This window comes from Methylobacterium sp. J-070 (assembly GCF_022829385.1).
Taxonomy (GTDB): domain Bacteria; phylum Pseudomonadota; class Alphaproteobacteria; order Rhizobiales; family Beijerinckiaceae; genus Methylobacterium.
Map to the genome: position 1 here is coordinate 1 of NZ_JAKSXX010000116.1, position 56336 is coordinate 56336.

The window sequence follows — 56336 nt, forward strand, 5'->3', positions numbered from 1 at the left end:
CGGTCCGCGACGTCGAGCTCCCAGGCCACCAGCGGGTCGTACAGGGTCAGGCCGGTGAACTGGTAGCCGCCGGCGCCTCGGTCCGGCTGCCCGGTGGTCAGCGGCAGGTCGGTCATGGAGATGCCGTAGGTCAGGCTGCCCGGCGCCGCGCCCTCCGCGCCGGCCCGGCCCGCCGCTCCGAACGCGGCGAGCGCGGCGCCCCCGGCCATCAGGGCGCGGCGTGTCGGCTTGATCAGGTCCATCGTGTCTCTCGGCTGAACGCGGATGCGCCGCACGGAGCGGCGCCCGCTTCTCAGGCGCGCCACGGCGTTCTGAGGGACGCGATCCCGTGCTGCATACAGAATGATGCACGCATCATGCCTAGCCGGACCTCCGGAGGCGGCGACCGAGCCTGCCCGATCTCAGGCCCGCTCGACTTTTTAGGCCCGCCGGACTTTCAGGCCTGCCAGACTTGGCCGGGCCGGAGCGCCAGGAACCGCGCGGGCGGGAGGCCGGCGGCATCGAGCGCCGCCGCCAGGGCCTCGGCGGGCCGCTCGATCCCCTCGTCGGTGAGCTGGAACGTGCCCCAGTGATGGCCGAGTGCCTGCTCGGCGCCCAGGAGCATCAGGGCCTCGACCGCCTCGGCGGGATTGACGTGCTGCGCCTGCATGAACCAGCGCGGCTCGTAGGCGCCGATCGGCAGCGTCGCCAGACGGGGGGCACCGAAGCGGGTGCGGATCTCGCGGAACAGCGCGCCGTCGCCGAAGCCGGTGTCGCCCACGTGGTAGTGCACGCCCCGGGGCGAGGTGATCACGAAGGCGCACCACAACGCCATGCGCCGGTCGTTGACGCCCCGCGCCGACCAGTGGTTCGCGGGCGTCAGGTGGACCTGCAGCCCGTCGCCGAGGTCGACCGTCTGGCCCCAGTCGCGGGTCTCGACGTGCATGGTGGCGTCGTAGCCGCGCAGGATGGCGTCGTTGCCGAGGGGCGCCACGATCAGAGGCTGATGGCCCTGCCAGATCCGGGCAAGGCTCGGCCCGTCGAGATGGTCGTAGTGGTTGTGGGTGATCAGCACCGCGTCGATGGGCGGCAGGTCGGCCAGCGCGATGCCCGGCGGGTTGACGCGCTTCGGCCCGGCGAAGCGCACCGGGCTCGCCCGCTTGGCGAAGACCGGATCGATCAGGATGTTGCGGCCGGCGACCTGCACCAGGTAGCTCGCATGGCCGATCAGCACCACCCGCAGCCCCGCGACGCGCTCGGGGGGCCGGTCTGCGGGATGGGGGCTGGGGAAGCTCCTCGGCCAGGGCTCGCGCTGCCGCTTGGCCTGCCAGCGGAGCACGTCCGGCAGCGACTTGTCGGTCGCCTGGTCCGGCAGGAAGAACCTTAGCCCGTCGAAATGATCGGAGACGGGCCCGCTGTAATAGGGGTTCTTGCCGCGCCGGTGGGCGGCGTAGCCGACACCGCCGAGCGTCATCACCGTGGCCGCGCTGGCGACCGTGAGCAGGCTGCGCCGTTTCATGCGTCTCAGATGGCCGCCGCGGCGGACCGGTCAAGCTCTCCGCCGGCGCGGCCGGGCGCCTCAGGGGACGAAGCGCGGAGGCCGGCTCACTCGACGGCCTCGGCGGCGAGCGACAGGCGCGCCCGGTAGATCACCTTGCCGACGCCGTCGCGCACGCAGGCGACGTAATCCTGGCGCTCGACGTCCGGCAGCATGTCGCGGGCGATCGCCGACATGATCCGGGTGACCTTGGCGCGCGCGGCCGGCAGATCGGGCAGATCGAAGCCGACCTCATCGCGGATCGGCTGCGAGCCGTCGTGAAGATCGATGAAGAAGCGAGGCATCGGCGCGAAGCGTCTCAATGAGAGGTAATGCGCTGCGATGATTGCTCTATGTATGGTTAATGAGGTCTTAAATGCCGGGCGATAGCGGTGTCGGCGGCCGCCGGATCGACCACGAAGGGCGCGGAGCCGACCGCCGCGTCCGCGACCCGCGATGTCCGGCCCCCTCGCCGACGCGGCAGCGGGATCCGATCGCATCCCGTGCAAGCCGACGTGACCGCCCCGGGGCCCGCCCGTTCCGTGGGCCCGGTCAGGAGCGCCAGCGCAGCTCGCGACGCTCCAGCGGGTTGGCGAACGCGCGGCCGTCGCGGGCGGATTCCAGCGCCTCGCGCTTCAGGCGGAAATACCATTGCGAGGGCAGGTCGCCCTGTCCGAACAGCACCATGGTGGGCTTGCGGTCCAGGCCGGCCTGCGCGTGCTGGAGGACCTGCTGGTCCTGCGTCAGGAACTGGCGCATCAGCGGCCGGGCGACGGGCTTGAGCAGGTTCAGCGCCGGCATGCTCCAGTAGAGCGCGTTGGTGAGCAGGGTGCGGTCCGGGCTCAGCGGCGTCGCGAAGGTGTAGTTCGCCACCCGCTTGGCCCCCGCCCGGATGCGCTCCAGGCGAACGCCGGGCAGGCGGAACTCGATCTCGACCTCCGGCACGCCGCCGAGCAGGCGGTAGACCGGCGAACTCGTCGTGGTGGCGTGGCTCGTCATGACGAAGCCGTGCGGCACCGGCTGGAAGGTCTTCACCTTCTCGCGCAGCTGCTTCGAGGGCCGGAACCACCAGGAATCGTGCACGAAGGCGACGTGTCCCGGATCCACGAGGCTCAACGTCGTGAGATCGAACGACGCCTCGACGACGAGCGCGACCACGAGGGACCCCGCGGGCTCGAAGTCCAGCTCCGGCACGGCGGGCACGTCGCCGCCTTCAGGCCCGAGATGCGGGTTCACCCAGAGGAACCCGGCGCTCTCGCGGACCGGGAAGCGCTGGACCTGGATGCGGGAGAAGTCGGCGGCGTCGTGCTCCGAGAGCGTGGGGACGTCGCGGCACCGACCGTCCGTGCCGAAGCGCCAGCCGTGGAACGGGCACATCAGCGTTTCGCCGTCGAAGCGGCCTTTCGAGAGCGCCATGCCGCGATGCGGGCACCGGTCGCGCAGCGCGAAGGGGCTGCCGTCAGGGGCGCGGCCGAGCACGATCTGCTCGCCGTTCAGCTCGACGGCGCGGAGTCCCGGCCCGGGGCCCCTCCCACCGGCCGCCGTGCCGAGGCTCCGGGACGGACCGACGCAGTACCACGCGTTCCCGAGCGGCTGGCGCATCGCGTCGGGGTCGAGGGCGGCCTCGTCGGCGGGGCGGGGCGGGTTCGTGAAGGGCGCGTTCACGGCGGTGCGGCCTGACCTCGGGGGGCTCGTCATACGCCCGGGGGCCGAAACGGGGAAGCTCGCGGCCGGGGAGGACAAACGGGCGCAGGCGGGAGGCTTCACAATCCCGGCGCGGCCACCTACCTTCGCGTCACCCGCAACGAACGAAAGGAGGTGATCCAGTGTCTCATTGTCATCAGCCGTGTGTCTCGGCTCATCGGACCTGGACCGTCGCCTCCGGCGCGTCGCTCTAAGACGCGTCAGAGACCCGATCTCGGGACAGTTCCGCCGGACATCACGGTTCGGCAATGGAAGGGCCACCCTCTCGGGTGGCCCTTCGGCTTTTCAGGCCTCTGCGGGGACGCGCTCAGCGCTTCTGCATCTGGAAGAGCGGCTGGGCCAGCGCCTCGGTCCGCGCACGCCACAGGTCGCGCTCCTCGCGCACCGCGTCACGCTCGCCCGCCAGGGTGAGGGTCTCGGCCCGCAGCGCCTCGCGCTCGGTCCGCAACGCCTCCAGCTCGGTCTGGAACCGCTCGCGCTCGGAACCGATGCTCTCGCGCTCGGCGCGGATCTCGTCCTGCTCCGCACGCAGCTGCTCCAGCGAGCCGATCTCGTCGCGGATGTGCTCGCGGAGCGCCCGGATCTCCTCCGCCAGCATCGCCTGCAGGGTGTCCTGGTGCTCGGCCTCCAGGCGCAGCTTCGCCTTCAGCATCAGGTTCTCGGCCATCAGCTCGGACAGGTCGGCATCCTCGGGCGCCTCCTCGCGCAGCTCGGCGAGGGACTCCGCCGGTCCGACCACCCGCGGCGACCACACCGTCTCGGCGGCGCGGGCCGCCTTCGGCTCCGGTCGCGACGCCTCGGGCTGCGCCTCGCCGCGCGTCTCCGGCGCGCCCTGGGTCTTCATCGCCGCGAGCCAGTCCCGAAGCGGGCCGGGCGCGGTGCGGTTGGCGGCCTCGTTCGGCGGCGTGGAGCGGGCGGGTTCCGACATCGGCGGGCGTCCTGAGCGAATACCGCACGATGACAATCCGAACATGCTTAACGATCGGTAAAAACACCTGTCCGCGCAACGTCCTGTCGCAGGGCGACCCGGGCGGCGGGCCCTGCCGCGGACACGCGAAATTGACTTTCCGCCGCGGCGCGGCTACGTCCCGCCCTCCCGATCCGTAGCAGATCGACCCGTGCCAAGCCGACCGGTCCCGTGAGACCGGAGGTCAACGCCCGACAGCGCGTCTGCGCCCTCGGGCGCGATGGGCGTTGGGCCGATCCGCCAGGACGGGACCCGCCGGCCGAGGCACCCGCATGACGCAGGATCAGCAAGCGTTGACCATCGAGGACGCGATCAACGAGACCTGCCCCTGGTCGGGCAAGCCGATCTCTGCGGATTCGCTCACCCTCTACAACGGCGCCGTGGTGGGCTTCTGCAACCCGGGATGCCGGGACAAGTTCGCCGGCGCCGTGCGCAGCTTCGAGGCCGCCCTCCAGGCGCGCCGCGTCGAGCGCGCCGGCCTGGAACAGTAACGGCAGGGCTGCACCGGAATGTTCGAAGGCCTGTCCGACCGCCTCTCCGGCATCCTCTCGGGGCTCACCCGACGGGGGGCCCTGACCGAGGCCGACGTCACCGCCGCCATGCGCGAGGTGCGCCGCGCCCTGCTGGAGGCCGACGTCGCCCTCGAAGTGGTGCGCGGCTTCACCGACAAGGTGCGCGAGAAGGCGGTGGGCGCCGTCGTGCTCAAGTCGGTCACCCCCGGCCAGATGGTCGTGAAGATCGTCAACGACGAGCTCGTGGCGATGCTCGGCACCGACGCCGAGACCGTCGACCTCAACGCCCCCGCGCCGGTGCCGATCCTGATGGTCGGCCTCCAGGGCTCGGGCAAGACCACCACGACGGCCAAGATCGCCCGGCGCCTGTCCGAGCGCGAGAAGCGGAAGGTGTTGCTGGCGTCGCTCGACACCCGCCGCCCGGCCGCGATGGAGCAGCTCGCCGTCCTGGCCAAGCAGGTCGGCGTCGAGAGCCTGCCGATCGTGGCCGGCCAGTCGGCGGTGCAGATCGCCAAGCGCGCCATGGAGGCGGCCCGGCTCGGCGGCTTCGACGTGGTGATGCTCGACACCGCCGGGCGCACCACGGTGGACGAGGGCCTGATGGCCGAGGCCGCCGAGGTCAAGGCCGCGACCCGGCCCCACGAGGTCCTGCTGGTCGCCGACGCCCTCACCGGCCAGGACGCGGTCAACACCGCCCGGGCCTTCGACGAGCGGCTCGGCGTCACCGGCATCGTGCTGACCCGCATGGACGGCGATTCCCGCGGCGGCGCGGCGCTCTCGATGCGCGCCGTCACCGGCAAGCCGATCAAGCTCGTCGGCGTCGGCGAGAAGGTCGACGCGCTGGAGGAGTTCCACCCGGCCCGCGTCGCCAACCGCATCCTCGGCATGGGCGACATCGTCTCGCTGGTCGAGAAGGCCGCCGAGACCATCGACCACGAGCAGGCGCTCCGCACCGCGGAGAAGATGCGCAAGGGCAAGTTCGACCTCGAAGACCTGTCCATGCAGCTCGCCCAGATGGAGAAGATGGGCGGCATCGGCGGCCTGATGGGCATGCTGCCCGGCATGGGCCAGATCAAGAAGCAGGTCGAGGGCGCCAACCTCGACGAGAAGATGTTCAAGCGCCAGCGCGCGATCATCTCGTCGATGACTGCCCAGGAGCGGAAGAACCCCGACCTCCTCAAGAACAGCCGCAAGAAGCGCATCGCGGCCGGTTCCGGCGTCGACGTCTCGGAGATCAACAAGCTCCTGAAGATGCACCGGACCATGGCCGACATGATGAAGGCGATGGGCCAGGGCAAGCGCGGGATCGGGCAGGCGCTCGGCTCGATGTTCGGGCTGGGCGGCGGCGGCATGGGTGGTGGAATGGGCGGCGGCATGCCGGGGGGCCTTCCGCCCGGGATGCCCGAGCCGACCCCGGAACAGATCGCCCAACTCGAAAAACAGTTCGGCGGCAAGCTGCCGCCGATGCCGCCGGGCCTGGGCGGGGGCGGGATGCCCAGGATGCCGGGGCTTCCCGGACTCGGCGGTCCGAAGCTTCCGGGTCTCGGCGGGTTCATGCCGGGGAAGAAGAAATGAGCATCCTCTCCGCACAAGCCGTCGATCCCGAACTCGCACGCCTGCGCGACAGCATCGACAATTTCGATGCGGCGCTGATCCATCTCCTCGCCGAGCGGTTCCGCTGCACGCAGCGGGTCGGCGAGCTCAAGGCCCGCAAGGGGATCCCCCCTTCCGATCCGGACCGGGAGGCCCGTCAGGTCGCCCGGCTCCGCACCCTCGCGGTCGACGCCAAGCTCGACCCCGATTTCGCCGAGAAGTTCCTTGCCTTCGTGGTCAAGGAAGTGATCCGGCACCACCAGTCGATCGCGGCGACGCACGAGTCGGCGACCGACACCGAGAGAAAGTAAGACGATGGCCCTCAAGATCCGCCTCACCCGCGGCGGCGCCAAGAAGCGCCCCTACTACCGCATCGTCGTCGCCGACGCCCGCGCCCCGCGCGACGGCCGCTTCATCGACAAGGTCGGCGCCTACGACCCGATGAAGCCCAAGGACGATCCGGCCCGCATCGTGCTCGACAACGAGAAGATCCAGGGCTGGCTCGCCAAGGGCGCGCAGCCGACCGACCGGGTCCTGCGCTTCCTCGATCAGGCCGGCCTCGCCAAGCGCCCGACGCGGAACAACCCGCAGAAGGCCGAGCCGGGCGAGAAGGCCAAGGAGCGCGCGACCAAGCGCGCCGAGAAGGCCGCCGCGCCCGCCGAGGACGCCGCCGCGTAAGGCGCCGCATCATGGCGCGCCGCCCCGCAGGTCCCTCCCCCCGCGACGGCGGCCGCCGCGGCCGCAAGAACGCGGCGGTCGGCGCGATCGCGCCCGACGCCGCGACCTCGCCGAAGGCACCGGCCGCGAAGGCGCCGGCGCAGCCGGGGCCCGCCGATCCGAACCTCGTCCTCCTGGGCGAGTTCGGCCGCGCGCACGGGCTGACCGGCGAGGTCCGTCTCAAATCCTATACCGCCGAACCGATGGCGATCGCCGGCTACGGTGCCCTGCTCGGTTCGGACGGGCGCAGCCTGACGCTCGCCGAGGTGCGGCCCGCCCCGGGCTCCTCGCCCGACATGCTGATCGCCCGGGTGAAAGGCGTCTCCGGGCGCAACGCCGCCGAGGCGTTGAACCGGCTCGCCCTGTTCGTCCCCCGCGACCGCTTGGCCGCCCCGGAGGACGAAGACGAGGTCTACGCGGCCGACCTGATCGGCGCGACGGCGGTCGACGCGGCCGGGACCCTCATCGGGACCATCGTGGCCGTGCCGAACTACGGCGGCGGCGACTTGCTGGAACTGCGCTCGCCCGCCGGCGGCACCACCGCGCTCCTGCCCTTTACCAAGGCGTTCGTGCCGGTGCTCGACATGGAGCAGCGGCGGGTCACGGTGGTTCCCCCGGAGGACCTGTTCGCGCCGCCGGGGGAGAAGCCGGCCGACGATCCGGGCTGAGTCGGCAGGCTCGCGTGGGCGGGCCATACGGTCCGCGACACGACAGGCACACCCGATATGGCCCGCCCTCCCCCCTCCGCGGGGGAGGGAGTAGCGCGGATGCGGCCGCATCTCCCCTCGAACGAGGTGTGTGAATCCGGCAGCCCTTCCGGAAAGATGCCCCGCGCTTCGTCATCGAAACACAGCATCGCTGTCGCGGACCGTGCCCGTTTCGGCCGCGTAACCTCTACGGCGCCGGCCCCGCCACGGCGGCTCGGGCGATGACCAGAGGCTCGGCGCTCATGGCGAGCGGCCCGTCGAACGGGCGCTCGTGGAGCGCGATCAGGCCGAGGGTGGTCACCATGGCCAGCGAGAAGGTGGTCAGCACCGTGGCCTGGGCGGCCGGGTACTCTGTGTGGACGAGGCCCAGCGCCACGAGGGTCAGGGCCGCCAGGACCAGGAGGGTCAACCACTTGGTCTCGTCGCTCGCGGTCTGGCTCAGGGCCAGCCGCTCGCCGCGGTCGGCCCGCAGGGCCATGGCGGCGTTGAGCAGCGCGGCATGGACCGGGGCGCCGGCCTCGGCGGTGATCTTGGGATCGGAGACCGTCTCGAGCAGGCGCCGCAGCCCGGCCCCGGCCTCGGGCGCGTAGCCACCCTCGCTCATGCGCGGCCATTCCTGCCTGATCACCACGTCGAGATAGGCGGCGAGCGCCGCCCGGATGTCGCGCATGTCGGACACCGAGGCGAGGCTCAGATCGTAGACCGCCAGGGCGTTGGCGCGCTCGGACTGGAGGGTCCGGGACGCCGCCCGCTGCCGCTCCCAGGCGTCGTTCGCCACGAAGCCCGTGAGCAGCGCGAGCAGGGTCGCGATCGCCGTGAAGTAGGTGGGCACCATGCCGGCGCCGAGGCGGACCACCACCGGGCGCGTCCGGCGCAGCCGCGTCGCCAGCCACAACAGGGCGCTGAGGGTGGCGAACGGCACGGCCAGGGCCGCGAAGATCGCCCAGAGCGGTTGATCGAGCCAGAGTCCGAGGAGCATGCGGCGGCCTGCACCGAGAGCGATGGAGCCTGATCCTGCCGGTCGCGGGCTGAGAAACCGTGAAGGCCGGGCGGCCGCCGCCGAAGCCGCGCGCTACCGCCGCGTCGTCGCGTCCCGGCAGGGCCGGATCGTCGCCGGCGCCGGTCGCGCGTCCGGGGCCGGGGCGGCGAACACCGCCAGGTAGGCGCCTCCCTTCAGCGGATGGAACCCGGTCTCGCGATAGCCGGCGGCCGTGAGCTCGCAGCGCAGGAGGGCCGGCGGGGTGCCGTGCCGGGAGGGGACATCGTCCGCATCGACGATGCCCACCCGGCCGCCGGGCCGCATCGCGGGCGCGAGGTTGTAGAGGAGGCCGAAGGGCTGGGTGATCTCGTGGTACATGTGGACGAGGATCGCCGCATCCACGGAGGCCGCGGGCAGGCGCGGATCGTGCGGCTCGCCCCGGACGGCGGTGACGTTGGCGAGGCCAGCCACGCGCTTCTCCAGGGCCGCCAGGTAGTCCGGGGTGACGTCCTCGGCCAGCACCCGGCCGCCCGGACCGACCCTGGGGCTCAGCCGCACCACGTAGTAGCCGCTGCCGGCGCCGATATCGGCCACCGTCTCGCCGGGCGCGATGCCCATGCCCTTGGCCACGGCCTCGAACTCGCCGGCCCGGTCGCGCTCGGCCTCCGAGGACCAGCGCGGCGCGACGATCTCGGCCACGGGCCGGTCGGGCCGGGGGAAGGCATCCGCGGGCGCGCCGGGCGGCGCCATCGGCTCGGCCGCGAAGGCCGGGCCGCCGAGGACGAAGGCGAAGAGAGCCAGGAATCGGATCATGGCCGGTAACCCGCCGACGGCCGAAACGGTGCCGGCGGCGTTGACCATGCCGCACCCCGCGCGCGATCAAGCGCCATGACGCGCGCGGACACGCCCTGGCGGGCCACGATCCTGACCCTCTACCCGGAGATGTTCCCCGGGCCCCTCGGCGTGTCGCTCTCGGGCGACGCCCTCGCCCGGGGCGACTGGAGCCTGGAGACCCGCAACATCCGCGCGCACGGGCTCGGCCGCCACCGCTCGGTGGACGACACGCCGGCCGGCGGCGGCGCCGGGATGGTGCTCCGTTGCGATGTCCTCGCCGCCGCCATCGACGCCGCGAGCCCCGCCGACGACCCGCGGCCGCGGCTGCTGATGTCGCCCCGCGGCCGGCCGCTCACCCAGGCGCGGGTGCGCGCCCTCGCGGAGGGGCCGGGGGCGCTCATCGTCTGCGGCCGATTCGAGGGGGTGGACGAGCGGGTGATCACCGGGCGCGGCCTGGAGGAGGTCTCGATCGGCGACTACGTGCTCTCTGGGGGCGAGGTCGCCGCCCTGGTGGTGCTCGACGCCTGCGTGCGGCTCCTGCCCGGCGTGATGGGCAAGGCGGAGTCCGGCCTCGAGGAGAGCTTCGAAGGCGGGCTCCTCGAATACCCGCACTTCACGCGCCCGCGCGACTGGGAGGGGCACACGATCCCGGAGGTGCTCTCCGGCGGCAACCACGGCGCCATCGCCCGCTGGCGGCGGGCGGAGGCCGAGCGCATCACCGCGGAGCGGCGCCCCGACCTGTCCGGCGCGGTCCCGCCTCCCCGCTCCTGATCAGGCCGCCTCCAGGTCGATCAGCGGACCGTCGCCATCGTAATCGAGGGGATCGAGATGCAGCGGCTGCGGCACCGGCCGCCGGAGACGGCTCGGCAGCGCCATGTGGGCCGTTAAGGCTCCAATAACCACAAGCAGAGCGGACCAGACCGCCACAATTGCGGCGCTGTGGATAGACATGGGCGTACCTCGAACACAACACGGCACGCCATTAAGGCTAACGCCCCAGGCTTAATCGACTGTTCCGCCGCCCCGGACAGCGTGTCCCGGCCGGGAGCAGGCGCCGGCGATCACCGCCCCGACGGGCGCTTGCCAGACGGCCGGTTTGGGCGCATGCGCGCTCCGGGGAACGCCTTCCCGTCGAGGGGCGCCCCTCTGCGAGGATGGATCCGATGACCAGCCGCCCCACGCAGCGCCCGCGCGTGCCCCACTTCTCGTCCGGCCCCTGCGCCAAGCGCCCCGGCTGGAGTCCGGCCGCCCTGGCCGACGCCGCTCTGGGCCGGTCGCACCGCTCCCCCGTGGGCAAGGCCAAGCTCGGCCGCGCCATCGACCTCACGCGGGCGGTCCTTCGGGTGCCGGCCGATTACCGGATCGGCATCGTGCCGGCCTCCGACACGGGCGCCGTCGAGATGGCGATGTGGACCATGCTCGGGCCGAAGCCCGTCGAGGTCGCCGCCTGGGAGGCCTTCGGCAAGGAGTGGGTCACGGACGCGCTGAAGCAGCTCAAGATCGACCCCCGCATCCACCAGACGCCCTACGGCGTGCTGCCGGACCTCGCCGCGATCGACACGAAGCGGAGCGACGTGGTCTTCACCTGGAACGGCACTGCGGCCGGCGTGAAGGTGCCGGACGGCGACTGGATCGCGGCCGACCGCGAGGGGCTGACGATCTGCGACGCCACCTCGGCGGCCTTCGCGCAGCCCCTGCCCTGGGACAAGCTCGATGTCGTGACCTTCTCCTGGCAAAAGGTGATGGGCGGCGAGGCGGCGCACGGCATGCTGATCCTCTCGCCCCGCGCCGTGGCGCGCCTGGAGAGCCACACGCCGCCCTGGCCGCTGCCGAAGGTCTTCCGCCTGGTGAAGGACGGCCGGCTGATCGAGGGCATCTTCAAGGGCGACACGATCAACACGCCGTCCATGCTGGCGGTGGAGGATTACCTCGACGCCCTGGGCTGGGCCGAGCGGATCGGCGGCCTGCCCGCGCTGCACGCCCGGGCCGACGCCAACGCCCGGGCGATCTACGACTGGGTGGCGCGCACGCCCTGGATCGCCCCGCTGGCGGTCGATCCGGCGACCTATTCGAACACGGGCGTGTGCCTGGTGATCGCCGATCCGGACGTGCTCGCCCGGGGCGACGCGGCGGTGTCGGCCTTCGCGGAGGGGATCGTCGAGCGCCTCGACCGGGAGGGGGTCGCCCTCGACATCGGCGCCTACCGCGACGCCCCGGCGGGCCTGCGGATCTGGTGCGGCGCCACCGTGGAGACATCCGACCTGGAGGCGTTGACGCCCTGGCTCGACTGGGCCTTCGCCGAGGAGAAGGCGGCGCTGGCGAAGGCGGCGTGAGCGCCTGACCCGTGTGTCGCTCCCGTCCTGCGGGAGCGGCTGCGCAACCTTGCCGGCGCGCAGGGATTGCGCGATGTCTCGGACCGAGCCTTGGAGTTCCGCGATGAGCCGCCACGCCGTTGCCCGCTGCGCCTGGGCTTCGGACGCGGCCGTCTGGTACGTCTCGGACAGCGATGTTGCCGGCCTCGCCACGGAAGCGGCCTCGCTCGAGGCGCTGCGGCAGAAGCTACCTGGAATGATCCAAGATCTTGGCGAGGATGATCAGAGCGGGGACATCGACGTCGATCTGATGGCCTCCGCGCATGATCGGGCCCGCTTGGGAACTGTGCACCTCATCTCAGCGCCCGTTTGACACGGCTTCTCCCATTCCAAACCGCATCCTGAGGTTCTGCGGAGCAGACTCGAAGGAGGACTCCAGGGATCGCGCGACTGGCTAGAGGCCTCCGTCGAAGCCTGCGCTGCACGCCGCTGGCTCAGGATGAGGCTGCGCGTCGGATCTCCATGGCAGCGGTCTCCGGTAGCATTGGTGATTGAAGTGTGAGGGGCGGACAGGCTCCGAGGCTCGGCCGCCCTGCAATGAGATCTTCACATAAAAACCCCGGCCCACAGGGAGCCGGGGTTGTCATGCCGTGGACGCGGCCCCTTGGGGCCGCGCCGTCCGTCTCAGTAGTTGTAGGCGCGCTCGCCGTGATCGGCGATGTCGAGACCCTCGCGCTCCTCCTCCTGCGTCACCCGCAGGCCGATCGTCAGGTCGACGAGCTTGTAGAGGATCGCCGAGCCGACGCCGGACCAAAGCAGAGTCAGGCCGACCGCCTCCGCCTGCACGGTGAGCTGGCTCATCATGTCGTAGGCGCCGACGACCATCTCGCCCGGCTTCGTGCTGTAGTCCGGGATGCCGACGCCGCCGAGGTTCGGGTCGACCAGGATGCCGGTCGCGAGCGCGCCCAGGATGCCGCCGACGCAGTGAACGCCGAACACGTCGAGCGAGTCGTCGTAGCCGATGGCGTTCTTCACGGTGGAGCACATCACGAAGCAGACCACACCGGCCACGAGGCCGAGTACGATCGAGCCCATCGGGCCGGCGAAGCCCGAGGCCGGGGTGACGGCCACGAGGCCGGCGATCGCCCCCGAGACCATGCCGAGCAGCGACGGCTTGCCCTTGAGCGCCCACTCGGCGAACAGCCACGCCACCGCGGCCGCGCAGGTCGCCACGAAGGTGTTGAGCATCGCGAGCGCGGTGGTGCCGTTGGACTCGAGGTTCGAGCCGGCGTTGAAGCCGAACCAGCCGACCCACAGCAGCGAGGCGCCGATCATCGTCATGGTCAGCGAGTGCGGGGCGAGCAGATCGCGGCCGTAACCGATGCGCTTGCCGAGGATCAGGCAGCCGACGAAGCCCGCGATGCCCGCGTTGATGTGCACCACGGTGCCGCCGGCGAAGTCGAGGGCGCCCTTCTGGAAGAGGAAGCCCGCATCCTTGTTGACGGCATCCAGCGCCGCCTGGGCGGTCGCCTTGGAGGCGTCGTCGGTGGCGGCGGCGAGCGCCTTGGCGGCGTTGCCGACGGCGTCCGGGCCGGCCCAGTACCAGACCATATGGGCCATCGGGAAGTAGATGAGCGTGACCCAGAGGATCATGAACACCACCAGCGCCGAGAACTTCATCCGCTCGGCGAAGGCGCCGACGATCAGCGCCGGGGTGATCATCGCGAACGTCATCTGGAAGCAGATGTAGACGTACTCGGGGATCACGACGCCGTTGGAGAAGGTCGCCACGGTGGAGTTCGCGTCGACGCCCTTCAGGAACGCCTTCGAGAAGCCGCCGATGAAGTCGTTGATGCCGCCGCCGTTGGTGAAGGCGAGGCTGTAGCCGTAGAACACCCACAGCAGGCCGACGATCGCCACGATGGCGAAGACCTGGGTCAGCACCGAGAGCATGTTCTTGGTGCGCACGAGGCCGCCGTAGAACAGGGCGAGGCCGGGGACCGACATCATCAGCACGAGGGCCGAGGAGATCAGCATCCAGGCCGTGTCACCCTTGTTGGGGACGGGGGACGGCGGCGGCGACGCCGCTTCCGGCACCGGCGTCTGCGCGAGGGATGGCTCGATCAGGAGGGCGGCGATCGCCGCTCCTCCCAAGCCGAGCATGAGGGCGTGACGAAGTTTCATGGGCACGTGGCTCCCGGTCTCGATTCCGTGTTGATTCAGGCAGTCTGCAGGGCTCAGCGGGCCCGGGGGCGCCGGGCCGCGGATCCGAGGGCGTCCGATCAGAGGGCGTCGGCGTCGGTCTCGCCGGTCCGGATGCGCACCGCCTTCTCCAGCGGCATCACGAAGATCTTGCCGTCGCCGATCTGGCCGGTGCGGGCCGCTCCCGCGATGGCGTCGATGACGCTCGACGTCAGGTCGGAGGCGACGGCGACCTCGATCTTGAGCTTGGGCAGGAAGCTGACCGCGTACTCGGCGCCGCGGTAGATCTCGGTGTGGCCCTTCTGCCGGCCGTAGCCCTTCACCTCCGTCACCGTCAGGCCGTGGACGCCGATGCCGGTGAGCGCGTCGCGCACCTCCTCGAGCTTGAACGGCTTGATGATGGCCATCACGATTTTCATGGGCGACGCCCCCTTCGTAGTCCCTGGGAACCGTTGCCTTCGCCCGAGCTGCGGGACGACCCGGCCCGGATCGTCCGCCGGCGCGGGATGGCCTGCGGTTGGACGCCGCTATTCAAGGACTATGCCACGCAAGCTTGACCGGGAACCGCGCGTGGCCGGGCAATTTTGCCTAGGGATTAGCCGGGTCCGGTCAATACGGGGGCACCACAGGGAACCAAGATGCCCGGAATACGGGCAATCTGCTCAAGAATGCGCACTCGACGCCGTGGCCGATCGGCAACGCACGCGCGGCAAAGCGTTTTAATCCCGGATCGGACGGATCAGACCCTCCTGCGCGACCGAGGCGACGAGCATGCCGGCCCGATCGAAGATCTGTCCGCGGGCGAAGCCGCGGGCACCACCGGCGACCGGACTGTCCTGCGCGTAGAGGAGCCAGTCGTCGATCTTCACCGGGCGATGAAACCAAAGCGCGTGATCGAGGCTGGCGGCCTGGATGGTCGGATCGAACACCGAGCGCCCGTGCGGGATCAGCGAGACGTCGAGCAGGGTCATGTCGGAGGCGTAGGCGAGCACCGCCCGGTGGAGCGCGGGATCGTCCGGCAGGGAGGCGGCGGCCCGCAGCCAGACATTGAAGACGGGCTCGGGCGGCCGGGCTCCCGCCCCGGCGGGGATATAGCGGTTCAGGTCGACGGGTCGCAGGGCGATCGGGCGCTCGCGACCGAAATAGGCGGCGATCGCCTCCGGCATGCCGGTGCGCCCGGCCGCCGCCAGGGCCTTGCCGTCGAGGAGGCCCTCCGGCCCCGCCACGGCCGGCATCGCGGGCTGGTGCGTCAGTCCGTCCTCGGAAACTTGATAGGAGACCGTCGTGGCGAAGATCGCCCGCCCGTGCTGGATCGCCTTGACCCGGCGCGTCGTGAAGCTCCGCCCATCGCGGATGCGCTCGACCTCGTAGACGATGGGCGTGCGGGGATCGCCCGGGAGCATGAAGTAGGCATGCAGCGAGTGGGCCGGGCGGTCGTCCGGCACCGTCCGGGTCGCGGCGACCAGCGCCTGCGCCACGACCTGGCCGCCGAAGACCCGGCGCCATCCGGTCTTCGGGTTCTGGCCGCGGAACAGGTCGACCTCCAGGCGCTCGAGATCGAGGATGGCGATGAGTTCGGCGACGGCATCCGTCATCGCGTCGGTGTTGGCGTCGGTCATGAGCCGCAGGGTTTCCGTTCGTTGCCCGCGTGCGACATAGAGCATCGTCGCGACAGGTGACCACCTTTCGGAGACGGGCGATGCGACGCAAATGTTGCACGCAGGGTGCCGGATCCGGGTTCCGGCACCCTGCGCGCGGCGTTTCGGACGAACCGATCCCCCATCCCGCACGCGGGAGCCACACCAAGGATCCGCCACGATGACGGCCGATATGCCCCGCCCCGGCAGCCGCAGCCTCCTGATCGCGGGCGGCGGCCTGCCGAGCCTCGCCCTCGCCCTCGCCCTGAAGCAGGCCCACGGCCCGGCGCTCGCCGTGACGGTGATCGATCCGGGCGCCGCCGATCCCGCACGGCACCGGGGCCGCGCCTACGCGGTGGCGGCGGGGGGCCGGCGGATGCTGGGTCAGCTCGGCCTGTGGGCGCGGATCGCGGGCGCGGCCGAGCCGATCACCGAGATGGTGATCAGCGACAGCCGCCTCGCCGATCCGGTGCGCCCCGTCTTCCTCACCTTCGGCCGGGACGACGCGGATGCGCCCGCGGCGGACGAGCCCTTCGCCCACATGGTCGAGGCCGAACCCCTGGCGCAGGCCCTGGCGGAGGGCTGCCGGGCGGCGGGCGTGGCCTTCGTCACGGCCGGCGTGGCGCGCGCAGCGCCGGAGGGTGCCGCGATCCGCGCCGAGCTCACGACGGGGGCGAACCTGCGGGGCGATCTCCTCGTGGCGGCCGACGGGGCGCGCTCGCGCCTGCGCGAGGCGGCCCGGATCGGCTGGGTCGGATGGTCCTACCCCCAGGTCGGCATCGTGGCGACGATCGGCCATGCCCGGCCGCACGAGGGCCGCGCCGTCGAGCATTTCCTGCCCGCGGGCCCCTTCGCGATCCTGCCGCTGCGGGACGGCGGTCGCCTGGGCCACCGCTCCTCCATCGTCTGGACCGAGCGGTCGGACGCGGCGGACGCGCTCCTGTCCGGGGCGCCCGACGAGGTCCTGCGGGAGATCGAGAGCCGGTTCACCCTGGATCTCGGGACGCTCGCGTTGGAGCACGGCCCGAGCCGGCACGCGTTGGCTTTCGGGCTCGCCCGGGCGTTCCGCGCCGAGCGCCTCGCCCTGTTGGGCGACGCGGCCCACGTGATCCACCCGATCGCCGGCCAGGGCCTCAATCTCGGCCTCGCGGATGCCGCCGCCCTCGCCGAGGCGGTGACCGGCGCGCTGCGCCTCGGCCTGGATCCCGGCGGCCCCGACGTCCTGCGCGCCTACGAGCGGGCCCGGCGCTTCGACAGCTTCGCCATGGCGGCGGCCACCGACGGGCTGAACCGCCTGTTCTCGAACGATGCCCTGCCGCTGCGGCTCGCCCGCGACCTCGGCCTCGGGATCGTGGACCGGTTGCCGGGGCTCAAGCGCTTCTTCATCGGCGAGGCCGCCGCCGCCCGCGGCTCGCGGCCCCGGCTGATGCGGGGGGACGCGCTGTAGCGGCATCGACCCGGTTCCGATCGCCGGACCTACGCCCGGGCATTTGCCGGCCTGGCGGATCCGGCGCTCGTACCCCCTGGGAGCTACGCTATTCGGGACGGCCTGCCCTCGGCCTCAGCCGGCGACGAGCGAGCGGGCCCGGCGCATCCAGCGCAGCGGGGCCTCGACGAAGGCGGGATTGCGGTGCTTGAAGATCGCCGATTTCAGGAGGCTCTCCGGGACCTCCCACAGCTGGGCGGACCCGACCGGAAAATGCGCGACATCGCCCGGGGCCAGGTGATGACGCTTGCCGTCCGCCTCGGTGATGAAGACCTCGCCATCGAGGATCGTGATGATCTCGTCGGCCTGATGGGTCCAGCGGAACGTGCTCGCCGAGGTGCGCCACAGGTAGACCTGCGCGGTTCCGTCGTGGGTCTCGGAGACCTTCGCGACCTCGGTCACGGGATCGCCCGAGACGATCCAATCCGCCGGGATCGGCGCGGGCGTGAAGGACGCGACCCCGGGTCGGAGCGCCGCGCTGGCCACGGGACGGTTCCCCTCGTGCAGCCGGATCTCCGCATAGGCGCCGGCGGCGATCAGCCCGAGAGCCGCAACGACGGGGATCTTCTTCACGGTCGTCTCCGGGGCTCGGGGTAGGGATACATCCGAACGACGACCGCATTGTCGACGCGCCGATCGTCAGCGACCAGCAGCCCCGACCGATTTTCCAGACTATCCCTCTGTTCTTCAGGTGTTGTCCTTAATCCGGCCGTCGCGTGGGCCGGTCGCCCGGCGATGTCGGCGCCCCCGGGCCAGCGGGCTCCTCCGGCGTTGCGCCGGGGGCGTGCGCGGAGGCGGGCGGCGCACGACGCCGTCCCGATCCTGTCGAGACGGAGCCGGCGCGGTCCCCGCCCCGTGCGGAAGCGGGGTCGGTCGCGCCGCCCGAGCCGGCGACGTCCGCCCGCCCTGCGACAGAACCCGACGGGTCCGGGAACGAGCCTAGACCGCGGCCTCCACCCGGCGCTCCGTGATCCAGCGCGTCGCGTCGGCGCGCGGGGCGACCACGTCGGTATCGGTGCGCAGCTGCGGGCTGTAGGCCGGATCCTCGACCAGGACGTCCTGCCAGCGCCGGAGGAAGCGCGCGATCTGCGAGCCCGGCGCGAAGCTGCTCTGCCGCGACGCGCTCTCGTGGTGGGCCATCTCGGCGAACGGCGTGTAGACGATGCGGTAGCCGAGCTGGCGCATCTTCAGGCACAGGTCGACATCGTTGAAGTCGAGGGCGAAGTCCTCGTCGAAGCCGTTCACCGCCTCGAGCACGGCCTTGCGCGTGGCGAACAGCGCGCCCGTCACCGCCGAGCAGTCCCGCTGAGTCAGGGCCCAGTCGCCATAGGTCGGCTCGGCCGCGTCGCGGTTGTACCAGGGATGGGCGAAGACATCGAAGATGCCGCCGGTCATGCCGGCGTGCTGGATCTTGCCGGTGGGAAACAGCAGGCGGCCGCCGGCGCCCCCGATCCCGCGGTCGACCGCGAAGGTCAGCAGCGCCTCGATCCAGCCGGGCCGGCGCACCACGAGGTCGTCGTTCATCAGGATGACGAGGTCGGTCTCGGCCGCGCGCCAGAGGGTGTTCATCTTGGCGGCGTAGTTGAACCGCTCCCCCGGTGCGCGGGTCGTCAGAAGACGCGTCACGGCGAAGCGGTCCGAGCGGCCGCGATAGATCGCGTCGTCCACCGTGTCGTCGCCGATCAGCACGCGGATCCGGTCGGCCGGGTAGGTGCTGCGGCCCAGGCTGTCGAGCAGGTTGATCACGTGCGGCTTGGCGCCGTCCAGCGCGCGGCCCTGATCGTCCTTCGGCCGGCTCTGGTTGGTCGGCACCACGAGGGTGACGGCCGGCCGCGCGTCGAGGGTGCGGCGGATCTCCAGGGTGTCCGGCGTCAGACCGGGACCCGTGCGCAGGGGTACGCCCGTCGTCTCGAACCAGCGGTCGAGGGCGTGGGCGCGGGCCGTGCGCGTCGCCTTCGGGCGCTCCAGCGGCGAGGCGATCAGGGTCTCGGGGATGCGGTCGACGCCGATGCCCGCCGAGACCGCGCCGAGCAGGAACCGGAACCAGGCGGCACTGCCGTGGCGCAGCCCGAAATCCGGGCTGAGGCCCGCGAGGGCCGAGGCGCGGATGAGGAGGGGGAAGCCGATGTAATCGTCGGCCATGAGCAGGGCCGGGTTGAAGGCCGGCTTGCAATGGACGCTGCGGACCTGCCCGGCGCCGTCCACCACGGCGTCGTCGCCGTAGAAGATGCCGATATCGGGACGCGCCGCCATCGCGGCCGTGAGATGCGCCACCAGGTCGGGGCGCAGATCCGAGGCCGCCGGGGCCACGAACAACGCCCGGCATTCCGGCATCTGGCCGGCGGCGACCTGGCCGAGGCGGCGCTCGTCGAGAGGGCGGACCTGGGCGTCGAGGGGCAGCGGCAGGATCGCGTCCGGCCACGCGAGCGTCCCCCAGGAGGCCGACGGGGCCGGAGCGGGTTTCTTCTTCAGCACGGGGCGCGTCTCCGGGGGATCAGTACGGTTCGGTGGCCACCGCGTCGTTCCGGAACCCACGGAACACGACAAACGTGGGCCGGCCGGCGCGACGCCCCCCCTCTCCCGTGCGGGCTACCGGATCCACACTTCTCCCTCGGGACGAGGAGAATGAGCGGGATGCGCGTCTCTCCCTCCCCCCGCGGAGGGGGAAGGGAGAGACGCGGAAACGATCGCTCTCGTTCTCGAACGGAGATGTGTGAATCCGCTAGCCCGTGCGGGAGAGGATTGGGGTGAGGGACGGGAAGGTTCAGGATGGATCTCGCCGGCGACGCGCAGTCCCGTCGTGCCTCTTCCGGACAGACCTGATCCCTCCCCCCCACGGGAGAGGGGACCCGCGCCGCGCGCGGCGACGCTGGCGTCGTTGCCATGAACCGCATCCGGAAACCGGACGCCGCACGCAAATCTCGATGCGCCATCATCTCTTTTCGAATGCCGGCACCCGCTTCTCGGGATGATGCTCCAGCAGGCGGTCGAGGCTCGCCTCCATGGCGGCCGCCACGGCGCCGATCGACAGCCGCTCGCGGATGCGCGCCCGGGCGGCGGTTCCGATCCGCGCCGCGTCGCCGCCCGTCACCGCCCGGGCCGCATCGGTGAGCGCGCGGGCGAGGTCGGCCTCGTCCACCTGCCCCCACTCGGCGCCGCGCAGATACGGGCCGTAGGTCTGGTCGAGGGCAGTGACCTCGGCCTTCACGGGGAAGCCGCAGGTGGCGTCGAGGAAGTCGCGGCAGCCGCCGTAATCGGTGGCGACCACGACCTTGCCCATCTCCATCGCCTCGGCGATCGTCAGGCCGAACCCCTCCGAGGAATGCGACGACGCGTAGACCGCGCAGAGGTCGAACAGGGCGCCGAGCTCGTTCTGGGAGAGCGGCTGGTCGATCACCACGACGTCGCCGGACCGGCCGACGAGGTCGAGCAGCTTCTTGCCCTCCTCGGGCAGGTCGAAGACGTGCTTGGTCTTGAGCACCAGCTGCCAGCCCCCCTGGCCGAGCCCGGCGGCCCGGAAGGCCCGGATCAGCGCGTGCGGGTTCTTGCGGGCGAGATAGCTCGACCCGTCGAAGGCGTAGAGGATGACCCGCTTGGCCGGGTCGATCGCGAAGGCCTTGCGCAGGTTCGCCTTGGCCGAGGCGCTCGCCGGCTCGCCGACCTCGTTCTCGACCACGTAGGGCACCACGTCGACCGGGATGTCGGTGATCTGGCGGAAGATCGCCGCGCAGAACTCGGTCGGCGCCCAGATCGCATCGAGTCCGTCGACGGTGGGCAGCCAGCCGCCGGGAACGTGGGAGGTCTCCCAGACGAACAGCCCGATCTTGAGCCGCGCCTCCGCGGCGATCGCCCGCTGCCGGTCGCTCATCAGGGAGTGCCAGCTGTCGCCGTTGAAATGCACCAGGGCGACATCCGCCGGCCCCGAGAAGCTCCGGGCCTGCCAGGCCGGCGCCACCCGGGCATGGACATGGAACGGGCGCTCCATCGGGTGGACGTTCAGCGCGAACGGCGTGCGCTGCAGGGCGCGGGCGTAGCTGCGCGCCGCGACCCCGAGGCCGTTGGCGTAGTTCATCGGTGACACGTAGGCGACGCGCAGCGGCCGCGCGGGCGCCTGGGGGCGGCGCAGGTCCGCCCAGATCTTGTCCCCCGGATACGTGTAGGTCTGGTCGAGCCGGTCGAGGTCGAAGCCGCGCTCCCCGATCGCGTCGCGCACCGCCGCGCCGCCGATCGCGGCATGCTCGCCGAGCAGCGAGCGCTTCACGAACGGGAAGCCCTGGCCGAGCATGTTCTCCCAGTCGAACAGGGTGCGGTTGTTGCGCGGGTCGTTGACCAGCGTCATGTGCTTGTTCTGGGCCGAGAACAGGCTGCGCATGCCGAGCCCCGCGGCCCGCATCCGTCCCGAGAAGGTCAGCTCGTACTCGGTGATCACCGAATTCTTGTCCGGCCAGTTCGCCACGGACTGGATGAAGTGGCTGAACGCGTAGGACGACAGGCAGCGCCGCTTCAGGGCCAGGAAGAAGCTCTGAAGGTGGTGACTGTAGTAGAAATTGTCGGCGAGCCCGATCACCGCCTCCGGGAAGGCGTCGATCTTCGCCAGCAGCCCGGCGAAGTCGACCGGGTCGAGGGGGCCGACCAGGCTGTCGTTGGCGAGGTACAGCGTCTCGGAATCGAGGATGTCGACATCCTCCAGGAGGACATGCGCCCAGGCGGCGAAGTCGAACCCTCGGTTCTCCCGGAGATAGACCGAGGCGCAGAGATCCAGGATCGCCTCCGGTACCGCGTTCTTGTGCTGGTCGGCCGCGATGATCAGGACGATGTCGGTCCCGTTCTCCGCGAAGGCCTTCAGGTAGGGCTCGACATGGCCCCGGATCCGCCCCTCCGGCGCGTGGGTGATGAACAGGGCCGTGCGGCCGTGCCGGCGCGCCGTGCGCTTCAGGCAGGAGAGCCGGGCGTCGGCCGCCTCCGGCACCGCGGCACCGGCGACCCGGCGGGTCAGGCGGCCCGCCTCCAGACCGGTGGTCACGTAGTCGACGAGCGGGTTGAGCCCGAGGGCGGCGACCTTCGGGTACCGGGCGCGGTACCAGGGCGCGTCGAAGCGGGGCGACGGGCTGGTGGTGCGACCGCCGTCGGCGAGGAAGTGCACCAGCGGGTTCTGCCCGGTCGCGTCGTCGGCGAGATAGGTCTCGGCGTACCAGCGCGTGTCGAACCACGGGCCGGGATCGAGGCCCTCGTCGGCGCCGTGCTCGAGGTAGTGGACCAGCGGGTTGAGGCTGTCGGCGCGCACCGCGGCGGATTGCGCGGCGTACCAGTCGGGATCGAACAGGGGGTGGGGTGCGGACCGGCGGTGGCCGCCCGCCATCACGTAATGCTCCAGGGGTTCGAGCCCGCTCGTCTCCGCCTCGGGGCAGCGCGCGCGGTAGAAAACGGCGTCGAACAGGCCCGACCGGCGGATCAGGTCGACATGCCGCGACAGGCCGGCGAACTCCTCCGGGGTGCGCAGATAGCCCTGCTTCCGGCCGGTCTCGTAATAATGGGCGAGCGCGTTGCCGCCCGCCGCCCGGGCGTCCGGGTAGCGGGACCGGTACCAGGCCGTGTCGAACAGGGGTGACGGGTCGGTGTCGGTGCTGCCGACGAAGTGGCGGAACGCCCCGGCGCGGTGCTCGCCGCCGCCGAGATAGCGTTCGGCGTACCAATCCGGGTCGAACAGCGGGTTGGGGGCGATCCCGGCCGCGGCGCCGCGCTCGACATAGTGGATCAGCGGGTTCACGGCCTCGGCGCGCAGGCCCGGCACGGCATCGAGGTAGCGGTCGCCGTGGAACAGCGGCGACGGCCAGCGGCCTTCGCGGCCGCCATGGACCGCGTAGTGCACGACCGGATCGATGCCCTCGCCGACCACGTCGGGGTAGCGTCGCGCGTACCAGGCCGGATCGAACAGCCCGGAGTCCTTCACGGCCTGGACCAGATCCGCCTGTCGGGGCTCCGCGCGGCGGCGGCGCTTGAGCCGACGGGTCAGGGGCCGTGCGAGGGTCTGCGCCGCCCCGGCGAGGCCGGCCTTCTCCGACGATCCGGCGACGAACACATCTCGAAGGCGCATGGCATGGTCCGGATACGCGGGAAGCCCGCAAAGCTGCCCACGCCGCGATCCGCGAGAGACATCAGGGGGTTCGGCCGGTCCGGCGGTCGCGGACGGGACCGCCCCGGCTTGGGCGCCTTCCTAATGGTCCGGCCCGCCCGCGCCAAGAGCCAGACCGGCGCCGGGCGGGATTCGCGGACGGGTCGAGGCGGAGCGCCGCGCGGTCGGACGGTCCCCGCGGCGGCCCCGGCGCGGGAGTCGCACACGCCGGCGGGACGCAGATTTTAGAAAAACGCCGGATCGTCTATCCGGCCGCGGCCGCGTTCGTATACGAGCCGGGCGCGCGGAGGCGTCACGCCCCGAGGGGCGGCGCCCGCGTGCCGGAACCCATGGAGCCGACCGTAATGAGTGAACGCATCATCCTCCGCGCCGGCGAAGCGCTCGTGGCGGGCGGCCCGCCCAACACCGCCTCCGAGCCGGAGGTCATCATCGGCGAGCTCGACGGTCCGGTCGGCACCGCCATCGCGACGCTGACCGGCGACCAGGTGGTCGGACACAGCCGGGTCTTCGCCCTGCTCAACACGGACATCATGGTCCGGCCGGTGACCCTCTGCGTCTCGAAGGTCAGCGTGACCGAGAGCAAGTACACGTCGATCCTGATGGGCACGGTGCAGTTCGCCATCGCCAACGGCGTGCTCGACGCCGTGCGCGCGGGCTACATCCCGAAGGAGAAGGCCAACGACCTCGGCATCATCTGCTCGGTCTGGCTGAGCCCCGGGGTGATCCAGGCCGAGACGGTCGACCACAAGGCGCTGTTCGAGATCCAGCGCAAAGGCATGACCGAGGCGATCCGCAAGGCCATGACCAACGAGCCGTCTATCGACTGGCTGCTGGAGAACCAGGACAAGATCGTGCACAAGTATTACACGATGGGCCTTCAGGGGAAGATCTGACCCTCGTCATCCAGCCGGCGGGGGAGGACGGTCCGAGCCGGAGCGCAGGCCAGTCCCCGTCCGCGCCGCCGGCGGAACGTGTTCGACGCCTGAAGATCCGGACTACGCCTCGCCCAGGGCGACGGATGACCGCGAATCGCCGTGCGGCGATCCCGACCTTGCCAGCCCGGTGCCATCGGCCCCACACTCGGGGGATGACCGGCGGGGTCCCGCGCGGCCCCGGGCAGGAGATGGACATCGGCATGACGCAGGGGATCAACCCGGCCACGACCCTCGACGACGGCATCGTGGCGACCGCCGAGAGCTGCCTCGCCGCCGTCGGCGCGGCGCGGGACGCGATCCACGGGGTGATCTTCGGGCAGGAGAAGGTCGTCGACCTCGCCCTCGTGACCATCCTGGCGGGCGGCCACGGCCTGCTGGTGGGTCTGCCGGGGCTGGCCAAGACCAAGCTGGTGGAGACGCTCGGCACCGTGCTCGGCCTCGATGCGCGTCGCGTGCAGTTCACCCCGGACCTGATGCCCTCCGACATCCTCGGCACCGAGATCCTGGAGGAGGATGCCGAGCGCCGCCGGGCGTTCCGATTTGTGCAGGGTCCCGTCTTCACGCAGCTCCTGATGGCCGACGAGATCAACCGCGCGAGCCCGCGCACCCAGTCGGCCCTGCTCCAGGCCATGCAGGAGGGCCACGTCTCCGTGGCGGGCGCCCGCCACGACCTGCCCCGGCCGTTCCACGTGCTCGCCACCCAGAACCCGATCGAGCAGGAGGGCACCTACCCGCTGCCCGAGGCCCAGCTCGACCGGTTCCTCCTGGAGATCGACGTCGGCTATCCCGACCGCGCCGCCGAGCGGCGGATCCTGATCGAGACCACCGGTGTCGACGAGGTACGCCCGCGCGCCGTGATGGCCACCGAGCAGCTGCTCAGCGCCCAGCGCCTCGTGCGCCGGCTGCCGGTGGGCGAGGCCGTGGTCGAGGCGATCCTCGACCTCGTGCGCGCCGCCCGGCCCGAGGGCGGCGACGCCCTGGTCAAGGACAAGCTCCTCTGGGGGCCGGGCCCCCGCGCCAGCCAGGCGCTGACGCTCGCCGCCCGCGCCCGGGCGCTGATCGAGGGCCGGGTCGCCCCCTCGGTGGCCGACGTGAAGGCCCTGGCCGAGCCGGTGCTCAAGCACCGGATGGCGCTGAGCTACACCGCCCGGGCCGACGGCGAGACCATCGAGGGCCTGATCCACAAGCTCGCGGAGAAGCTCTGACTTTGGTTGCGACGAACGCCCTCGATGCAGGCAGGCGCGTACCCGGCAGGCGCGAGAGCGAGGGCGCGACCGCCCTGTCCGACAAGATGCCCCGCCTCGTCCTGGAGGCGCGGCGCGTATCGAGCCTGCTCGCCCACGGCCTGCACGGGCGCCGCCGGGCGGGACCGGGGGAGAGCTTCTGGCAGTTCCGGCCCTTCGTCACCGGTGAGGCCGCCGCGCGGGTCGACTGGCGCCGCTCGGCCCGCGACGACCGGCTCTACGTGCGCGAACGCGAATGGGAAGCGGCCCACAACATCTGGCTGTGGATCGACCGCTCGGCCTCCATGGGCTTCGTCTCGGACCTGGCGTCGGCGTCCAAGATCGAACGGGCCCTGGTCCTGGGCCTCGCCCTCGCGGACGCCTTCGTGGAAGGCGGCGAGCGGGTGGGCCTCCTCGGCCTGACCCGCGCGAGCGCCTCCCGCGGCATCGTCGAGCGTCTGGCGCAGGCCCTCGTCGCCGACACCGCCGGACTGACCCGGGATCTCCCGACGCGGACGAGCCCGGCCCGCTTCGACGAGGTGGTGCTGATCGGCGATTTCCTCACAGAGCCCGACCGGATCGCGGCCTCCGTGCAGGGCCTCGCCGGACGCGGCAGCCGCGGGCATCTCCTGATGATCGTCGACCCGATCGAGGAGACGTTCCCGTTCACCGGCCAGGCCGTGCTGCACGATCTCGAGGGCAGCCTCAGCCTCGACATCGGCGATGCCGATGCCTGGGGGACGCGCTACCGGGCCCGGATCGCCGAGCACCGGGCCGCCTTGGCCGCCATCGCCCGGCAGCAGGGCTGGACGCTGACGATCCATCGCACCGACCGCCCGGCGAGCGAGGCGGCCCTGCGGCTCGCCACGCTGATCGCCGCGCGCGGGCCGGAGTGAGGTCGCCATGCTGGGTCTGACCTTCGCCGCGCCGCTGGCGCTCGCCGCCCTGATCGGCCTGCCGGCCCTGTGGTTCCTGCTGCGGGTGACCCCGCCGCGTCCGCGCCGGATCGACTTCCCGCCGCTGAAGCTCGTGGCCGACCTGATGCCGCAGCGGCAGAACCCGGCTCGCACGCCGCCGTGGCTGCTGATCCTGCGGCTGCTCATCGCCGCCGCGCTGATCCTGGCGGTGGCCGGGCCGGTCTGGAACGCCGGCGGCGTCGGGGCCGGCGGCGGCCGCAGCGCGCTCCTCGTGCTGCTCGACAACGGGTTCACCGCCGCCCACGACTGGCGCGACCGGCTTCGGGTCGCCACCGACGCCGTGGAAGGCGCCGCCCGCGACGGACGGCCGGTGGCGGTGATCGGCCTCGCCGACGCGCCCGCCGCCTTCGACGCGAAGGTGCCGGCCGCCGCGCTGGAGCGCCTGCGCGCCCTGGCGCCCCGGCCGATCCTGCCCGTCCGCGACGCGCATCTCGCGACGATCGAGACCTTTCTGGCGAAGAACCCCGGGGCCGGCCTCGTCTGGATCGGCGACGGCGTCGCCGGGGCCGGCGACGAACGCTTCGCCAAGGGCCTCGCCGCCCTCGTCGGCGGCAGCGGCGCCGCGCTGACGATCCTGCGGGCCGACCGGCCGCCGGCGCTCGCGCTCACCGTCACCGAGAAGGGCGGCACCCTCGTCGCCCGCGCCCTTCGGGCGGCCCCGAACGGTCGCGATGCCGGGGTGATCCGGGCGCTGGACCAGAAGGGCCTGCCGCTGGCCGAGCGCGATTTCGCCTTCGCGGCGGAGACCACGGAGGCACAGGCCACGTTCGAGATGCCGGTGGAGCTGCGCAACAGCATCAGCCGGCTGGAGATCGCGGGGGAGCGCTCCGCCGGCGCCGTGGTGCTGCAGGACGAGCGCGGCAAGCGGCGCCGGGTCGGCCTCGTCTTCGGCGGCACCCTCGACCAGGCCCAGCCCCTGCTGGCGCCGACCTACTACCTGGCCCGGGCGCTCCAGCCGTTCGCGGACGTGCAGGAGCCCCGCGGCGCCAAGGGGACGGCCGAGTCGATCAACCAGCTCCTCGACAACCAGGTCTCGGTCCTGGTGCTGGCCGATGTCGGCGCGCTGGACGAGAAGACCACCGCGCGGATCGAGAGCTTCGTCAAGGAGGGCGGGATGCTGCTGCGTTTCGCCGGCCCCCGGCTCGCCGCCGGCAACGATCCGCTGGTGCCGGTGCGGCTGCGCCGGGGCGGCCGGACGCTCGGCGGGACGTTGTCCTGGGACAGCCCGAAGACCCTGGCGCCGTTCCCGCCGGAGAGCCCCTTCGCCGGCCTGAAGCCGCCGGCCGACATCGGCGTGCGCCGCCAGATCCTGGCCGAGCCAGACGGCGACCTGCCGAACCGCACCTGGGCCTCCCTCGAGGACGGCACGCCGATCGTCACCGCGCAGAAGCGCGGCCAGGGGATGCTCGTTCTGTTCCACGTCACCGCCGACACGACCTGGTCGAACCTGCCGCTCTCGGGCCTGTTCATCGACATGCTCCGGCGCGTCGTGGCCCTCGCGGGCGCGGCGGTGCCCCGCCCCGGCGAGGCCCCGCGGGCGGCGGCCCCGGTGCTCGCCCCCCGGGTGACCCTCGACGGGTTCGGGGCGCTGGGCTCGCCCCCCGTCTCGGCCACCGCGGTGGCGGCCGATTACGCCGACCGGGCGAGCCTGGAACACCCGCCGGGCTTCTATGGTCCGCCGGACGGAGGCATCAGCGTGAACGCCCTGAACCCGGAGGACCGCCTGAAGCCCTTCGACGCCGCGGCGCTCGAGGGCGCCCGCGTCGGGTCGCTCGCCGGGGCCGAAACCCTGGACCTGCGCCCGAGCCTGTTCACCCTGGCGCTGCTGCTCCTGGCCGTCGATACCCTGGCGGGCCTGTGGCTCGGCGGCTTCCTGCGCCGCGGCGGGCTGGCCGGTCGCCTGCGCGGGCGCCCGGCGGTGCTGGCGATGGCCGGCCTGCTGCTGCTCGCCGGCCTGCCGGGTCAACCGGCGCGGGCCGAGGAGCCGGTGGCCAACCGGCCGAACGGGATCGAATCGGGGCTGGTCACGCGTCTCGCCTACGTGGTCACGGGCGATGCCGGCCTCGACGAGGCGAGCCGGACCGGGCTCACCGGCCTGACCCAGATGCTGTCCGCCCGCACCGCCCTGGAGCCGGGCGAACCCGCCGGCATCGATCCGGCCAAGGACGAGCTGGCCTTCTACCCGCTGATCTACTGGCCGATCGCCCCGAGCCGGCCGCAGCCCTCGGAGGCCGCGATCCGCAGGATCGACGCGTTCATGCGCAACGGCGGCACGGTCCTGTTCGACACCCGCGACGCCCTCACCGCCCGGCCGGGGGGCCCGGCCTCCCCCGAGGCCACCTACCTGCGCAAGATGCTGGCGACGCTGGAGGTGCCGGAACTGGAACCGGTTCCCCTCGACCACGTGCTGACCAAGGCGTTCTACCTCGTGGATAGCTTCCCCGGCCGCTACGCCACCGGCCAGACCTGGGTCGAGGCGCTTCCCCCCGCCGCGGAGGGCGCCGAGCGCCGCCCCGCCCGGGCCGGCGACGGGGTCAGCCCGATCATCATCACCGGCAACGACCTCGCCGCCGCCTGGGCGGTGGGCCGCCGGGGCGAGCCGCTCTACCCGGTGGTCGGCGGCGACCAGCGCCAGCGCGAGATGGCGTTCCGCGGCGGCGTCAACATCGTGATGTACACGCTGACCGGCAACTACAAGGCGGACCAAGTGCACGTCCCCGCCCTGCTGGAGCGGCTGGGTCAGTGAGTTCCTTTCCCGTTGACGCGTGCGGCACGGTCACCCCTCCCCCCTCTGCGGGGGAGGGTACCCTGCGCAGCAGGGGGGGAGAGGGGAGCGCGGCGTCTGGACGGGGCAGAAGCCTTCGTGAAGGCCGACTCATTTCCTTCTGCGTCGCTCCCCTCTCCCGACCCCTGCCGACGCAGGGGCCACCCTGCCCCGAAGGGGGGGGAGGGAGACGCCGCGTCACGGATCCGGAGTGCTCCGCCCCATGCTGAGCCTCAGCTTCACCCCCCTCATCCCCTGGCCGGCCATCGCCGTCCTGGGCGTGATCGTCGCCGTCCTGGCGGTGTTCGCCGTCCTGGCGCGGGGCCGGACCGCCTGGCTGCGCGCCCTCGTCCTCGCCCTGGTGCTGGCGGCGCTGACCAACCCGGCGCTGGTGCGCGAGGACCGCGAGCCCGTGAAGGACGTCGCCGCCATCGTGGTCGACCGGTCCGGGTCGCAGGCGCTGGGCGATCGTCCGCAGATGACCGACACGGTCCGGGCCGAGTTGCAGCGCCGCTTCGGGGCGCTCACCGACATCGAGCCCCGGTTCATCGACGTGCCCGACGCCAAGGACGGCGACGACGGCACCAAGCTGTTCACCGCCCTCGGCCAGGCGCTGGCCGACGTGCCGCCCGAGCGCCTCGCCGGGATCGTGATGCTCACCGACGGGGTGGTCCACGACATCCCGGCCTCCCTGGCCCAGCTCGGCGTCAAGGCGCCGCTGCACGTGCTGGTCACCGGGCATCCGGACGAGCGCGACCGGCAGATCAAGCTGCTGGAAGCGCCCCGCTTCGGCATCGTCGGCCGCGACCTGACAATCCGCGCCGAGGTGATGGAGCGCGGCGGCACCGGCCACGCGGTGGTCACCGTGCGCCGCGACGGCGAGGAGATGGGCCGCCGCGACGTCGCCACCGACAAGCCGTTCGCGCTCAATCTGCGGATCGAGCATGGCGGGCCCAACGTCGTGGAGATCGAGGTCGAGCCGCTGCCGGGCGAGCTGACCACCGTCAACAACCGCGCGGTGCTGCCGATCGAGGGCATCCGCGAGAAGCTCCGGGTGCTTCTGGTCTCCGGCGAGCCGCACCAGGGCGAGCGCACGTGGCGCAACCTGTTGAAGTCTGACGCCAACGTCGACCTCGTGCACTTCACCATCCTGCGGCCACCCGAGAAGCAGGACGGCACGCCGATCTCGGAACTTTCCCTGATCGCCTTCCCGACCCGCGAGCTGTTCGTCCAGAAGATCAAGGATTTCGACCTGATCATCTTCGACCGCTACGCCAACCAGAGCGTGCTGCCGCAGGCCTATTTCGACAACATCGTCCGCTACGTCCGCGAGGGGGGCGCCCTTTTGATCGCCGCCGGGCCGGAATTCGCCGGGCCGGCGAGCCTCGCGCGCACGCGCCTCGCCGGCATTCTGCCGGGCGATCCGGACGGGCGGGTGGTCGAGAAGCCCTACAAGGCGACGCCGACCCAGGTCGGCCAGCGGCACCCGGTCACGCGCGCCCTGCCGGGCTCGGACGCGACCCCGCCGGCCTGGGGTGACTGGCTGCGCATCGTCGAGGCCCGGACCCGCCCGGGGATCCAGCCGATCCTGTCGGGGGCCGAGGGGTTGCCGCTCCTCGCCCTGTCGCGGGAGGACAAGGGCCGCGTCGCCCTGCTCCTGTCCGACCATGCCTGGCTGTGGGCGCGCGGCTACCAGGAGGGCGGCCCGTATCTCGACCTGCTGCGCCGCCTCGGCCACTGGCTGATGAAGGAGCCGGCGCTCGAGGAGGAAGCCCTGCGCGCGCAGACCACCGGCCGCGGCCGGGAGGTCCGGGTCGAGCGCCAGACCATGGCGGACCAGACCGAGCCGGTCACCGTCACGGGGCCGACCGGCAAGGTGACGACGCTGACCCTCAAGCCCGGCGAGCCCGGCCTGTTCACCGCGACCTTCGAGGCCGAGTCGCTCGGGCTGCACACGCTGCGCTCGGGCAATCTCGTGGCCTTCGTCAGCGTCGGGCCGGCCAACCCCCGGGAACTGGCCGACGTGTTCAGCGACACCGAGCGCCTGAAGGCGGTGGCGGAGGGCTCGGGCGGCTCGATCCGGCGCGTCGCCGAGGCCGGCGGCGCGGTCCAGGTGCCGCGTCTCGCCACCGTGCGGAGCGGGCGGCTCGCGGGCGCGGACTGGATCGGCTTCCGGCCGAGCGACAGCGCCAACATCCGCGGCGTCGAGGTCTATCCGCTGGCGCTGGGGCTGGCGGCCCTGGCCGCGCTGGCCGCCGCCCTGCTCGCCATGTGGCTGGTGGAGGGACGGCGAGGTCGGGCTGCGTGAGGGGGGCTCGCGCGCCCTATCCTGCAATGCGGCGCACGCCTGCACGCTCGACGGGCGGGGCGCGCTCGGCCTATGAGCCCCGATACCCGCCCCCCGCGCGGGTCCACACACCGGAGACAGCCTGCCCGTGACAGCGAAGACCGTGACCGGACGCCTCCTCGCCGCGACGCTCCTGGCCGCGTGCCTCCACCTCGCCCCGGCCCGCGCGCAGGAGCCGTCCGCGATGCCGTCGACGCCGGCGCTCCCGCCGGCCGCCACGGGCCAGTGGACCTATGCGCTGACGCTGATGGGCCAGCCGAAATACGGTCCCGACTTCAAGCATTTCGACTATGCCGACCCGGCCGCCCCCAAGGGCGGCCTCGTGCGTCTCGGCGCGCAGGGCGGGTTCGACAATTTCAATATCGTCGTCGCCGGCCTGAAGGGCGATCTCGAGGGCGGGATCCAGCAGATCTACGATCCGCTGATGACCCAGTCGTCGGACGAGCCGTTCACCTCCTACGGCCTGCTCGCCGAGGCGGTGCGGGTCGCCCCCGATCTCGGCTCGGTCTCGTACCGCCTGCGCGCGAATGCCCGCTGGCACGACGGCCAGCCGATCACCCCCGAGGACGTGGTCTGGTCCTTCGACCTGCTCAAGGCCAACAGCCCGTTCTACGCCGCCTATTACCAGACCGTCGCCAAGGCCGAGGCCACCGGGCCGCACGAGGTGACCTTCACGTTCACCGAGACCGGCAACCGCGAGTTGCCGCAGGTGATCGGGCAGCTCCGGGTGCTGCCCAAGCACTGGTGGACTGCCAAGGATGCCAACGGCAAGCCGCGCAATCCCACCGAGACCACCCTGGAGCCGCCGCTGGGCTCGGGCCCCTACCGCCTGGCGAAGTTCGATCCCGGCCGCAGCGCCACCTACACCCGGGTGCCCGACTACTGGGGCAAGGACCTGCCGGTGAATGCCGGGCACTACAACTTCGACACCGAGCGCTACGAGTATTTTCGCGACGGCACCGTGCTGGTCGAGGCGCTGAAGGGCGACCTCTACGACTTCCGCGCCGAGAACGTCGCCCGCAACTGGGCCACCGCGTACGACGACTTCCCGGCCGTGAAGGACGGGCGCCTGATCAAGGAGGCGTTCCCAGACCGCGGCATGGGCATCATGCAGGCCTTCGTGTTCAACACCCGCCGAGAGAAGTTCAAGGATCCGCGCGTCCGCCGGGCCTTCAACCTCGCGATGAACTACGAGGAGATGAACAAGGCCCTGTTCTACGGCCTGTACAACCGGATCAACTCCTACTTCTTCGGCTCGGAGCTGGCCTCCTCGGGCCTGCCGGAGGGCGACGAGAAGGCGATCCTGGAGAGCGTCAAGGACAAGGTCCCGGCATCGGTCTTCACGACGCCCTACGCCAACCCCGTGAACGACAGCCCCGAGGCCGTCCGGAAAAACCTGCGCGAGGCCGTCGGCCTGCTACGCGAGGCGGGCTACGAGCTGCGCGGCGGCAAGATGGTCAACAAGGCCACGGGCGAGCCGCTGACCGTCGAGTTTCTGGAGTTCCAGAACACCTTCGAGCGGGTGATCCTGCCGTTCTCGGCGCAGCTGAAGCTGATCGGCATCGACGCCACGCTGCGCGTGATAGACCAGGCCCAGTACCAGAACCGGATCCGCGGCTTCGACTTCGACGTCACCACGACCTCGTGGGGCGAGTCGCTCTCGCCGGGCAACGAGCAGCGCGAGTACTGGGGTTCGACGGCCGCCGACAAACCGGGCTCGCGCAACCTGATCGGCATCAAGGATCCCGGCATCGACGCGCTGATCGAGAAGGTGATCTTCGCCAAGGACCGGCCGGGCGTGATCGCCGCCACCCGGGCGCTCGACCGGGTGCTGCTGGCCCACGACTACGTCGTGCCGCAATGGTCCTCCAACCAGCAGCGGACCCTGCGCTGGAACCGGTTCGGCCACCCGGCGATCCTGCCGCTCTACGCCAGCTCCGGCTTCCCCACGACGTGGTGGTACGATGCCGCGCTCGCGGCCAAGACCGGGGCGCCCCGTTGACGGGTCGCCTCTGGACGCCGAGCCGGCGCGCGCTCGTCCTCGGTGCCGGCGCCCTCGCGGCGATCCGGCCGGCCCGGGCCGTGGGCGGGGAGCGCCACGGCCTGTCCAGCTTCGGCGAGCTGAAGTATCCGCCGACCTTCGACCATTTCGACTACGTGAACCCGATGGCGCCGCGCGGGGGCCGCTTCTCGACCCAGCTCGCCGGCACGACCGGCAACCAGGCGTTCAACACCTTCAACACGTTGAACATCTACGTGCTGCGCGGCGAGGGCGCCGCCGGGATGAGCCTGACCTTCGACAGCCTTATGGTCCGGGCGCTCGACGAACCGGACGCGGTCTACGGACTGGCAGCGCGGTCGGTGGCGGTCAGCCCGGACGGCCTGACCTACACGTTCGCGCTGCGTCCGCAGGCCCGGTTCCACGACGGCTCCCGGCTCACCGCCCGCGACGCCGCCTTCAGCCTCACGCTCCTGCGCGAGAAGGGCCATCCCGAGATCGCCGAGGTGATCCGCCCCATGACCGAGGCCCAGGCCGACGGCGAGGAGCGGCTGGTCGTGACCTTCGCGCCCGGCCGCGCCCGGGACCTGCCGCTGTTCGTGGCGCAGCTGCCGATCTTCTCGGCGGCCTATTACGGCGCCCGCGACTTCGAGGCCTCGACCTTGGAGGCGCCGCTGGGCTCCGGCCCCTATCGGGTCGGCACGGTCGATCCCGGCCGCTCCATCGGATTCGTGCGGGTGCCGGATTACTGGGCCGCCGACCTGCCGGTGAATGTCGGCCAGAACAACTTCGACACGATCCGCTACGAGTATTTTCGCGATCGCACCGTGGCGTTCGAGGCGTTCAAGAGCGGCGCCTTCACGTTCCGGGAGGAGTTCACCGCCCGGGTCTGGGCCACGGGCTACGACTTCCCGGCGCTCACCGAGGGCCGCGTGGTCCGCGACACGGTGCCGGACGCGCGGCCCAGCGGCACGCAGGGCTGGTGGATCAACACCCGCCGCGCCGCGTTCCGCGATCCCCGGGTGCGCGAGGCGATCGGCCTGTGCTTCGATTTCGAATGGTCGAACCGGAACCTGATGTACGGCGCCTATGCGCGCACGGCCTCGTTTTTCGAGAACTCGGACCTCAAGGCGACGGGAAAACCTTCGGCCGAGGAACTGGCCCTGCTGGAGCCGCTGAAGGACCTGCCGCCCGAGGTTTACGGCGAGGCCTGGACGCCGCCGGTCTCGGACGGGTCCGGCCAGGACCGGGCGCTGCTCAAGCGCGCCGACACGCTGCTGCGCGAGGCCGGCTGCACCCGCCAGGGAGGCACCCTCGTGCTGCCGAGCGGGCAGCCGCTGACCCTCGAGTTCCTGGACGACGACCCGGTGTTCGAGGCGGTGACGCAGCCGTTCATCCGCAACCTCGGGCTGCTCGGGATCAAGGCGAGCCTGCGCGTGGTCGACCCGTCGCAGTACCAGACACGGCTCAAAGATTTCGACTTCGACGTCACGCCGCGCCGCTACAGCAGCGGCCTGACGCCCGGGGCGGAGCTGCGCGAGACCTACGGCGCCCGGGCGGCCGCGACCGCGGGCTCCAACAACCTGTCGGGGATCGCGAGCCCGGCCGTCGACGCCCTGCTCACCGCGATCGCCGACGCCCGATCGCGGGCGGACCTGACCGCCGCCTGCCGGGCCCTCGACCGGGTGCTGCGGGCCGGGCGCTACTGGGTGCCGATGTGGTACGCCACCACCCACCGCCTCGCCCTATGGGACGTCTACGGCCGCCCCGCCAGCCCGCCGAAATACGACCTCGGGGCGCCGGGGGTCTGGTGGTTCGACGCCCAGAAAGCCAAGCGGATCGGGCGGGGCTGAAGGCCTGTCTCGCGCCCAATCACGTCCGGAGACTTTGAATGGCCCGTCGACGCTCCCGTCCCCGCCGGACTCACACATCGTGATCGGCCGCATGGCTGCCAGAGGGAGCGCGGGTCTCCTCCCCCGTGCTGGAGAGGGGGCCGGTCGCGCCCTTCCCGAGCCGATGCGGTAAGTTCGCCGCCGCCATCGCGCCATCGAGGGCAGGATTTCGTCGTCAAGCGAAGGCTGAGAGACCATGATCGCCTACATCCTGCGCCGCATCGGCCTGATGATCCCGACGCTGCTGGGGATCATGCTGATCACCTTCACCATCGTGCAGTTCGCCCCCGGCGGACCGGTGGAGCGGGTGCTGTCGCAGCTCCAGGGTCAGCGTGACGGTGCGATGTCGCGTGTGACCGGCGGCTCCGGCGATCTCGGCGGCGGCTCCCGGCCCTCCGGCGGCGGCGGCGAGGCCGGCTCCCGCTACCGCGGCGCGCAAGGATTGAGCCCGGACTTCATCGCCAAGCTGGAGAAGCAGTTCGGCTTCGACAAGCCGGCGCCGGAGCGCTTCGCCAAGATGCTCTGGGATTACGCCCGGTTCGATTTCGGCCGCAGCTATTTCCGGGACGTCACCGTCATCCAGCTCATTCGGGAGCGGCTGCCGGTCTCGATCTCGCTCGGCCTGTGGATGACCCTGCTGTCGTACGCGATCTCGATCCCGCTCGGCATCCGCAAGGCCGTGAAGGACGGCGAGCGCTTCGACCGCTGGACCTCCTTCGTGGTGATCATCGGCTACGCGATCCCGGGCTTCCTGTTCGGGCTGATGCTGATCATCCTGTTCGCGGGCGGCTCGTTCTACCAGTGGTTCCCGCTGCGCGGCCTGACCAGCGAGGGCTGGGAGGGCTTCTCCACATGGCACAAGGTCACCGACTACGCGTGGCACATGGTGCTGCCGCTGACCGCCCTGGTGATCGGCGCCTTCGCGACCTCGACCCTGCTCACCAAGAACTCGTTCCTCGACGAGATCCGGAAGCAGTACGTGCTGACCGCCCGGATGAAGGGCCTGTCGGAGCGGCGCGTGCTCTACGGCCACGTGTTCCGCAACGCCATGCTGATCGTGATCGCGGGCTTCCCCGGGGCCTTCATCTCGGCCTTCTTCACCGGCTCGCTGCTGATCGAGACGATCTTCTCCCTCGACGGCCTGGGTGAGCTGTCCTTCCGGGCGATCGTCGGGCGCGACTATCCGGTGGTGTTCGCGACCCTGTACATCTTCTCCCTGCTCGGGCTCGCGGTGAACCTGCTGTCGGACCTGATCTACGTCTGGATCGACCCGCGGATCGATTTCTCGGCACGGGCGACCTGAGTGATGCAGCTCCGACCCCGGACGCCGGGGAGGGTCCAGGACGGGCCGGGCAGCGGCGCCGATCTCGCTCAGGCCTCCGGGGCCAGGCTCGCGACGAGCTGGTCCAGCTGCTCGAACTGCTCGCCCCAGCCGCTGGTGCTTCCGGAGGCCATGGCGTCGTCGAGCGCGTCCTTCGACGGATAGAGTTCGCGCACGATGACCCGTGTCGCGCCATTCCATGCCTCGAAGGTCACCGTGGTGACGGCTCCGTCGTCACCGCCTTCGTCATTGGTCCAGACGAGGCGGCCATGCGGCGTCACGTCCAAGTATCGACCGAAGAACGCCATGGGCTTCTCCGAGGACGGGTGGCCCATCATCAGCCGGTAGGTTCCGCCGGTGCGGATATCGGCCTCGAAGGAGACCAGAGAGACGCCGAACGATTTGGGCGCCCACCAGCGCCGGAACAGGTCCGGCCTCGTCCAGGCTTCGAACACGAGGTGCACCGGGCCGTCGACGATTCGGGTGACGACGAGCTCCCTGTCCGATGTCCGCTCCACCGTCGTGCGGGCCTTCCCGGCGGCGGGATCACTCCGTCTGCCTGCGTCCATCGAACGTCTCCCTCTGCTTCAGTTCTTCGACGATCTGATCCAACGCATCGAATCGCGACGCCCAGAGCCCGCGGTACGCCTCGATCCAGGCCGTCTCCTCCGCCAACGTGCTGCGGCCGAGCTTGCAGGTCCGCACGCGTCCGATCTTCTGTGTCGTGACCAGTCCCGCCCGTTCCAGGACGCCGACGTGCTTCTTCATGCCCGTGAGGGTCATGTGGAACCTGTCTGCCAGTTCCGTGATCGACGCATCGGCACGCCCCAAGTGCTCCAGGACGCCCCGGCGTGTGGCGTCCGAGAGCGCCGCGAAGGAAGCATCGAGGCGCGTCGCCAAAAGCTGAACCATCGAGTTCAGTTTCTATCGGATCGGGCGGGATCCCGCAAGTTGACGCGCCTCGGCCATCTGGACACGAAACCTTCTGGCGACGGTGAAGGGTTGAGGACTGACGGTGGCGCATCACCCGAGAGCCGAGGCTCCGTCCTGAACGCAACTCCCTCGTCCACCGGGTCCGGGTCGACGGTCCGAGGTGGCTATCGCGGAGACGCGCGGAGGCGCCTCCGGCATCGGCGACGCCGGATCGCGCGGGTCCCTCGATCGCGGTCCGCGCGGCCCCGTACCGTCAGGGCGTTATGCCGGGGTCGGGTCGCGAGCGGGTGTGACGGCGATGTCGGCTTCGATGCCTCGGCCATCCGGACGACGACCCTCGCGAACCCACCCGATGCGGACCTTCAGGGGGATCTCGCGCGCTGGATCCGACCCGCGAGGCGTTCGGGTCAGGCGAGCGGCGAGCCCGGATCCGGCAAAGCGATCGTCGAGGTCGCCTCGAGGATCTGGTCCGGGCCGCCCTTCGGCGGCCAGACGCCGGCCCCGTAGGCGTTTCCGCGCAGAATCGCCCGCTCCTCCAGGCTGGAGAAGGCCCAGATGTGCGTGATCCGCGGCGCGCCGTCGAGGGCGTAGAGATTGGTCACGAGGTGCGCGGTGTAAGCCCGGGCCGGCGCCATCGCCGCCTTCCAGGCCGCCAGCGTCGGCGCGAGGCCGCCCGGCCGGAGCCGGTAGGTGCGGACCTCGTAGACGCCGCCGCGCGGGCCGGTCTGCAGCGGCGGCAGGAACGGGAACGGCGCGTAGCTGTCCATCGTCAGGGCGGTGAGCAGATCGCCGGCATGGAAGGGGGCGGCGCTCATCAGGGCGCGCCGCCGCTCCGCGGTCATCGCCTCCGGGGTGTCGAAGCCGCGCAGGACGATTACCCGCCCGAGGGTGCCGATGTCGGTCCGCCAGCAGCCGAGCAGCGTCCCGGCCTCCGCCTCGGCCGCCCAGGTTCGCGCCCGCTCGCAGACTTGGCCGAGCGACAGCAACGGGCACGACAGCGTTGCGAGTTCGTAGAGCATGGTTCGACCGACCCGGTTGAAGCAGTCCTCTCCGTCGTCTCGCCCGCAGCGAAGGGACCAGCGTAGCGCGGCATCGACGGGCGCGGCGCCGCTGGATGGCTTCGCTGCGCTCCCACGGACGCCGACATCCTCGGCCGGAGGACGCCGCACCCTCGGCCTCCAGGCTCACGGTGGAAACTGGGTCGCTTCGGCAACCCGGCAAGGATCAGGCGGGCGCCTGGCGCGCTCCGGCCGGCCCCAACACCCGCGCCATCGTCCCGCGCAAGGCCTGCGCGCTCCGATATCCCACCGCCGCCGCCACCGCCCGGGGTGGCCGCCCTTCGGCGGCGAGGGCCATCGCCCGGATCACCCGGGCCCGGGCCCGCCAGTCGCCGAAGCTCAGGCCCGTCTCGGCGCGGAACCCCCGCGTCAGGGTGCGCCGGCTCGCTCCGGCGCGGTCGGCCCAGGCATCGAGGTCGTCCGCCGAGGCCGGATCCGCGATGATGCCGAGGCAGACCCGGCGCAGGCGCGGATCGCGGGGAAGCGGCAGGGTGAGCGGCGTCTCCGGGGCGCGGCCGATCTCGTCGAGCACCAGGGCGGCGAGGTGGCCCCCGCGCCCGTCCGCCGCGTAGAGGATCGGCTCCTCGGCCAGCGCCACGAGAGCCGCCGCCAGGAGGCGCGACACCGCGATCACCCGGCAGCCGGTCGGAAAGCCCACGACCGCTGCCGGATCGAGATAGGCCGAGCACATCGCCACGGCGCCGTGGGTCGCCACCGCGTGCGGGAGGCGCGGCGGGATCCACAGGGCGTGACCGTCCGGCACGACCCAGGTTCCGTCCTCGGCCGAGGCCATCATTAGGCCGGCGGTGGCGTAGAGCAGCTGCGCCCGCGGGTGGAAGTGCCGGTCCAGCACCATCCCGGCCGCGTACGTCTTGGGCATGACCGCGACGGCGCGGGGCACGTCCTGGTAGTCGGCGGCGTTCGTGGACCGCGCGGATCCCGGCGAGAATGGCCCGTCTCCATACATGTCCGGCCCGACACCTCCAGCGGGTCAGGCTATCAGGGGATCGTCCCGGAGGATACGCCGCATGGAACCGGATACCCTGTCCCGCCGCACCCTGCGCTTCGTCAATGTCGCGCACGCCCTCGACCACTTCGTGCTGCTGATCTACCCGACCGCCGTCATCGCCATCGCGAGCCAGACCGGCCTCGGCTACGGCGAGCTGATCGGGCTCGCCACCGGCGCCTTCGTGGCCTTCGGCCTCTGCTCCCTGCCCATGGGATCGCTCGCCGACCGGTTCGGGCGCCGCACCATGCTGGCGGTGTTCTTCTTCGGCTACGGGCTCGCGTGCCTCGGCGTCGCCACCGCCTCGACGCCGCTCGGCTTCGCGTTGTGGCTGTGCGTGCTCGGCCTCGCCTCGGCGATCTATCACCCGGTCGGCTCGGCCATGCTGGTGACCCATGCCCGCCGGCTCGGGCGCGATCTCGGCATCAACGGCGTCTGGGGCAATTTCGGCGCGGCCTCGGCCTCCGGCGTCACCGCGCTCCTCGCCACGACACTCGGCTGGCGTGCGGCCTTCGTGGTGCCGGGCCTCGTCTGTCTCGGCTGCGGGCTCGCCTTCCTGGCGCTGGTGCCGGGCGACGGCGAGGCCGGCGGACGCAAGGCCGGCGGCGCGGCGGTGATCCCGGTGACGCGGCCCTGGGCGCTGATGGCGCTGTTCGCCCTGGCGATCTTCGCGGGTGGGCTGACCTTCAACCTGACGACGATCAGCCTGCCCAAGGTGATCGACGAAGGGGTCGGCCACGCCTTGCCGCTGGCCCTGATCGGGTCGCTCGCGACCGGCGTGTTCCTGTTCGGCGCCCTGATGCAGCTCGCCATGGGCCGGCTGATCGACCGCTTCAGCCTGCCGGCCCTGTTCGCGGCGCTCTCGGTGCTGCAGCCGCTGGGCCTGGGGATCGCGGCCCTCTCCACCGGCCTGCCGCTGCTCGCCGGGCTCGTGCTCGCCATGACGGCGATCTACGGGCAGGTGGTGATCAACGACGCGATGATCGCACGCTACGTGCCCCCCGCCTACCGGGCGCGGGCCTACAGCGTCCGCTACTTCGTGGGCTTCACGGCGAGCGGCTTCGTGGTGCCGGCCATCGCGCTCCTGCACGACCGCGGCGGCTTCGCGCTGGTGCTCGGCCTTGCCTCGGCCTGTGGCGCGGTGATCTGGCTGTCGGCCCTCGGCTTCCTCAAGCTGACCCAGGGCGGCGACCGGCCGGCGCTGGCGGCGGCGGAGTAGCGCGGCCGTTTGCGAGACCGCCTCGACGCTGCTACGCGGCGAGCCGTCCGATCCCGCGAGCGCACCGTGACCGCATTGTCCCTCGTCATCCGGCCCGAGCGGCCGGAGGATGCCGCCGCCATCGCGCGTCTCCAGGCCCGGGCCTTCGGACCCGGCCGCTTCGCCCGCACCGCCTACCGGCTGCGCGAGGGGGCGGCGGAGCGGATGGACCTCGGCGTCACCGCCTGGGTCGGCAGCTTCCTGGTCGGCTCCGTGCGGATGGGGCCGGTGCGGGCCGGGCCGGCGGCCTTCGTGATGCTGGGCCCGCTCGCGGTGGATCCGAGCTTCGAGGGCCGGGGCATCGGCGGGACCCTCGCCCGCGCGGCGATCGAGGCGGCCCGGCAGGCGGGCGAGGGGCTGGTTATCCTGGTGGGGGACGCGCCCTATTACAGCCGCTTCGGTTTCAGCCCGATCCCGCCCGGGCGGCTGACCCTGCCGGGTCCGGTCGACCCCGTGCGCCTCCTGTGGCTCGAACTCACCGACGGATTCGCCGCGGGTGTCGCGGGTCCCGTGGAGGCCGCACGCGACCGGTAGCCGGACGGCCGCCTTCCGGGTCTGCGGCGGCCGTCGCTGCCACCTCCGGCACAGGTCGCGCGTTACGGTCGGCGATCGGACGCGCGCCCCCGCGCCGTGCCGATCCTCGACAGGGAGGCGCCGATTCACGACGTCGAACCCGCGCGCTGGTCGTCCCGCGAAACCGACACGTGGCACCGGATCGCCCGCCACCCCTTCGAGCGCGCGGACCACGGCCTCGACTTCACCCGGCGCCTCGCCCGCGACCGGGGCTGGTCCCTCGCCTACGCCCGCGGCGGCGTCGAGGCGTATCGCCGCTTCTGCTTCCTGGCGGTGACCTGCGGCGTCGAGGTTACCCCGAGCGAGGAGGTCGACGAGGTCTGGCACCAGCACCTGACCTATCCCCGCGATTACTGGGAGGTCTGGTGCGCCGGGGTGCTCCGGACACCGCTGCACCACGATCCCACTTGGGGCGGCGCCGCCGCGGATGCGCGCGACCGGGCTCAGTATGCCGAGACGCTGGCGCTGCACGAGGCGTGGTCCGGACCCGCCGATCCGGCCTACTGGCCGGCGACGCACCGGCGCTTCCGGCGGCGCGCCCGCTTCCGGGTGGTCGACCGCGACGGGGCGCTGATCCTGCCCTGGCGAGGCTGGATCGGCGGCGTCCGGGCCGGGGCCGGTCTCGGCCTCGCCGGATCCCTGTTCCTGCAGGACGCGACGCCGCCCCGGGCCGCCGGGACCGCGCTGCCGCTCAACCCGTTCGATTGGCCGGCCCAGCCCTTCCTGATCCTCTACGGCGGCCTCTGCCTCGCGGCCCTGGCGACGGTCGTGGCGCTGGGTCAGGCCAAACGTCGGCCCGGGCGCGATCGGCCCGATGCCGACCCGCGCGCGGACGCGGTCGCGGGCGTGGCCGGCGACCTGGACCTCCTGCATCTCGCCTGGCGCGCCGGCGGGCGCGGCCGCGCCGCCGACACGATGCTGGCCGACTTCATCGACGCCGGCTCGGCGCGGATCATCGGCGTCGGCGCCGGGATCGGCCTCATGCGCGGCCCCGAGATCGAGGTCGACAGCCGCGGCGCCACGCTGCTCGAACCCGTCGCGGGTTTCCGCGGCGCGGTCCAGGGGCGCTACAGCGACCGGCGCTTCGTGCAGGACATCGCGCCGGGCCTCGCCGCCGTGGAGGCGGATCTGCCCCCCGCGGCCTCGCGCCGGAGCGCGCAGGTCGCCCGGATGCACCGGCGGATGGCCGCAGTCGCCTTCGGCCTGATCAAGGTCGCGGTCGGCCACGCCCGGGACAAGCCGGTCGGCTATCTCCTGGCGCTGATCGCGGCCACCATCGTCCTCGCCCTCGTCGTCGCGATCCTGACGCCGCCCTGGACGCCGCTCGTGGGCGCCGCGCTCGCGCATTACCGGACGCGGTATCGCCGGGCGGCGACGGCGCCGCAGGACCACGAGGTGCTGTTCGCCTTCGCCCTGAGCGGCGCGGCAATCCTGGCGGGCACCCACCTGGCCGAGCTCGGCAGGCTCATCCGCGCCCAGGCGGGCGGCGGGGGCGACTGAAGACCGCCCTCACGCCCGCCGCAGCGCCAGTCCGGCGATCAGCCCGGCCGCGAGCAGCGCCAGCGCCACCGGCGTCGCCGAGGTGGCGGGCCAGGCGGAAGCCGCAGCGGTGAAGATCGCCCCGAAGGTCATCTGCGTGAAGCCGTAGAGGCTAGAGGCAGAACCAGCCGCGTGCGGATCGACGTTCATCAACCCGGCCACGGCATTGGGACTGAGCAGGCCGACGCCGACCGCGTAGGCGAAGAGCGGCACGATCAGGCTGACGACGCCGAGCATCCCGGTGCGGTCCACCGCCAGCAGCGTCAGCGCCGCCGCGATGCAGAGGAGGTTGCCGCTCCGGGCCGCCTTGCGGATCGGCACCCGCGCGGCGAGCCGGCTCGCCAGGACCGCTCCGCCGACCATGCCGAACACCACGATCAGGCAATCGAACCCGACCTCCTGCGAGGAGCGCCCGAGCCGGTCCACGAGCAGGAACGGCGCCACCGCCAGGAACGCGTACAGGCTGGTGCCGCCGCAGGCCCCCGCCACCAGGTAGGCGCGGAACACCGGGACCCGGACCAGCCGGAGATAGCCCGCCAGCACCGCGACGAAGCCCGGCAGCGCCACCTTGTGCCGGTTGGTCTCGGGCAGGGTGAACACCACCGCGGCACCCAGCACGGCGACGAGGCCGGCCAGGACCACGAACACCGCGCGCCAGCCGAAGGCCTCGTTCACCGCCCCGCCGATCGCCGGCGCCAGGGCCGGGGTCAGCGTCATCGCGGTGGTGAGGATCGCGAGCTTGCGGGCCGCGTCCTCGCGGGTGGAGACGTCGCGCACCATCGCCCGGCCGATCACCAGCGAACCGCAGGCCCCGAGCGACTGAAGGACCCGGGCGACCAGCAGGACGCCGATATTCGGTGCGGGGATCGCCAGGAGCAGGCCGGCGAGATAGAGGCCGAGACCGCCGATCAGGATCGGGCGCCGGCCGTACCGGTCCGAGAGCGGACCGTAGAGGAGCTGGCCGCCCGCGAGCCCGATCAGGTAGACGGTGATGGTGAGCTGCGCGCCCGCCGCGCTGGTCCCCAGGTCCGCCGCCGCCGCGGCGAGCGCCGGCACGAAGATGTGCAGGGCGACCGTTCCCGTCATGGTGACGGCGACCAGCAGCGGCAGGGGTGCCCGGCGCTCCCCCGCATCGGGTCTTCGCTCTGGCAAGGGCGTTCCTTCGCGGTGTCCAACCCCGCGGGACGGCGGGTCGCGGCCGCTCTCAAGGCAAAGGTCGGGCCCGGAGCCATGCCGCGGGGACGGATCCACCCCGAGGATCCCGAGGCGCGCGCCTCCCGGGATCGGAGCCTCCGGGGTCCTGCGCGCTCCGGCCCGGGCTCAGACTACGGCTTCGGGGCCGACGGCGGGGCGTTCGGGTCCTTGGCCGGGCCGCCGACGTCCAAGTCCTTGGCGCGGTCCACCGCCTCGGGGTTCGCCTGGGCCGGCGGCTGCTTCGCGGCGGGCGCGGCCGGGGCGGTCGGCTCCGCCGGGATCGCGCTCGACGGGGTGCCCGTCTGGTCACCGTCATGGGCGTTGGCCGGCGGCGCCGGCGCGTTGCGGTCGCTCGACTCGCTGGGCGCGCGCGGGCTGCCGGGAGACTTCTCCTCGACGGGCTTGGCGGTGCTGGTGTCGGCGGGCTTGGCCGGGCTCGCCTTGCCCTCCGACGGCTTCGCCGCGGCGGGCTTGTCGGCGGAAGGCTTCTCGGCGGCGGGCTTGTCCGGGGCGGCGGCCTTGTCGTCGGGCTTTGCCGCGGCGGGCGTGGCGGCGGGCGGTGCCTCGCTCTTCTCGGCGGCGGGCAGCGGCTTGGGATCGTCCGCGTTGGAGCGCAGGTAGGCGATGACGTTGGCGCGCTCCTGCGGCGAGGCGATGCCGGCGAAGGCCATCTTGGTGCCCTTCACGTAGCCCTTCGGGTTCGTCAGGAACGCGTCGAGATCGTCGTAGGTCCAGGCGCCGCCCTTCTCCTTCATGGCCGCCGAATACTCGAAGCCGGGATGCGCCCCCTTCGGACGCTCGACGACGCCGTACAGGTCCGGCCCGACCTTGTTGGGGCCGCCCTTCTCGAAGGCGTGGCAGGCGTGGCAGGCCTTGGTGCCGGCCTCGCCCTTCTCGGCGTTGGCGCTGGCGAGCCGGACCGCGATCGGCTCGACCTTGGCCTCCGGGGCCGCGGCGGCGGCGGATTCCGGCTCGGGCTCGGGGAGATCGTAGCCGGCTTTGCCCGCCGGCCGCGGATGGTAGATCAACTCGGCCACGAAACCCGATCCGGCCGCGAACAGCAGGGCGCCGAGGACCGCACCCAGGACCTTGTTCACCTCGAACGAGTTCATGCTCTTCTCGCGACTCGGCCGGGGCCAGTCGCGCGCCTGGCACGGGCCAGCAGACTCGGACACCGGACATTGGAAGATTTCGAGGTTGCCTTAGCCGTTCCGGGCGGTTCCTGACAATGCCGAGATGGCCGTCCGCGTCGCTCAGGCGCAGGAATGTTCCACCGAATTGTCCAGCTTGTCACCGGCGGGCCTCACGGATCTGACGGCGGATCGCCGTCGGCGGACCCGGCCGGACCCGGGGGACGACAACCGCGGACGGGCCTGTTAAGCACCCGCCGGCATCCCGGCGCGACCGCCCGGTCCGCGTGCCCTGACCGAATTCGCATGTCCGATCCCCTAGTCCTGATCCCGGCCCGCCTCGCCGCGACGCGTCTGCCCAACAAGCCGCTGGCCGACATCGCCGGCGAGGCGATGATCGTCCATGTCTGGCGCCGGGCCATGGAGGCCGGCATCGGTCCCGTGGTGGTGGCCACCGACACGGCGGAGATCGCCCGGACCGTCGAGGCGGCGGGCGGGGTGGCGGTGATGACCCGGGCCGATCATCCCTCGGGCTCCGACCGGCTCGCCGAGGCGCTGGAGATCATCGATCCGGAGGGGCGCCACGACGTGGTCGTCAACGTGCAGGGCGATCTGCCGACCATCGATCCTGCGATCATCGGCGCCTCCATCCTGCCGCTCGCCGACCGCACGGTCGACATCGTCACCCTCTGCGCAGCCATCACCGACCCGCACGAGGCCGACAACCCGAACGTGGTCAAGCTCGTGGGCCACGCCGTCGGACCCGGGCGCCTGCGCGCGCTCTACTTCACCCGCGCCCGGGCGCCCTGGGGCGAGGGACCGCTCTGGCACCATATCGGCCTCTACGCCTACCGGCGCACCGCGCTGACCCGGTTCGTCGCCCTGCCCCCGGGCGAGCTGGAGGTCCGGGAGAAGCTGGAGCAGCTCCGGGCGCTGGAAGCCGGGATGCGCATCGACGCCGCCATCGTCGACGACCTGCCACTCGGCGTCGACACCCCCGCCGACCTGGAGCGCGCCCGCGCCCTGCTCCGGGGCCGCCGCCTGAACTGAGCGCACGGACGAAGCCTGCCCGCCATGACCGACCGCACCATCGCCTATCAGGGGGAGCCCGGGGCCAACTCGCACATCATCTGCGCGGAGGCCTATCCGGACTGGACGCCGCTGCCCTGCGCGACCTTCGAGGACGCCTTCGCGGCGGTCACGGAGGGCCGGGCCCGGCGGGCGATGATCCCGATCGAGAACTCGATCGCCGGCCGCGTCGCCGACATCCACCACCTGATCCCGACCTCGCCGCTGCGCATCGTGGCCGAGCACTTCCTGCCGATCCATTTCCAGCTGATGGTCCTGCCGGGCACCAAGGTCGAGGCCCTGCGGAGCGTCCACAGCCACGTCCACGCGCTCGGCCAGTGCCGGCGGATCATCCGCCGGCTGGGCCTGAAGGCGGTGGTGGCGGGCGACACCGCCGGGGCCGCCCGCGAGATCGCCGAGATCGGCGACCCGAGCCGGGCCGCGCTGGCGCCGGCGCTCGCCGCCGGGGTCTACGGGCTCGACATCCTGGAGCGCGACGTCGAGGACGAGGCACACAACACCACCCGTTTCGTGGTGCTCTCCCCCGACGCCGAGCCGGTCGCCGTCGGGACGCAGGCCTGCGTGACGAGCTTCGTGTTCCGGGTGCGCAACATCCCGGCCGCGCTCTACAAGGCGCTGGGCGGCTTCGCGACGAACGGCGTCAACATGTCGAAGCTCGAGAGCTACATGATGGACGGCGAGTTCACCGCCACGCAGTTCTACGCCGAGGTGGACGGCCACCCGGAGGATCCGGGCCTCGCCCGGGCGCTCGACGAGCTCGGCTTCTTCTCCCGGGAGCTGCGGGTGATCGGCACCTACCCAGCCCACCCCTTCCGCGAGGCGGCACGGCCGGCGGCGGAGTAACAAAGACCATTCAGCCTCGGCCATGCCGCTCGGGTTCATCCGGCCGAGGATCTCAAGACCTCACTCCCGCCGCAGCACCCGGTCCGCGGCCAGATCCGACCAGAAGCCCGGCCGGAAGTCGCGCTTGAGCGCCTCGGGGTCGTAGACCGTCTCGACCCAGGTCAGGAAATCGATCCCCTGCGCCTCGCCCTCGACCCGGTATCGGGCGAAGAACGCGTCGAGGATGCCGGTCTTGGCGAAGCGGAGATGGCCGTAGCGGGCGGAGAGCTGCCGGGCGGCCTCCGCGACCGGCCGGCCCTCGTGCAGGATCAGGTACAGCGCCGAGGCGAGGCCGGCCCGGTCGGCGCCCGACTTGCAGTGCATCACCGCCGGATACGCGATGCCGGCGAAGAACGCCTTGGCGCCGAGGATGGTGTCCCGGTCCGGAGCCTCCCGGGAGCGGAGCACGAACTCGACGAGCGTCAGCCCGTGTCGCTCGCAGGCCTCGCGCTGCAGCGGCCACGACCCGTGCTCGCGGCCGCCGCGGAGCGAGATGATCGTCCGCACGCCCTCGGCCCGGAACCGGGCGAGCTGGTGCGGTCCGGGCTGGGCCGAGCGCCAGAGCCCGCCCGCGCCGACCCGATGGCGGTTGAGATAGGCGAGGCGGAACACGCCGTGGTCGATCAGCAGCATGTTGGCCCAGGCCATCAGCCGGTCGCCGGGGCCGGAGATCGGCCGCTCGAAGCGGGCGATCCGGGCCATGCGGCGCGCGTAGCGCGTCTCGGGCTTGAGGAAACGGTTGAACAAGGCCGTGCTGCCGCGGGAACCAACGGGCGCTCTATCAGCCGCCCGGGAAGCCGGCAATTCGGCGCTGCGGGGTTGACGGCGCCGTTCTTGCCTTCCCTCATGCCTTCACTCCGCCCGGATCGGCATCGAACCTGGGCGGACCGCGCGGGTTATCCGCCGGTCGGACGACGGGAGGCCCGAAGCCCATGAGCACGCGCACCACGAGCATCCGCCGGGCCCGGGAGGCCGACCTCGGCGGCTTGTCCAAGGTGTTCGACGCGTCGTGGCGCGAAGCCTATCGCGGGATCATCCCGGGCGTGACGCTGGAGCGCCTGATCGCCGGCCGTGACCGCGCATGGTGGCGCGGCACCCTGCGCCGCGGTCGGCCCGTGGCGGTGGTCGAGGTGAGCGATCTGGTCGTCGGCTACGCGTCCTACGGCCGGACCCGCAGCCGCGCCCTCGGCAGCGAGTCCGAGATCGACGAACTCTATCTCCTGCCGGAATACCAGGGCGTCGGTCTCGGCCGCCGCCTGTTCAGGGCCGTCCGCAACGACCTGGCGGATCACGGCCTGACCCGCCTCGGCGTCTGGAGCCTGGAGGACAACGACCGGGCCGGCGCCTTCTACGCGGGCCTCGGGGGCCGGCCGGGGCCCCGGGTGCTCGATCGCATGGCGGGGATCGCCCTGCCCAAGATCGGCTATCTGTTCGGCTGACGTTTTCCAGCACTCGTTGCCGGGCAGCGATGTCGACAGATTTGCATTGCCGGGCCGCGCCACTAAGAGGTCCTGGAAGCGGAGCTGACCGCGTTCCGGGACCAAGACGCCATGAATATCGACGCCATCCCGCTCGGCAAGAACCCGCCGCACGACGTGAACGTGATCGTGGAGGTGCCGCTCGGCGGCGAGCCGATCAAGTACGAGATGGACAAGGCGTCGGGCGCCCTGGTCGTCGACCGGTTCCTCTACACGCCGATGTTCTATCCGGGCAATTACGGCTTCATCCCCCACACCCTGTCGGGTGACGGCGATCCCTGCGACGTCCTGGTGGCCAACACCCGCGCCGTCCTGCCGGGCGCGATCATCAGCGCCCGCCCCGTGGGCGTGATGGTGATGCAGGACGAGGGCGGCGAGGACGAGAAGGTCATCGCGGTGCCGTCGCGCCACCTGACCAAGCGCTACGACCGGGTCGAGAACTACACCGATCTTCCCGACATCACGATCCAGCAGATCCAGCACTTCTTCGAGCACTACAAGGATCTGGAGCCCGGCAAGTGGGTCAAGTTCGTCCGCTGGGGCGACAAGGAGGAGGCCCACCGGCTGATCGAAGAGGCGATCGAGCGCGGCAAGGCCAAGATCTAGGCGCGTTCCGCGCGGGCGGCCCCCGGAACCCGGGCGGACGCGCTTCGGCCCGCCGCCCCGGCGTCCCGGCTCAGCCGTCGATGCGGCGCAGGCCGGCCCGGTAGCGGCGGGCATTCTCGACGTAGCGCAAAGCCGCCTGCCGCAGGGCCTCAACCGCCGCCTCGTCGAGGGTGCGCACGGCCTTGGCCGGCGCCCCGACGATCAGGCTGTGATCCGGGAAGGTCTTGCCCTCGGTGACCAGCGCGTTGGCCCCGATCAGGCAGCCGCGTCCGATGACGGCGCCGTTGAGGACCGTCGCGCCCATGCCGACGAGGCTCCCGTCGCCGATCGTGCAGCCGTGGACGATGGCCCCGTGGCCGACGGTGACGTCCGATCCGATGGTGAGGGGGAAGCCGGGATCGACGTGCATGATCACCCCCTCCTGCACGTTGGTCCGGTCGCCGATGCGGATCGGCTCGTTATCGCCGCGCAGGGCGGAGCCGAACCAGATGCCGACGTCGAGGCCGAGATGGATGCGGCCGATCACCTGCGCGTCGGGTGCGATCCAGACCCGGTCGGGATCGGCGAGCTGCGGCACGTGGTCGTCCAGGGCGTAGAGCGGCATGGCGGGTTCCGTGGGCTTTCGGCGCGCGGGCGCGGCGGGCGGCGGCCCCGCGCGGGCGCGGGTCGGATCCGAGGGCCGGATCCTGTCGCCGGAATGGCACAGGCGTCGGCGGCCCGCCAATGCTAACAGGGCTCGGGTAGAGGCACGCGTCCGCCGCGGCGGCACCCGCCGGGTGTGGGGGACGCGGCAACCGGGTTGAGGCGAGATGAGGCGGCTTGCGGCATCGATCGCTCTCCTGGGCCTCCTGCTGGCGCAGTCCGCGGCGGCCGACCTGCACGAGATGCGGCAGCCCGACGGCTTTCGGGCGACCTGCGAGGATCTCGGCAGCTTCTGCTTCGCCGATGCCTGCGGCGGCGACCAGATCGATGCGGCCCGGGCGTGCCGGGCCCGGTGCCCGAGCGCAGCGATCCTGAGCGTGGTGCCGGCCGCTTGTCCCCGGACCGGCGGACCCGTGGTGCTGCGCAGCCGCGGCTGAGCATCGGCGCGCGCGTTTATCCGGTCTTTTCTCGAAGGAAAAATTCGGTTCCACCTGCGGCAACGAAACGCGGCCGTCGGCATTGACCCCACGGGATGACCGGATTTCAGGGACGGGGGCGCGGACAGATGCGCGCGAACAGGCGCGAGAGTGGCGCACCTTCGTGTTTGACGAGCGATCTTCAGCCACCGCAAGCCGGCCCGAATGCGGATCCCGTCCTGTACGGGGTCGCCGCAGCCCTCGCGTCGCTGTTTCCACCGGTCGTGCCGCAGCCCCCGAACGACGCGGGCGCCGGGAGCGAGGCCGACGCGGGCGAATTCGGCGGATCGACCTGAGCCGCGGCCCGAGGGCGCGACCGGGATCGCCGTTCAGCCGGCGAGCCGGGCGACGAGAAGCAGCGTCGCCAGCACCGGGGCCGCGGCGGCGAGCCACAGCGCTCCGGGATGGAGAGCCGCCGGCCCCGAGAACCGCAGGGTCCGCGTCATGCCCGGGCGCCGCTCCGGCGCGCGCCCGATCCCGATCCCGACTGGCATCCGCCCGCTCCTCGACACCGGAGGAGTGAGGGCCGCCGACCGTCAAGGCCTTCTGAATCGGCGGGCGCCTTCGCGCGGCGTGGTGAACCGGCCGTTAAAGGGCGCGGTCGAACTTCAGCTCGCCGTTGGGGCTCTTCAGGACGAGCTGGGAGCCGACGAGGTCCCACACGGCCGACGTGCGCAGGGCGACGAAGAACGCCTGCTCGATCGCGGCGAGACCCTTGTCGCAGCTCTTCTTGGTGAGCGCCAACGGGCCCACCGCGATGTGCTGCTCCTTCAGGGGGAAGGCCGTGGCGGCGAACGTGTTGCAGCCGCCGTAGCCGCGCGCGCGGTACTGCTTGTCGATGATGAAGCTCGGCCGGTCGCCGCCGGTGAACGGCTTACCGTTGAGGCTCACGGCCGTCCAGGTCGAGTCGAGCGGGAAGATCTTCTCGCTGGCCTTGGTCCCCGGCACGTACTGGGGCTTCTTCTCGTCCTCGCCGCCGGGCCGGCGGTTGCCGCGCCCGAATCCCGTCGGGGACCCGCCCATCTGGGCCTGCGCCTGCGTCACCGCGGAAAGGTCTGCGGCCAGCACGGCACAGGCCAAGGTCGCGATCAGCACCCCTCTCATCGTACAGTCCCCATCTCGCGCGCAGTCTTCCGGTCAGCCCAGTTCGGAGGATGCCGCGCCGGCGGCGCGTGCCGGCCTGCGCGAAGGCCGCCCCGAATCCATGCGCGTCAGCGGATGCGACAGGATTTCAGCACAATTATGGTCGTGCTCCGCCGCATCGCGTTCGGAAACGAACGGAGGCGGTGGCCGTTGTCGAAGATCGCGGGTCGGGAGGTTGGTCTTGGTCGGATCTGACGAGGGTGCACAGAGCGGGACCGGCGCGCGCCCGATGAGCCCGGCGCAGTCCCGGGCGGCCCGGGGTCTGCTCGGATGGTCCGAGGCCGACCTCGCCGCCAAGGTCGGTATCGACGAGCGGCGCGTGCGCGATTTCGAGAGCGGCTTCGGCGATCCGCCGAGCGGCCAGATCGAGGCGCTCCGGAGCGCCCTGAGCGCGGCGGGGGCCGTGTTCACCGATGCGCCGACGCCGGGCGTCCATCTCAGGGAGCGACCGGGCACCGACGAGGGGACGCGCGCCGACGCGCTGACCACCGAGAACGACCGCTGACGGCGCCTCGCCGCGTCGCTCATGGCGCGTTCAGCCGCCGCGGCCGATAGCCGGGGGATCGAGCTGCTCGCCGCTCCAGGAGCGATCCGTGACCGATCCCCACAGAAACCAGCCCCAGGCCGGCGCGCCGTCCGAGCGGGTCGCGCAGACGGGCACGGCCCGTTGATGCGCGCCGACGCCTTCCTGGCGGCCGCCGACGCGCTGCCGCTGGCGAGCCTCGACGCCCTCGTCGGACGCGGCGGCCTCGTCGTCGTCGCGCCCCATCCCGACGACGAGAGCCTGGGCTGCGGCGGCCTGATCGCCCTCGCGCGCGGGGCCGGGCGGCCGGTGCGGCTCGTCGTGGTCAGCGACGGCTGCGGCTCGCACACGCATTCCCGCCTGTACCCGCCCGAGAGACTGCGGGCCCTCCGTGAGGCGGAGACGCTGCGGGCCGTCGCGATCCTGGGGCTGGGGGCGGACGACGTGACCTTCCTGCGCCTGCCCGACGCCCATGTGCCGAGCGAGGGTCCGGTCGCCGAGGCCGCCGCCGAGGCGGTCGCGCGCGCCGCCGCCGCCTGCGGCGCCGGCGCGGCGTTCGTGACCTGGCGGCACGATCCCCATTGCGACCACAGGGCCGCCGCCGCCATCGTCGGCCTGGCCCGATCGCGGATGCCGGGCGTTCGGGTCTACGAGTACCCGGTCTGGGGTTGGACCCTGCCGCCGGAGACCGAGGTCGGCCCGGAACCAAACGGCCTGCGCCTCGACGTCGCCGCCTGCCGCGAGACCAAGGCCCGCGCGGTCGCCGCCCACGAATCGCAGACCACCGGCCTGATCTCGGACGACCCCCAGGGCTTCCGGCTGGAGCCGGCGATGATCGACCGGCTGTGCGGTCCCTACGAGCGCTTCGTCGCGGTCCCGGCATGACCCGGCACAGGCAGACCCTGCCGGACGACTATTTCGCCGGCATCTACGCCAGCGATCCGGACCCCTGGGGCTTCACCACCTCCCCGTATGAGCGCGACAAGTACGCGGCGACGCTCGCGTCCCTGCCGCGCGCGCGCTACCGGAGCGCCTTCGAGCCGGCCTGCTCGATCGGGGTGTTCACCCGCGCCCTATCCGAGCGCTGCGACCGCCTGCTGGCGACCGACCCGGTCGCGGCGGCCGTGGCGGCGGCTGGGGCGCGTTGCGCCGACCGGCCGGGTATCGAGATCCGCCAGGGAGCCGTGCCGGCCGGTTGGCCCGAAGGCCGCTTCGACCTGATCGTGCTGTCGGAGTTCCTGTACTTCCTGGCGCCCGCGGACCTCGCCGACCTGGCGCGCCGGGCCGGGGAGGCGATCGAGCCCGGCGGCGATATCGTGCTGGTGCACTGGCTCGGAGAAACCGACTACCCGCAATCGGGCGATGGCGCCGCCGAGGGCTTCATCGCCGGGGCCGCGTCCTTCGCGGGGATCCTCGCCCAGTCCCGGACGGACGCGTACCGCATCGACGTCCTGCGCGCCGGGACCGGGACGTGAGCACGGCGGTCATCACCCTGAACAAGGGCCGGCGGGCGCATCTCGAACGCCTGCTCGAAGGCCTCGGACGCGGCACCTCGCCCGAGGCCTGCATCGTGGTGGAGATCGGCGGCGACGCGGCGCCCCTGCCGGCCCGGGAGTTCCCGGTGGAGCGCGTGCCGTTCCCGCATTCCGGCCTCCCGCTGGCGGCGGCGCGCAATGCCGGACGCCGGGCCGCCAGAGCCGGCACGCTGATCTTCCTCGACGTCGACTGCATCCCCTCGGCGGGCCTCGTCGCCGGCCTGTCGCGGGCGGTGGCGGAGCAGGACGGGCTGATCTGCTGCGAGATCGGCTACCTGCCGGTCGGCGCGGTCACGGACGGCTGGCGCGAGGCCGACCTCGACCGGCTCGGCCACCCGCACCCGGTGCGCACCTTCCCCCCGCCCGGCACCGTGGCGCCGGCGCCGCAGGCCGGCCTGTTCTGGTCGCTCGCCTTCGCGGTCCGGGCCGCGACCTACGACCGGATCGGCGGCTTCGACGAGGCCTTCTCGGGCTACGGCGCCGAGGACACCGACCTGGCATTCCGGGCGGCCGCGGCCGGGGTGCCGATCCTGTTCCTGGGCGGCCCCCGGGCCTACCACCAGCATCATCCCGGCTACGACCCGCCGCTCCAGCATTTTCGCGACATCGTCGCCAATGCCGCACGCTTCCATGCCCGGCACGGGCTCTGGCCGATGGACGGCTGGCTCGACGGGTTCGCGGCCCTCGGGCTGATCGCGGCGGACCGGTCGAACGGCCTCGTGATCCTGCGGGACCCGACGCCGGAGGAGATGGCGGCGGCGCGCCTGCCGGACGACCGGCCGTTCTGATCACCGGCACCCACGGCCGTCCCCGTGCGGGCAGCGATGCGGAACCCGATGCCGCGCGTCGTCGCAGGGCGTAACGTGGCGACGGGGCGCCGTCGCGGCGACGGGCAGATCCTAATACGGCGCCAGGATCTGCCCGCGTCCCGGAAAGCCGTCAGCCCTTCATGGCGTCGGCCTTCTCGATCAGCGCCTCGGCCATGCGGATCGACGCGATGTCGATGAGCCGCCCGTCCAGCGAGACGGCGCCGCGGCCGGCCTTGGCGGCCTCCTTCATGGCCTCCAGGATGCGGCGCGCCTTGGTCACCTCGGCCTCGGACGGGGTGAACACCTCGTTGGCCAGCTCGATCTGCGAGGGATGGATCGCCCACTTGCCCTCGAATCCGAGCGCCGCGCAGCGCCGGGCCGCCGAGCGGTAGCCGTCCGGATCCGAGAAGTCGCCGAACGGACCGTCGATCGGGCGCAGGCCGTAGGCGCGGCAGGCGATCAGCATGCGGTTCTGGGCGAACAGCCACGGGTCCTGCCAATGGGTCTCGCGGTTGCCCGCCTCGTCCTTGTCGGTGAGCACCGAGAAGTCCGGATTCACGCCGCCGATCACCGTCGAGCGCGCGCGGGTCGAGGCGGCGTAGTCGGCCACGCCGAACGACATCGCCTCAAGGCGCTTCGACGACTGGGCGATCGCCTCGACGTTGGCCATGCCGAGTGCGGTCTCGATCAGCACCTCGAAGCCGATCTGCTTCTCGCGCTTCTTGGCCTGCTCGATCTGGGTGACCAGCACGTCGATGGCGTAAACGTCCGCCGGCACGCCGACCTTGGGGATCAGCACCATGTCGAGCCGCGGACATGCTTCGACGATGTCGACCACGTCCCGGTACATGTAGTGGGTGTCGAGACCGTTGATGCGGATCATCATGGTCTTGTTGCCCCAATCCAGGTCGTTCAGCGCCTGGATGATGTTGGTGCGGGCCTTCTCCTTGTCGTCGGGGGCGACGGCGTCTTCCAGATCGAGGAAGATCACGTCGGCGGCCGAGGAGGCCGACTTCTCCATGAAGGTCGGGTTGGAGCCCGGGACGGCGAGCTCGGAGCGGTGCAGGCGCGGCTTGGCCTGCTGGATCAGGGTGAAGCTCATCTGGGGTTCTCTCTCCTGGTGACGGTTCTGATGCCGTTGCGGGGCTGGACCCGCTCGGGTGGGGAAATGGCGTTCGTCGGGCTCGGTGACAGAGCGGAAAGACGCGTTTCAGGATGCTCCGTTCGGCTTCTGAAACCCTGCGTGCTCCCCCCCCCCTCTGCGTGGGAGGGAGAGCCGCGCGCGTGATCCTCACCCCGTCGCCCCGAACCCGACGGCGATGCAGTTGATCGACAGGAGCAGGGCCGACTTCACCGCCTCGCGCCGGTCCTCGTCGGTCTCGGCGCGGTAGCGGGCGAGCAGTTCCACCTGCTCGCGGCCGACCTGGTTGATGGTCGGCAGCCGCCCCTTGAGCCGGTCGCGGAACAGCGGGAAGCGCTCGGCCAGCTCGGTGCCGCCGCTCACCCGCAGCACCATCTCGCGGGTCAGCGCGTACTCGGCCTCGATCATCGAGAAGATCCGGTCGCGGATCCCGGCATCCAGGACGAGGCCGGCATAGGCCCGGGCGATGTCGAGATCGACCATCATCAGCGTCTTCTCGACCTCGTCGAGAACGAGCCGGAACACCCGGGACTCCTGGAACAGGCGCTTGAGGATCGCCTCGCC

Annotated in this window: 53 protein-coding genes and 1 pseudogene (1 of these 54 running past the window's edge); 29 read left to right on the forward strand and 25 right to left on the reverse strand. The window is 72.0% G+C overall.

The features are described from left to right. The 5 genes and pseudogenes from MKL01_RS09110 to MKL01_RS09130 all read right to left on the reverse strand — a co-directional run. Positions 1–242, reverse strand: a pseudogene (locus tag MKL01_RS09110) (ABC transporter substrate-binding protein); the annotation flags it as partial. Positions 243–436: 194 nt separating this feature from the next. After that, entirely contained in the window at positions 437–1498 is a 1062-nt protein-coding gene (locus MKL01_RS09115) for an MBL fold metallo-hydrolase (protein WP_243904894.1), read from the reverse strand. Positions 1499–1584: 86 nt separating this feature from the next. Further along, entirely contained in the window at positions 1585–1821 is a 237-nt protein-coding gene (locus tag MKL01_RS09120) for a DUF6894 family protein (RefSeq protein WP_243904895.1), read from the reverse strand. Positions 1822–2068: 247 nt separating this feature from the next. Continuing rightward, positions 2069–3118 carry a Rieske 2Fe-2S domain-containing protein gene (locus tag MKL01_RS09125; RefSeq protein WP_409566234.1) on the reverse strand — a complete coding sequence of 350 codons (1050 nt, stop codon included), beginning with the start codon at positions 3116–3118 and terminating at the stop codon, positions 2069–2071. A 409-nt stretch (positions 3119–3527) separates the two neighbouring features. Further along, positions 3528–4148: an ATPase gene (locus MKL01_RS09130; RefSeq protein ID WP_243904897.1), complete on the reverse strand. Its 621-nt coding sequence runs from the start codon at positions 4146–4148 to the stop codon at positions 3528–3530. 311 nt (positions 4149–4459) lie between these two features. Between MKL01_RS09130 and MKL01_RS09135 the strand changes: the two genes are divergently transcribed. The 5 genes from MKL01_RS09135 to rimM are packed head-to-tail and all read left to right on the forward strand — an operon-like array spanning position 4460 to position 7677. Further along, entirely contained in the window at positions 4460–4678 is a 219-nt protein-coding gene (locus tag MKL01_RS09135) for a glutathione S-transferase (RefSeq protein WP_243904898.1), read from the forward strand. A gap of 18 nt (positions 4679–4696) precedes the next feature. Further along, positions 4697–6274 (forward strand): signal recognition particle protein, encoded by a 1578-nt coding sequence (ffh, locus tag MKL01_RS09140; RefSeq protein WP_243904899.1) that lies wholly within the window; start codon positions 4697–4699, stop codon positions 6272–6274. After that, entirely contained in the window at positions 6271–6603 is a 333-nt protein-coding gene (locus tag MKL01_RS09145) for a chorismate mutase (protein WP_243904900.1), read from the forward strand. The genes ffh and MKL01_RS09145 overlap by 4 nt, the downstream gene beginning before the upstream one ends. 4 nt (positions 6604–6607) lie before the next feature. Then, positions 6608–6970, forward strand: a complete 363-nt coding sequence (gene rpsP / locus MKL01_RS09150) for a 30S ribosomal protein S16 (RefSeq protein WP_243904901.1) — start codon at positions 6608–6610, stop codon at positions 6968–6970. Positions 6971–6981: 11 nt separating this feature from the next. Continuing rightward, a complete protein-coding gene (gene rimM, locus MKL01_RS09155; RefSeq protein WP_243904902.1) occupies positions 6982–7677 on the forward strand; it encodes a ribosome maturation factor RimM in 696 nt (231 codons plus the stop codon). A gap of 226 nt (positions 7678–7903) precedes the next feature. Here the strand turns inward: rimM and MKL01_RS09160 are convergent, their stop codons facing one another. Then, entirely contained in the window at positions 7904–8695 is a 792-nt protein-coding gene (locus tag MKL01_RS09160; RefSeq protein ID WP_243904903.1) for a DUF4239 domain-containing protein, read from the reverse strand. Between the two features lie 93 nt (positions 8696–8788). After that, entirely contained in the window at positions 8789–9508 is a 720-nt protein-coding gene (locus tag MKL01_RS09165) for a class I SAM-dependent methyltransferase (RefSeq protein WP_243904904.1), read from the reverse strand. 75 nt (positions 9509–9583) lie between these two features. Between MKL01_RS09165 and trmD the strand changes: the two genes are divergently transcribed. The 3 genes from trmD (at position 9584) to MKL01_RS09180 (ending at position 12214) form a co-directional block, all read left to right on the forward strand. After that, positions 9584–10300, forward strand: coding sequence for a tRNA (guanosine(37)-N1)-methyltransferase TrmD (trmD, locus tag MKL01_RS09170; RefSeq protein ID WP_243904905.1), 717 nt, complete (start codon positions 9584–9586; stop codon positions 10298–10300). A 392-nt stretch (positions 10301–10692) separates the two neighbouring features. Further along, positions 10693–11862: a phosphoserine transaminase gene (locus MKL01_RS09175; RefSeq protein WP_243904906.1), complete on the forward strand. Its 1170-nt coding sequence runs from the start codon at positions 10693–10695 to the stop codon at positions 11860–11862. Positions 11863–11965: 103 nt separating this feature from the next. Next, a complete protein-coding gene (locus MKL01_RS09180; RefSeq protein WP_243904907.1) occupies positions 11966–12214 on the forward strand; it encodes a DUF1902 domain-containing protein in 249 nt (82 codons plus the stop codon). Between the two features lie 311 nt (positions 12215–12525). Here MKL01_RS09180 and MKL01_RS09185 read toward each other — a convergent pair whose 3' ends face one another. From MKL01_RS09185 to tesB, 3 genes are all read right to left on the reverse strand, one after another. Further along, a complete protein-coding gene (locus tag MKL01_RS09185) occupies positions 12526–14025 on the reverse strand; it encodes an ammonium transporter (RefSeq protein ID WP_243904908.1) in 1500 nt (499 codons plus the stop codon). Between the two features lie 98 nt (positions 14026–14123). Continuing rightward, on the reverse strand, positions 14124–14462 hold the full coding sequence (locus MKL01_RS09190) for a P-II family nitrogen regulator (protein WP_010683623.1): 339 nt from the start codon (positions 14460–14462) through the stop codon (positions 14124–14126). Between the two features lie 300 nt (positions 14463–14762). Then, positions 14763–15662, reverse strand: coding sequence for an acyl-CoA thioesterase II (gene tesB, locus MKL01_RS09195; RefSeq protein ID WP_243904909.1), 900 nt, complete (start codon positions 15660–15662; stop codon positions 14763–14765). A 199-nt stretch (positions 15663–15861) separates the two neighbouring features. Between tesB and MKL01_RS09200 the strand changes: the two genes are divergently transcribed. Continuing rightward, positions 15862–17127 carry an FAD-dependent monooxygenase gene (locus MKL01_RS09200; protein WP_243904910.1) on the forward strand — a complete coding sequence of 422 codons (1266 nt, stop codon included), beginning with the start codon at positions 15862–15864 and terminating at the stop codon, positions 17125–17127. Between the two features lie 114 nt (positions 17128–17241). Here MKL01_RS09200 and MKL01_RS09205 read toward each other — a convergent pair whose 3' ends face one another. The 3 genes from MKL01_RS09205 to MKL01_RS09215 all read right to left on the reverse strand — a co-directional run bounded on the left by MKL01_RS09205 (position 17242) and on the right by MKL01_RS09215 (position 23260). Next, positions 17242–17739: a cupin domain-containing protein gene (locus MKL01_RS09205; protein ID WP_243904911.1), complete on the reverse strand. Its 498-nt coding sequence runs from the start codon at positions 17737–17739 to the stop codon at positions 17242–17244. A 366-nt stretch (positions 17740–18105) separates the two neighbouring features. Beyond that, a complete protein-coding gene (locus tag MKL01_RS09210; RefSeq protein WP_243904912.1) occupies positions 18106–19641 on the reverse strand; it encodes a glycosyltransferase family 2 protein in 1536 nt (511 codons plus the stop codon). 457 nt (positions 19642–20098) lie between these two features. Next, complete coding sequence (locus MKL01_RS09215) at positions 20099–23260, reverse strand: rhamnan synthesis F family protein (RefSeq protein WP_243904913.1); 3162 nt, start codon at positions 23258–23260, stop codon at positions 20099–20101. A 383-nt stretch (positions 23261–23643) separates the two neighbouring features. On the opposite strand from MKL01_RS09215, the gene MKL01_RS09220 reads away from it, so the two are divergent. From MKL01_RS09220 to MKL01_RS09255, 8 genes are all read left to right on the forward strand, one after another. Further along, positions 23644–24192, forward strand: coding sequence for a formaldehyde-activating enzyme (locus MKL01_RS09220; protein ID WP_243904914.1), 549 nt, complete (start codon positions 23644–23646; stop codon positions 24190–24192). Positions 24193–24434: 242 nt separating this feature from the next. Continuing rightward, positions 24435–25439, forward strand: coding sequence for an AAA family ATPase (locus tag MKL01_RS09225; RefSeq protein ID WP_243904915.1), 1005 nt, complete (start codon positions 24435–24437; stop codon positions 25437–25439). 2 nt (positions 25440–25441) lie between these two features. Beyond that, on the forward strand, positions 25442–26353 hold the full coding sequence (locus MKL01_RS09230; RefSeq protein ID WP_243904916.1) for a DUF58 domain-containing protein: 912 nt from the start codon (positions 25442–25444) through the stop codon (positions 26351–26353). 7 nt (positions 26354–26360) lie between these two features. Beyond that, positions 26361–29180: a DUF4159 domain-containing protein gene (locus tag MKL01_RS09235; RefSeq protein WP_243904917.1), complete on the forward strand. Its 2820-nt coding sequence runs from the start codon at positions 26361–26363 to the stop codon at positions 29178–29180. Positions 29181–29421: 241 nt separating this feature from the next. Beyond that, positions 29422–31506: a hypothetical protein gene (locus MKL01_RS09240; RefSeq protein WP_243904918.1), complete on the forward strand. Its 2085-nt coding sequence runs from the start codon at positions 29422–29424 to the stop codon at positions 31504–31506. Between the two features lie 127 nt (positions 31507–31633). After that, positions 31634–33547: an extracellular solute-binding protein gene (locus MKL01_RS09245; protein ID WP_409566231.1), complete on the forward strand. Its 1914-nt coding sequence runs from the start codon at positions 31634–31636 to the stop codon at positions 33545–33547. Then, on the forward strand, positions 33544–35397 hold the full coding sequence (locus MKL01_RS09250) for an extracellular solute-binding protein (RefSeq protein WP_243904919.1): 1854 nt from the start codon (positions 33544–33546) through the stop codon (positions 35395–35397). The genes MKL01_RS09245 and MKL01_RS09250 overlap by 4 nt, the downstream gene beginning before the upstream one ends. A gap of 235 nt (positions 35398–35632) precedes the next feature. Then, positions 35633–36739, forward strand: coding sequence for a microcin C ABC transporter permease YejB (locus MKL01_RS09255; protein ID WP_243904920.1), 1107 nt, complete (start codon positions 35633–35635; stop codon positions 36737–36739). A gap of 68 nt (positions 36740–36807) precedes the next feature. On the opposite strand, the gene MKL01_RS09260 is transcribed toward MKL01_RS09255, so the two are convergent. The 4 genes from MKL01_RS09260 to MKL01_RS09275 form a co-directional block, all read right to left on the reverse strand. Further along, complete coding sequence (locus MKL01_RS09260) at positions 36808–37326, reverse strand: SRPBCC family protein (RefSeq protein WP_243904921.1); 519 nt, start codon at positions 37324–37326, stop codon at positions 36808–36810. After that, positions 37304–37669, reverse strand: coding sequence for an ArsR/SmtB family transcription factor (locus tag MKL01_RS09265; protein WP_243904922.1), 366 nt, complete (start codon positions 37667–37669; stop codon positions 37304–37306). Before MKL01_RS09265 ends, MKL01_RS09260 begins: the two co-directional genes overlap by 23 nt. Positions 37670–38097: 428 nt before the next feature. Further along, entirely contained in the window at positions 38098–38709 is a 612-nt protein-coding gene (locus MKL01_RS09270) for an NIPSNAP family protein (protein ID WP_243904923.1), read from the reverse strand. 205 nt (positions 38710–38914) lie between these two features. Beyond that, positions 38915–39628 (reverse strand): helix-turn-helix domain-containing protein, encoded by a 714-nt coding sequence (locus tag MKL01_RS09275; protein ID WP_409566232.1) that lies wholly within the window; start codon positions 39626–39628, stop codon positions 38915–38917. Positions 39629–39776: 148 nt separating this feature from the next. Between MKL01_RS09275 and MKL01_RS09280 the strand changes: the two genes are divergently transcribed. The 3 genes from MKL01_RS09280 to MKL01_RS35955 all read left to right on the forward strand — a co-directional run bounded on the left by MKL01_RS09280 (position 39777) and on the right by MKL01_RS35955 (position 43085). Next, positions 39777–40973: an MFS transporter gene (locus tag MKL01_RS09280; RefSeq protein WP_243904925.1), complete on the forward strand. Its 1197-nt coding sequence runs from the start codon at positions 39777–39779 to the stop codon at positions 40971–40973. A gap of 66 nt (positions 40974–41039) precedes the next feature. Beyond that, positions 41040–41546 carry a GNAT family N-acetyltransferase gene (locus MKL01_RS09285; protein ID WP_243904926.1) on the forward strand — a complete coding sequence of 169 codons (507 nt, stop codon included), beginning with the start codon at positions 41040–41042 and terminating at the stop codon, positions 41544–41546. A 96-nt stretch (positions 41547–41642) separates the two neighbouring features. Next, positions 41643–43085 (forward strand): TIGR04222 domain-containing membrane protein, encoded by a 1443-nt coding sequence (locus tag MKL01_RS35955; RefSeq protein WP_243904927.1) that lies wholly within the window; start codon positions 41643–41645, stop codon positions 43083–43085. A gap of 9 nt (positions 43086–43094) precedes the next feature. On the opposite strand, the gene MKL01_RS09295 is transcribed toward MKL01_RS35955, so the two are convergent. Together MKL01_RS09295 and MKL01_RS09300 are read right to left on the reverse strand one after the other, a co-directional pair. Beyond that, entirely contained in the window at positions 43095–44276 is a 1182-nt protein-coding gene (locus tag MKL01_RS09295; protein WP_243904928.1) for a multidrug effflux MFS transporter, read from the reverse strand. Positions 44277–44449: 173 nt separating this feature from the next. Then, positions 44450–45430, reverse strand: a complete 981-nt coding sequence (locus MKL01_RS09300) for a c-type cytochrome (protein WP_243904929.1) — start codon at positions 45428–45430, stop codon at positions 44450–44452. A gap of 324 nt (positions 45431–45754) precedes the next feature. On the opposite strand from MKL01_RS09300, the gene MKL01_RS09305 reads away from it, so the two are divergent. Beyond that, positions 45755–46498 (forward strand): 3-deoxy-manno-octulosonate cytidylyltransferase, encoded by a 744-nt coding sequence (locus MKL01_RS09305; RefSeq protein ID WP_243904930.1) that lies wholly within the window; start codon positions 45755–45757, stop codon positions 46496–46498. A 24-nt stretch (positions 46499–46522) separates the two neighbouring features. After that, positions 46523–47380 carry a prephenate dehydratase gene (locus tag MKL01_RS09310; RefSeq protein ID WP_243904931.1) on the forward strand — a complete coding sequence of 286 codons (858 nt, stop codon included), beginning with the start codon at positions 46523–46525 and terminating at the stop codon, positions 47378–47380. Between the two features lie 60 nt (positions 47381–47440). On the opposite strand, the gene MKL01_RS09315 is transcribed toward MKL01_RS09310, so the two are convergent. After that, a complete protein-coding gene (locus MKL01_RS09315; RefSeq protein ID WP_243904932.1) occupies positions 47441–48166 on the reverse strand; it encodes a tyrosine-protein phosphatase in 726 nt (241 codons plus the stop codon). Between the two features lie 185 nt (positions 48167–48351). Here MKL01_RS09315 and MKL01_RS09320 point away from each other — a divergent pair, with 185 nt between their 5' ends. Further along, complete coding sequence (locus MKL01_RS09320) at positions 48352–48858, forward strand: GNAT family N-acetyltransferase (protein WP_243904933.1); 507 nt, start codon at positions 48352–48354, stop codon at positions 48856–48858. 111 nt (positions 48859–48969) lie between these two features. Next, positions 48970–49503 carry an inorganic diphosphatase gene (gene ppa, locus MKL01_RS09325; RefSeq protein ID WP_243904934.1) on the forward strand — a complete coding sequence of 178 codons (534 nt, stop codon included), beginning with the start codon at positions 48970–48972 and terminating at the stop codon, positions 49501–49503. Positions 49504–49573: 70 nt separating this feature from the next. Here ppa and MKL01_RS09330 read toward each other — a convergent pair whose 3' ends face one another. Then, on the reverse strand, positions 49574–50107 hold the full coding sequence (locus tag MKL01_RS09330; protein WP_243904935.1) for a gamma carbonic anhydrase family protein: 534 nt from the start codon (positions 50105–50107) through the stop codon (positions 49574–49576). A gap of 205 nt (positions 50108–50312) precedes the next feature. Here MKL01_RS09330 and MKL01_RS09335 point away from each other — a divergent pair, with 205 nt between their 5' ends. Next, positions 50313–50582 carry a hypothetical protein gene (locus tag MKL01_RS09335; RefSeq protein ID WP_243904936.1) on the forward strand — a complete coding sequence of 90 codons (270 nt, stop codon included), beginning with the start codon at positions 50313–50315 and terminating at the stop codon, positions 50580–50582. A gap of 368 nt (positions 50583–50950) precedes the next feature. On the opposite strand, the gene MKL01_RS09340 is transcribed toward MKL01_RS09335, so the two are convergent. Together MKL01_RS09340 and MKL01_RS09345 are read right to left on the reverse strand one after the other, a co-directional pair. Then, positions 50951–51115 (reverse strand): hypothetical protein, encoded by a 165-nt coding sequence (locus tag MKL01_RS09340; protein ID WP_243904937.1) that lies wholly within the window; start codon positions 51113–51115, stop codon positions 50951–50953. Between the two features lie 94 nt (positions 51116–51209). Beyond that, a complete protein-coding gene (locus MKL01_RS09345) occupies positions 51210–51725 on the reverse strand; it encodes an META domain-containing protein (protein ID WP_243904938.1) in 516 nt (171 codons plus the stop codon). Between the two features lie 220 nt (positions 51726–51945). On the opposite strand from MKL01_RS09345, the gene MKL01_RS09350 reads away from it, so the two are divergent. From MKL01_RS09350 to MKL01_RS09365, 4 genes are all read left to right on the forward strand, one after another. Next, entirely contained in the window at positions 51946–52269 is a 324-nt protein-coding gene (locus MKL01_RS09350; protein WP_243904939.1) for a multiprotein-bridging factor 1 family protein, read from the forward strand. Between the two features lie 165 nt (positions 52270–52434). Next, positions 52435–53172, forward strand: a complete 738-nt coding sequence (locus MKL01_RS09355; RefSeq protein WP_243904940.1) for a PIG-L deacetylase family protein — start codon at positions 52435–52437, stop codon at positions 53170–53172. Next, positions 53169–53762, forward strand: a complete 594-nt coding sequence (locus MKL01_RS09360) for an SAM-dependent methyltransferase (protein ID WP_243904941.1) — start codon at positions 53169–53171, stop codon at positions 53760–53762. The genes MKL01_RS09355 and MKL01_RS09360 overlap by 4 nt, the downstream gene beginning before the upstream one ends. Then, positions 53759–54610, forward strand: a complete 852-nt coding sequence (locus tag MKL01_RS09365) for a glycosyltransferase family 2 protein (RefSeq protein ID WP_243904942.1) — start codon at positions 53759–53761, stop codon at positions 54608–54610. The genes MKL01_RS09360 and MKL01_RS09365 overlap by 4 nt, the downstream gene beginning before the upstream one ends. A 151-nt stretch (positions 54611–54761) precedes the next feature. Here the strand turns inward: MKL01_RS09365 and MKL01_RS09370 are convergent, their stop codons facing one another. Together MKL01_RS09370 and MKL01_RS09375 are read right to left on the reverse strand one after the other, a co-directional pair. Then, the gene (locus tag MKL01_RS09370) at positions 54762–55733 is read right to left on the reverse strand and encodes an HpcH/HpaI aldolase/citrate lyase family protein (RefSeq protein ID WP_243904943.1); all 972 of its coding nucleotides are present in this window, start codon (positions 55731–55733) and stop codon (positions 54762–54764) included. A gap of 189 nt (positions 55734–55922) precedes the next feature. Continuing rightward, positions 55923–56336 carry the final stretch of a phosphoenolpyruvate carboxylase gene (locus MKL01_RS09375; RefSeq protein ID WP_243904944.1) on the reverse strand. 2337 nt of this gene lie beyond the right edge of the window, so the window shows 414 of its 2751 coding nt (coding positions 2338–2751); the start codon falls outside the window, past its right edge — the gene reads right to left on this strand; the stop codon is at positions 55923–55925.

Excerpts from the sequence above, each read along its gene's own strand:
- MKL01_RS09115 (WP_243904894.1), bottom strand. The coding sequence starts at position 1,498 with ATGAAACGGCGCAGCCTGCTCACGGTCGCCAGCGCGGCCACGGTGATG.
- MKL01_RS09120 (WP_243904895.1), bottom strand. The coding sequence starts at position 1,821 with ATGCCTCGCTTCTTCATCGATCTTCACGACGGCTCGCAGCCGATCCGC.
- MKL01_RS09125 (WP_409566234.1), bottom strand. The coding sequence starts at position 3,118 with ATGCGCCAGCCGCTCGGGAACGCGTGGTACTGCGTCGGTCCGTCCCGG.
- MKL01_RS09130 (WP_243904897.1), bottom strand. The coding sequence starts at position 4,148 with ATGTCGGAACCCGCCCGCTCCACGCCGCCGAACGAGGCCGCCAACCGC.
- MKL01_RS09135 (WP_243904898.1), top strand. The coding sequence starts at position 4,460 with ATGACGCAGGATCAGCAAGCGTTGACCATCGAGGACGCGATCAACGAG.
- ffh (WP_243904899.1), top strand. The coding sequence starts at position 4,697 with ATGTTCGAAGGCCTGTCCGACCGCCTCTCCGGCATCCTCTCGGGGCTC.
- MKL01_RS09145 (WP_243904900.1), top strand. The coding sequence starts at position 6,271 with ATGAGCATCCTCTCCGCACAAGCCGTCGATCCCGAACTCGCACGCCTG.
- rpsP (WP_243904901.1), top strand. The coding sequence starts at position 6,608 with ATGGCCCTCAAGATCCGCCTCACCCGCGGCGGCGCCAAGAAGCGCCCC.
- rimM (WP_243904902.1), top strand. The coding sequence starts at position 6,982 with ATGGCGCGCCGCCCCGCAGGTCCCTCCCCCCGCGACGGCGGCCGCCGC.
- MKL01_RS09160 (WP_243904903.1), bottom strand. The coding sequence starts at position 8,695 with ATGCTCCTCGGACTCTGGCTCGATCAACCGCTCTGGGCGATCTTCGCG.
- MKL01_RS09165 (WP_243904904.1), bottom strand. The coding sequence starts at position 9,508 with ATGATCCGATTCCTGGCTCTCTTCGCCTTCGTCCTCGGCGGCCCGGCC.
- trmD (WP_243904905.1), top strand. The coding sequence starts at position 9,584 with ATGACGCGCGCGGACACGCCCTGGCGGGCCACGATCCTGACCCTCTAC.
- MKL01_RS09175 (WP_243904906.1), top strand. The coding sequence starts at position 10,693 with ATGACCAGCCGCCCCACGCAGCGCCCGCGCGTGCCCCACTTCTCGTCC.
- MKL01_RS09180 (WP_243904907.1), top strand. The coding sequence starts at position 11,966 with ATGAGCCGCCACGCCGTTGCCCGCTGCGCCTGGGCTTCGGACGCGGCC.
- MKL01_RS09185 (WP_243904908.1), bottom strand. The coding sequence starts at position 14,025 with ATGAAACTTCGTCACGCCCTCATGCTCGGCTTGGGAGGAGCGGCGATC.
- MKL01_RS09190 (WP_010683623.1), bottom strand. The coding sequence starts at position 14,462 with ATGAAAATCGTGATGGCCATCATCAAGCCGTTCAAGCTCGAGGAGGTG.
- tesB (WP_243904909.1), bottom strand. The coding sequence starts at position 15,662 with ATGACCGACGCCAACACCGACGCGATGACGGATGCCGTCGCCGAACTC.
- MKL01_RS09200 (WP_243904910.1), top strand. The coding sequence starts at position 15,862 with ATGACGGCCGATATGCCCCGCCCCGGCAGCCGCAGCCTCCTGATCGCG.
- MKL01_RS09215 (WP_243904913.1), bottom strand. The coding sequence starts at position 23,260 with ATGCGCCTTCGAGATGTGTTCGTCGCCGGATCGTCGGAGAAGGCCGGC.
- MKL01_RS09220 (WP_243904914.1), top strand. The coding sequence starts at position 23,644 with ATGAGTGAACGCATCATCCTCCGCGCCGGCGAAGCGCTCGTGGCGGGC.
- MKL01_RS09225 (WP_243904915.1), top strand. The coding sequence starts at position 24,435 with ATGACGCAGGGGATCAACCCGGCCACGACCCTCGACGACGGCATCGTG.
- MKL01_RS09235 (WP_243904917.1), top strand. The coding sequence starts at position 26,361 with ATGCTGGGTCTGACCTTCGCCGCGCCGCTGGCGCTCGCCGCCCTGATC.
- MKL01_RS09240 (WP_243904918.1), top strand. The coding sequence starts at position 29,422 with ATGCTGAGCCTCAGCTTCACCCCCCTCATCCCCTGGCCGGCCATCGCC.
- MKL01_RS09255 (WP_243904920.1), top strand. The coding sequence starts at position 35,633 with ATGATCGCCTACATCCTGCGCCGCATCGGCCTGATGATCCCGACGCTG.
- MKL01_RS09260 (WP_243904921.1), bottom strand. The coding sequence starts at position 37,326 with ATGGACGCAGGCAGACGGAGTGATCCCGCCGCCGGGAAGGCCCGCACG.
- MKL01_RS09265 (WP_243904922.1), bottom strand. The coding sequence starts at position 37,669 with ATGGTTCAGCTTTTGGCGACGCGCCTCGATGCTTCCTTCGCGGCGCTC.
- MKL01_RS09270 (WP_243904923.1), bottom strand. The coding sequence starts at position 38,709 with ATGCTCTACGAACTCGCAACGCTGTCGTGCCCGTTGCTGTCGCTCGGC.
- MKL01_RS09275 (WP_409566232.1), bottom strand. The coding sequence starts at position 39,628 with ATGCCCAAGACGTACGCGGCCGGGATGGTGCTGGACCGGCACTTCCAC.
- MKL01_RS09280 (WP_243904925.1), top strand. The coding sequence starts at position 39,777 with ATGGAACCGGATACCCTGTCCCGCCGCACCCTGCGCTTCGTCAATGTC.
- MKL01_RS09300 (WP_243904929.1), bottom strand. The coding sequence starts at position 45,430 with ATGAACTCGTTCGAGGTGAACAAGGTCCTGGGTGCGGTCCTCGGCGCC.
- MKL01_RS09305 (WP_243904930.1), top strand. The coding sequence starts at position 45,755 with ATGTCCGATCCCCTAGTCCTGATCCCGGCCCGCCTCGCCGCGACGCGT.
- MKL01_RS09310 (WP_243904931.1), top strand. The coding sequence starts at position 46,523 with ATGACCGACCGCACCATCGCCTATCAGGGGGAGCCCGGGGCCAACTCG.
- MKL01_RS09320 (WP_243904933.1), top strand. The coding sequence starts at position 48,352 with ATGAGCACGCGCACCACGAGCATCCGCCGGGCCCGGGAGGCCGACCTC.
- ppa (WP_243904934.1), top strand. The coding sequence starts at position 48,970 with ATGAATATCGACGCCATCCCGCTCGGCAAGAACCCGCCGCACGACGTG.
- MKL01_RS09330 (WP_243904935.1), bottom strand. The coding sequence starts at position 50,107 with ATGCCGCTCTACGCCCTGGACGACCACGTGCCGCAGCTCGCCGATCCC.
- MKL01_RS09335 (WP_243904936.1), top strand. The coding sequence starts at position 50,313 with ATGAGGCGGCTTGCGGCATCGATCGCTCTCCTGGGCCTCCTGCTGGCG.
- MKL01_RS09340 (WP_243904937.1), bottom strand. The coding sequence starts at position 51,115 with ATGCCAGTCGGGATCGGGATCGGGCGCGCGCCGGAGCGGCGCCCGGGC.
- MKL01_RS09345 (WP_243904938.1), bottom strand. The coding sequence starts at position 51,725 with ATGAGAGGGGTGCTGATCGCGACCTTGGCCTGTGCCGTGCTGGCCGCA.
- MKL01_RS09355 (WP_243904940.1), top strand. The coding sequence starts at position 52,435 with ATGCGCGCCGACGCCTTCCTGGCGGCCGCCGACGCGCTGCCGCTGGCG.
- MKL01_RS09360 (WP_243904941.1), top strand. The coding sequence starts at position 53,169 with ATGACCCGGCACAGGCAGACCCTGCCGGACGACTATTTCGCCGGCATC.
- MKL01_RS09370 (WP_243904943.1), bottom strand. The coding sequence starts at position 55,733 with ATGAGCTTCACCCTGATCCAGCAGGCCAAGCCGCGCCTGCACCGCTCC.